Origin of the sequence: Cellulosimicrobium composti (genome assembly GCF_009711085.1) — a bacterium.
Classification (GTDB): Bacteria; Actinomycetota; Actinomycetes; order Actinomycetales; family Cellulomonadaceae; genus Cellulosimicrobium; species Cellulosimicrobium composti.
On record NZ_WMKA01000036.1, the window covers coordinates 1 to 41,138 of the forward strand.

Annotated in this window: 37 protein-coding genes; 16 read left to right on the forward strand and 21 right to left on the reverse strand. The window is 74.8% G+C overall.

Annotated elements, in window-relative coordinates; translation table 11 throughout:
• A partial coding sequence (locus GJV82_RS13875) for a sigma-70 family RNA polymerase sigma factor (protein ID WP_196217255.1) occupies positions 1-893 on the reverse strand: 893 nt, incomplete at its 3' end.
• A 230-nt stretch (positions 894-1,123) separates the two neighbouring features.
• Here GJV82_RS13875 and GJV82_RS13880 point away from each other — a divergent pair.
• Complete coding sequence (locus tag GJV82_RS13880; protein ID WP_034604942.1) at positions 1,124-1,867, forward strand: hypothetical protein; 744 nt, start codon at positions 1,124-1,126, stop codon at positions 1,865-1,867.
• Between the two features lie 104 nt (positions 1,868-1,971).
• On the opposite strand, the gene GJV82_RS13885 is transcribed toward GJV82_RS13880, so the two are convergent.
• Complete coding sequence (locus GJV82_RS13885; RefSeq protein WP_024841498.1) at positions 1,972-2,280, reverse strand: DUF1540 domain-containing protein; 309 nt, start codon at positions 2,278-2,280, stop codon at positions 1,972-1,974.
• 222 nt (positions 2,281-2,502) lie between these two features.
• On the opposite strand from GJV82_RS13885, the gene GJV82_RS13890 reads away from it, so the two are divergent.
• On the forward strand, positions 2,503-3,228 hold the full coding sequence (locus GJV82_RS13890) for a phosphotransferase (protein ID WP_155099640.1): 726 nt from the start codon (positions 2,503-2,505) through the stop codon (positions 3,226-3,228).
• Between the two features lie 3 nt (positions 3,229-3,231).
• On the opposite strand, the gene GJV82_RS13895 is transcribed toward GJV82_RS13890, so the two are convergent.
• The 4 genes from GJV82_RS13895 to dnaK form a co-directional block, all read right to left on the reverse strand.
• Positions 3,232-3,720, reverse strand: coding sequence for a heat shock protein transcriptional repressor HspR (locus GJV82_RS13895; protein WP_115943307.1), 489 nt, complete (start codon positions 3,718-3,720; stop codon positions 3,232-3,234).
• Positions 3,721-3,734: 14 nt separating this feature from the next.
• Entirely contained in the window at positions 3,735-4,727 is a 993-nt protein-coding gene (locus GJV82_RS13900) for a DnaJ C-terminal domain-containing protein (RefSeq protein ID WP_024841501.1), read from the reverse strand.
• A 159-nt stretch (positions 4,728-4,886) separates the two neighbouring features.
• Positions 4,887-5,546 carry a nucleotide exchange factor GrpE gene (gene grpE, locus GJV82_RS13905; RefSeq protein ID WP_115943309.1) on the reverse strand — a complete coding sequence of 220 codons (660 nt, stop codon included), beginning with the start codon at positions 5,544-5,546 and terminating at the stop codon, positions 4,887-4,889.
• Entirely contained in the window at positions 5,543-7,426 is a 1,884-nt protein-coding gene (gene dnaK, locus GJV82_RS13910; RefSeq protein ID WP_115943310.1) for a molecular chaperone DnaK, read from the reverse strand. The genes grpE and dnaK overlap by 4 nt, the downstream gene beginning before the upstream one ends.
• 407 nt (positions 7,427-7,833) lie before the next feature.
• Here dnaK and GJV82_RS13915 point away from each other — a divergent pair, with 407 nt between their 5' ends.
• Positions 7,834-9,090 carry an APC family permease gene (locus GJV82_RS13915; protein ID WP_318657663.1) on the forward strand — a complete coding sequence of 419 codons (1,257 nt, stop codon included), beginning with the start codon at positions 7,834-7,836 and terminating at the stop codon, positions 9,088-9,090.
• 9 nt (positions 9,091-9,099) lie between these two features.
• Here the strand turns inward: GJV82_RS13915 and GJV82_RS13920 are convergent, their stop codons facing one another.
• Positions 9,100-10,005: an alpha/beta fold hydrolase gene (locus GJV82_RS13920; protein WP_115943312.1), complete on the reverse strand. Its 906-nt coding sequence runs from the start codon at positions 10,003-10,005 to the stop codon at positions 9,100-9,102.
• Between the two features lie 62 nt (positions 10,006-10,067).
• Here GJV82_RS13920 and GJV82_RS13925 point away from each other — a divergent pair, with 62 nt between their 5' ends.
• Positions 10,068-10,622, forward strand: a complete 555-nt coding sequence (locus GJV82_RS13925; RefSeq protein ID WP_024841506.1) for a TetR/AcrR family transcriptional regulator — start codon at positions 10,068-10,070, stop codon at positions 10,620-10,622.
• A gap of 40 nt (positions 10,623-10,662) precedes the next feature.
• On the opposite strand, the gene aspA is transcribed toward GJV82_RS13925, so the two are convergent.
• From aspA to GJV82_RS13955, 6 genes are all read right to left on the reverse strand, one after another.
• Positions 10,663-12,195, reverse strand: coding sequence for an aspartate ammonia-lyase (gene aspA, locus GJV82_RS13930; protein ID WP_024841507.1), 1,533 nt, complete (start codon positions 12,193-12,195; stop codon positions 10,663-10,665).
• Positions 12,196-12,243: 48 nt separating this feature from the next.
• Positions 12,244-13,836 carry a glycoside hydrolase family 43 protein gene (locus tag GJV82_RS13935; protein ID WP_318657664.1) on the reverse strand — a complete coding sequence of 531 codons (1,593 nt, stop codon included), beginning with the start codon at positions 13,834-13,836 and terminating at the stop codon, positions 12,244-12,246.
• Positions 13,833-16,361 (reverse strand): beta-xylosidase/alpha-l-arabinosidase, encoded by a 2,529-nt coding sequence (locus tag GJV82_RS13940; protein WP_404812988.1) that lies wholly within the window; start codon positions 16,359-16,361, stop codon positions 13,833-13,835. The genes GJV82_RS13935 and GJV82_RS13940 overlap by 4 nt, the downstream gene beginning before the upstream one ends.
• A gap of 79 nt (positions 16,362-16,440) precedes the next feature.
• Complete coding sequence (locus tag GJV82_RS13945) at positions 16,441-17,334, reverse strand: carbohydrate ABC transporter permease (RefSeq protein ID WP_024841510.1); 894 nt, start codon at positions 17,332-17,334, stop codon at positions 16,441-16,443.
• A complete protein-coding gene (locus tag GJV82_RS13950; RefSeq protein WP_115943315.1) occupies positions 17,334-18,362 on the reverse strand; it encodes a carbohydrate ABC transporter permease in 1,029 nt (342 codons plus the stop codon). The genes GJV82_RS13945 and GJV82_RS13950 overlap by 1 nt, the downstream gene beginning before the upstream one ends.
• Positions 18,363-18,370: 8 nt before the next feature.
• Positions 18,371-19,660 carry an extracellular solute-binding protein gene (locus GJV82_RS13955; protein WP_155099642.1) on the reverse strand — a complete coding sequence of 430 codons (1,290 nt, stop codon included), beginning with the start codon at positions 19,658-19,660 and terminating at the stop codon, positions 18,371-18,373.
• Between the two features lie 198 nt (positions 19,661-19,858).
• Between GJV82_RS13955 and GJV82_RS13960 the strand changes: the two genes are divergently transcribed.
• The 3 genes from GJV82_RS13960 to GJV82_RS13970 all read left to right on the forward strand — a co-directional run bounded on the left by GJV82_RS13960 (position 19,859) and on the right by GJV82_RS13970 (position 22,734).
• On the forward strand, positions 19,859-20,860 hold the full coding sequence (locus GJV82_RS13960; protein WP_024841513.1) for a LacI family DNA-binding transcriptional regulator: 1,002 nt from the start codon (positions 19,859-19,861) through the stop codon (positions 20,858-20,860).
• An 86-nt stretch (positions 20,861-20,946) separates the two neighbouring features.
• Positions 20,947-21,366 carry an LbetaH domain-containing protein gene (locus GJV82_RS13965; protein WP_024841514.1) on the forward strand — a complete coding sequence of 140 codons (420 nt, stop codon included), beginning with the start codon at positions 20,947-20,949 and terminating at the stop codon, positions 21,364-21,366.
• A gap of 87 nt (positions 21,367-21,453) precedes the next feature.
• Entirely contained in the window at positions 21,454-22,734 is a 1,281-nt protein-coding gene (locus GJV82_RS13970) for a PrsW family intramembrane metalloprotease (RefSeq protein WP_231492876.1), read from the forward strand.
• Positions 22,735-22,765: 31 nt separating this feature from the next.
• On the opposite strand, the gene GJV82_RS13975 is transcribed toward GJV82_RS13970, so the two are convergent.
• Positions 22,766-23,380 carry a helix-turn-helix domain-containing protein gene (locus tag GJV82_RS13975; RefSeq protein ID WP_024841516.1) on the reverse strand — a complete coding sequence of 205 codons (615 nt, stop codon included), beginning with the start codon at positions 23,378-23,380 and terminating at the stop codon, positions 22,766-22,768.
• Between the two features lie 86 nt (positions 23,381-23,466).
• Here GJV82_RS13975 and GJV82_RS13980 point away from each other — a divergent pair, with 86 nt between their 5' ends.
• Positions 23,467-24,759, forward strand: coding sequence for a benzoate/H(+) symporter BenE family transporter (locus GJV82_RS13980; RefSeq protein WP_155099644.1), 1,293 nt, complete (start codon positions 23,467-23,469; stop codon positions 24,757-24,759).
• Here the strand turns inward: GJV82_RS13980 and GJV82_RS13985 are convergent.
• Both GJV82_RS13985 and GJV82_RS13990 read right to left on the reverse strand, forming a co-directional pair.
• Positions 24,756-27,098, reverse strand: coding sequence for an LLM class flavin-dependent oxidoreductase (locus GJV82_RS13985; RefSeq protein WP_155099645.1), 2,343 nt, complete (start codon positions 27,096-27,098; stop codon positions 24,756-24,758). The genes GJV82_RS13980 and GJV82_RS13985 overlap by 4 nt on opposite strands.
• Complete coding sequence (locus tag GJV82_RS13990; RefSeq protein ID WP_155099646.1) at positions 27,095-28,051, reverse strand: LLM class flavin-dependent oxidoreductase; 957 nt, start codon at positions 28,049-28,051, stop codon at positions 27,095-27,097. Before GJV82_RS13990 ends, GJV82_RS13985 begins: the two co-directional genes overlap by 4 nt.
• A gap of 90 nt (positions 28,052-28,141) precedes the next feature.
• On the opposite strand from GJV82_RS13990, the gene GJV82_RS13995 reads away from it, so the two are divergent.
• Positions 28,142-28,675 carry a MarR family winged helix-turn-helix transcriptional regulator gene (locus GJV82_RS13995; protein WP_155099647.1) on the forward strand — a complete coding sequence of 178 codons (534 nt, stop codon included), beginning with the start codon at positions 28,142-28,144 and terminating at the stop codon, positions 28,673-28,675.
• Between the two features lie 325 nt (positions 28,676-29,000).
• Here the strand turns inward: GJV82_RS13995 and GJV82_RS14000 are convergent, their stop codons facing one another.
• Genes GJV82_RS14000 through GJV82_RS14010 form a run of 3 tightly spaced genes read right to left on the reverse strand, consistent with a single transcriptional unit; the run spans position 29,001 to position 32,589 of the window.
• Complete coding sequence (locus GJV82_RS14000) at positions 29,001-30,428, reverse strand: MFS transporter (RefSeq protein ID WP_318657665.1); 1,428 nt, start codon at positions 30,426-30,428, stop codon at positions 29,001-29,003.
• Entirely contained in the window at positions 30,425-31,378 is a 954-nt protein-coding gene (locus tag GJV82_RS14005; protein WP_318657666.1) for a polysaccharide deacetylase family protein, read from the reverse strand. The genes GJV82_RS14000 and GJV82_RS14005 overlap by 4 nt, the downstream gene beginning before the upstream one ends.
• On the reverse strand, positions 31,375-32,589 hold the full coding sequence (locus GJV82_RS14010) for an ROK family transcriptional regulator (protein WP_024841523.1): 1,215 nt from the start codon (positions 32,587-32,589) through the stop codon (positions 31,375-31,377). Before GJV82_RS14010 ends, GJV82_RS14005 begins: the two co-directional genes overlap by 4 nt.
• A 151-nt stretch (positions 32,590-32,740) precedes the next feature.
• On the opposite strand from GJV82_RS14010, the gene GJV82_RS14015 reads away from it, so the two are divergent.
• The 3 genes from GJV82_RS14015 to GJV82_RS14025 all read left to right on the forward strand — a co-directional run bounded on the left by GJV82_RS14015 (position 32,741) and on the right by GJV82_RS14025 (position 35,421).
• The gene (locus tag GJV82_RS14015) at positions 32,741-33,319 is read left to right on the forward strand and encodes a 1-acyl-sn-glycerol-3-phosphate acyltransferase (protein WP_318657667.1); all 579 of its coding nucleotides are present in this window, start codon (positions 32,741-32,743) and stop codon (positions 33,317-33,319) included.
• A 316-nt stretch (positions 33,320-33,635) separates the two neighbouring features.
• Entirely contained in the window at positions 33,636-34,385 is a 750-nt protein-coding gene (locus GJV82_RS14020) for a lytic polysaccharide monooxygenase (RefSeq protein ID WP_155099648.1), read from the forward strand.
• A gap of 307 nt (positions 34,386-34,692) precedes the next feature.
• Positions 34,693-35,421 carry a lytic polysaccharide monooxygenase gene (locus tag GJV82_RS14025; RefSeq protein WP_155099649.1) on the forward strand — a complete coding sequence of 243 codons (729 nt, stop codon included), beginning with the start codon at positions 34,693-34,695 and terminating at the stop codon, positions 35,419-35,421.
• A gap of 135 nt (positions 35,422-35,556) precedes the next feature.
• Here the strand turns inward: GJV82_RS14025 and GJV82_RS14030 are convergent, their stop codons facing one another.
• Positions 35,557-35,937, reverse strand: a complete 381-nt coding sequence (locus GJV82_RS14030; protein ID WP_115943320.1) for an RNA-binding S4 domain-containing protein — start codon at positions 35,935-35,937, stop codon at positions 35,557-35,559.
• A gap of 161 nt (positions 35,938-36,098) precedes the next feature.
• Here GJV82_RS14030 and GJV82_RS14035 point away from each other — a divergent pair, with 161 nt between their 5' ends.
• From GJV82_RS14035 to GJV82_RS14045, 3 genes are all read left to right on the forward strand, one after another.
• Positions 36,099-36,365, forward strand: coding sequence for a GlsB/YeaQ/YmgE family stress response membrane protein (locus GJV82_RS14035; RefSeq protein ID WP_024841528.1), 267 nt, complete (start codon positions 36,099-36,101; stop codon positions 36,363-36,365).
• A 130-nt stretch (positions 36,366-36,495) separates the two neighbouring features.
• Complete coding sequence (locus GJV82_RS14040; protein ID WP_155099650.1) at positions 36,496-37,683, forward strand: GNAT family N-acetyltransferase; 1,188 nt, start codon at positions 36,496-36,498, stop codon at positions 37,681-37,683.
• The gene (locus GJV82_RS14045) at positions 37,680-38,888 is read left to right on the forward strand and encodes a GNAT family N-acetyltransferase (RefSeq protein ID WP_155099651.1); all 1,209 of its coding nucleotides are present in this window, start codon (positions 37,680-37,682) and stop codon (positions 38,886-38,888) included. Before GJV82_RS14040 ends, GJV82_RS14045 begins: the two co-directional genes overlap by 4 nt.
• Positions 38,889-38,919: 31 nt before the next feature.
• Here the strand turns inward: GJV82_RS14045 and GJV82_RS14050 are convergent, their stop codons facing one another.
• Positions 38,920-39,498 carry a dienelactone hydrolase family protein gene (locus GJV82_RS14050; protein WP_024841530.1) on the reverse strand — a complete coding sequence of 193 codons (579 nt, stop codon included), beginning with the start codon at positions 39,496-39,498 and terminating at the stop codon, positions 38,920-38,922.
• Positions 39,499-39,709: 211 nt separating this feature from the next.
• Between GJV82_RS14050 and pgi the strand changes: the two genes are divergently transcribed.
• Positions 39,710-41,138 (forward strand): glucose-6-phosphate isomerase (gene pgi / locus GJV82_RS14055; protein ID WP_155099652.1); only part of this gene is annotated, 1,429 nt, incomplete at its 3' end.

Below are 41,138 nucleotides of genomic sequence, written 5' to 3' on the forward strand. Positions count from 1 at the left end.
GCGCCGCCGCTGGACCCGCCGGCGCTCGACGCGCCCTGCAGGGCCGCGCCGACGCCGCCCGCGACGGCCGCGCCGCCCGCGGTCGGGAGCGCGGTGCCGACCAGCCCGAGGGCGCCGACGCCGAGGACGAGCGGGGCGATGACGGACCGCATGCCGTGGGACACGTCCCCGAGCTCGAGCACGAGCGCGCGGCAGTCGCCGCAGCCGTCGAGGTGCGCCTCGACGCGCGCCGTCTCGCGCTTCGCGAGCCCGCCGCGCACGAACGAGCCGAGGAGCGCGTTGACGGTGCGGCACTCCTCCGCGGGCACGGACGTGAGGTGCTGCTGGAGGTAGGCCTGGCGCAGCCCCTCGCGCGCGCGGTACGCGAGCGCGGAGACGCCGTTCGCGGTGAGGCCGAGGATCGGCGCGATCTCGGCCGGGGAGAGGTTCTCGACCTCGGTGTACCAGAGGACGGCGCGCCACCGCTCGGGCAGGTCGAGGTACGCGCGCGCGACCGTGGAGCGCTCGAAGCCCTCGAGCGTCGGGTCCTCGGTGGACGCCATGGGGCCGAACGCCGTCTCGAAGGTGCGCTCGTCGTCCGTCGGCTGGGTGCGCCGCGCGCCGTTCACGAGGTCGTAGGACAGCCGGCGCACGACGGTGAAGAGGTACGCGCGGAACGTGACGTCGGGACCGCCGCCGCCGCGCAGCACGGACAGCGTGCGGGCGAACGCGTCGGAGACCACGTCGTCGGCGTCGGCGGTGGATCGGACGTACTGGCGGACGACGGTGCGGGCCGCGGCTGCGTGCCGCTCGTAGAGGACGCCGTAGGCGCTCGTGTCGCCCTCGCGCACGGCGGTGATGAGCTCGGCGTCGCTGAACGCCTCGCTCCACACCTGTTCCTGCGCCTGCGTCATGTCACCCGCCCCGGAGACCCGCCCCGAACCGAGGCGTACGGTGGCCATAGTAGACGGCTGTCCAACAGGAGGGCACTGGCCTCCCGGCGACAGAACGGTAACGGCCGGAGTCCTCCGTTTTCGCCCTTTTTCACCCGGGACGAGCAGTCTCGGAAACTTCCTCGTGGACCCGCGTCATGGATGGCCCGCCCGCCCGTCTCATCTACATGGACCATCTCCACGGGTTTGCCGTGCCCGCACCCGACACCGTGCGCGAGCACTGGCGTCGGGCGAGCGCCGAGAGCGTCTGGCTGCGGCCGGGCGACTGGTACCACCCTGCCGTCGACGCGCTCGTCGAGGCGCTGTGCGAGGAGCGGGACACGGTGCCCGCCGCCGAGCGGCTCGGGCGCGTGCGCGCCGAGGCCGGCGTCGGGATCGGCGAGGCCATCGACGACGTCGTGTGCCTGTTCCGCGTGCGCGACCGCGAGCCGGGCGTCGAGCTGCTGCGCGCCGTCGCCGTCGGCTGGTCCGAGGGCTACGAGGCGACCCCGGTGACCCCGGAGGTCCTCGACCCCGAGTCGGGCCTCGCGACGACGCAGTACCTGGTGCACCGGCTCCGCGAGACGTACGGCGTCGCCGCGCGCACCGGCGTCGCCGCGACGCACACCCACGGCCTGCTCGTCGTCGACGTCGCGCTCGACGACCTCACGGGCTGGCAGCGCTTCGCCCGGTCCGCCGCGATGGGGCGCGCCCTCACCCACACGTTCGGCGACGGGCACCCGATGGCGTCGCTCGGCGACGGCCTGTTCGTCGTGCTCGGCGAGCGCGGGGTGGACGACCACGAGCTGCGCAGCGCGCTCCGGCACAGCATCGAGCGCACCGGGCTCTCCCTCGGCGTCACGGCGATCCTGCGCCGACCGCCGCGCATCTGGCTCGAGCCCCTGCCCGGGACCCACACCGCCGCGGTCGAGCTCCTCGGCACCCTGCAGCGCTGACACGACCGCGCCCCGCCCCACGCGGGCGAGCGCGTGGGCCGGGGCGTCGGGCGGCGTCCACGGCCGGCGGGAGCCGGCCGCCTCGTGCACGGTCGTACCGCGCGTCAGCGCGGGGTGTAGGTCAGGCAGTCGGCGCGGTCCTCGCCCGTGGCTCCCGCACCGACGCGGATGGAGGGCGCCGAGCACTCGAGAGCGGCGTTGTGCACGCAGTCCGTGCGCTGGCACGCGCCGACGTGCGCGAGGACCTTCTCCAGGCCGCCCTTCGTGCCGAGCGGGATGAAGGTCGCGCACTCGGCGTCGCCCGCGTGACCGGCGATCGTCACGGCGCCCGCGTGGCACCCGTGGTCGTGGTTGTAGCCGCAGCCGTCGATGGAACACTCGACGACCTGCGGCATCTCCGTGAGGCTGCTCATCGCGATCTCCTTCTCAGACGAGGACCCGTCGGTGCGGCGGGCTTCTGCTCCCACGGTATTCCCGCCAAATGCGCCCTGCATAGGAAGTGAGGCCTTGCTAAGAAATGCAGGAATGCGCCGCCATTAGCGCACGAGAATCTTTCACAATTCCCTGACCTGCGGGAACACCGCGCTCGGCGGCGCGGTCTCGTCAGGGACGCCCCGGAGGCGTAGCGTCGGAGGATGGCCACCTCGGGCGCGCCGCTGTTCTCGGGCGCCGACGCCGACCTCTACGCCGTCGGCGCCGACCGCGTCCTGCGCCGGTCTCGCTCGGGCGCCGACGCCGCGGGCGTCGCCGCCGTCATGCGGCACGTGCGCGAGGCGGGCTTCCCCGCACCCCGCGTGGACGCCGCGCGTGACGGCGACCTCACCATGGAGCTCGTGCGCGGGCCCACGCTCCTGCAGTCGCTCCTCGGCGGGCGGACGTCCCTCGCGGGCGCGGCCCGGACGCTCGTCGCGCTGCACGACGCCCTCCACGCGCTCCCCGCGCCGACCCCGGGCGGGGCGGCGCACGCGGCGCTCACCGCGCCGTCGCCCGTCGCGCTCGACGCGGCGTCCGACGGGCCGCCGTGCGTGCTGCACCTGGCCCTGCACCCCGCGAACGTCGTGCTGACGGCCGACGGGCCGGTCGTCCTCGACTGGACGAGCGCCTGGCTCGGGCCGGCCGGGCTCGACCTCGCGGTCACCGCGGTGATCGTCGCGGAGGTCGCCGTGGACGAGGACGACGAGCTCGCGCCGGGAGCGCGCGTCCTCCTCGACGCGTTCCTGCACCTCGCCGACCCGGTGCTCGGGAGCCACCTCGACACGGCCGCGCGGGTCCGTGCCGCCGACCCGGGCCTCGACCCGGCGGAGTCCGCGCTCGTCCCGGCCGCGGCCGCGCTCGTCGCGCGCGAGGCGCGCCGCAGCTGAGGGTCAGTCGTCGGCGTCGGGCCGCGGGCGCCAGATGACGAGGGCGCGCGCCTCACCGTGCTCGACGAGCGTCTCGCGCAGCGCCTCCTCGACGCCGCGGCGCACGCTGCGCCCGCGCGGCACCACGACGACGTCGCCGCTCGCCGCCGCGGCGAACACGCGGCCGCCGGGCTCGACGCGCGCGGACAGCGCCTCGATGCGCCGCTCGAGCCGCTCGACCTGCGCCTCGAGGGCGAGGATCCGCTGGATGCCCGCGAGGTTGATGCCCTCGTCGTGGCTGAGGCGCTGCACCTCGAGGAGCTTCGCGACGTCGCGGAGCGAGTATCGGCGGCCGCGCCCCGCCGTGCGGCGCGGCACCACGAGGCCGAGCCGGTCGTACTGGCGCAGCGTCTGCGGGTGCATGCCCGCGAGCGCCGCCGCCTGGGAGATGACGAGCACGGGGGCGTCCTGGTCGACGTCGTCCCGGCCCGGCACCGCGCCCTGTGCGGTCATGGTCGACCGCCTCCTCATTCCGCCGCCTGGCGGACCAGGTCGGCGCGCACGTCCTCGCCGTCCGTCTCGGCGGCGAAGGTCTCGACGGCCTCGCGCGCCGCGCGCGAGAGCTTCTGCGGCACGGCGACCTGGACGGTGACGAGCAGGTCGCCCGTCCCCTTCGCGGTCCGCACGCCGCGGCCCTTGACGCGCAGCGTGCGGCCCGACGGCGTGCCGGCCGGCACCTTGACCTTCACGGTCGAGCCGTCGAGCGTCGGCACGGCGATGGTCGCGCCGAGCGCGGCCTCGGCGAACGTCACGGGGACGGTCACGCGCAGGTTGGTGCCGTCGAGCGAGAACACGGGGTGCGGGGTGACGTGCACGGTGACGACGAGGTCGCCGTCGGGTCCGCCGGCCGTGCCGGGGCGGCCCTTGCCGCGCAGCCGGATCTTCTGGCCGTCGCGCACGCCCGGCGGGATGCGCGTGGTGACGGCACGCCCGTCGACGGTGAACGTGACCGTGGAGCCCTCGACCGCCTGGCGGAACGGGAGCGTCGTGGCGGCGGCGACGTCGGCTCCGGCGCGCGGGCGCGGGCCGCCGAACTGCTGGGCGCCCGCGCCGCCGAACATCGACCCGAGGATGTCCTCGAAGCCTCCGGCGCCGCCCTGGCCGCCGGTGGAGTAGCGCACCCGGGCGCCGCCCGGTGCGGCGCCGCCGAACATGCCGCCGAACAGGTCCTCGAAGCCGCCCGCGCCCTGGGCCCCGCCGGGGCCGGCGGAGAAGCGTGCGCCGCCGGCCATCGCGCGGATCGCGTCGTACTGCTCGCGCTCCTTGGGGTCGGAGAGCACGGCGTACGCCTCGCCGATCTCCTTGAACTTCGCCTCGGCCGTCGCGTCCCCGGGGTTCTGGTCGGGGTGGTACTGGCGGGCGAGCTTGCGGTAGGCCTTCTTGATCGCGGCGTCGTCGGCGTCCTTGGAGACGCCGAGCGCGGCGTAGAAGTCCTTCTCCATCCAGTCCTGTCCGGTCACGGCGCCTCCCTCCTGTCGGTGGTCGTGGTCCTGGTTCCTTCTCGTCGTCCGCGCCCGGTCGCCGGGCGCGGTGCTGCTGGTGATCCTCGCGTGCCCGACGGCGGAGCGCACCTCCGCGCGGGAGGTGCGCCCGCGCCGTCGGGCACGGTGGGGTCGGTGCTACTCGGGTCCGACGACCGAGACGCGCGCGGCGCGCACGACGCGCTCGCCGATGCGGTAGCCGGGCTCGATGACGAGGTTCACCGTGGTGGCGGTGGCCTCGGGGTCGGCCTGGTGCATGAGCGCCTCGTGGACGGTCGGGTCGAACTCCTCGCCGACCTTCCCGTACCGCTCGATGCCGAACTTCTCCAGGCTCGCGTCGAGCTTCTCCGCGATGGCGGCGAACGGGCCCGTCAGCTCACCGTGCTGGCGCGCGCGGTCGATGTCGTCGAGCACCGGCAGGAGCGCGGTGAGCACGTCCTCCACGCCCCGCGCCCGCGCGGCCTCCTGGTCGCGCAGCGAGCGGTTGCGGTAGTTCGTGAAGCTCGCGCGCTCGCGCTGGAGCGCCTCGAGGTGCTCCGCGGCCTCCGCCTTCGCGGCGAGGACCTCGGCGTCGACCTCGGCCTCGCCGGACGGCTCGAAGTCGAGACCCGCGAGCGGGTCCGTCTCCGCGCCGTCGCCGGCCCCCTCGGACGGCGCGGCCTCGCCCGCGGGGCGGGGCTGCGCCGTCTCCGGGTCGACCTTGCGCTTGTCGGTGAAGTGGAAGGGCTTGTCCTCGGGGCCCTGACCGGGCTCGCGCCCGGCCTGCTCCTCGGGGCCCCGTGCGTCGTCCGACGTCACTTCTTGTCGTCCTCGTCGTCCACGATCTCGGCGTCGACGACGTCCTCGTCCGGGGCGGACGAGGCGCCCGCCGCGGCGGACGCGTCGTCAGCAGCAGCACCGGGATTGCCGGCGGCCTGCTCCTGCTCGGCCGACGCGTAGAGCGCCTGGCCGATCTTCTGCGAGGACGCGACGAGCTTCTCGTGCGCGGTCTTCACCGCGGCGGCGTCCTCGCCCTCGAGCGCGGACTTCACCGACGCGATGTCGGCCTCGACCTCGGTGACGACGTCGGCCGGGAGCTTCTCCTTGTTCTCGGAGACGAGCTTCTCCGTCGAGTACACGAACGCCTCGGCCTGGTTGCGGGTCTCCGCCTCCTCGCGACGCTTCTTGTCCTCGGCCGCGTGCTCCTCGGCCTCCTTGACCATGCGGTCGATGTCCTCCTTGGGCAGCGCCGAGCCACCCGTGATGGTCATCTTCTGCTCCTTGCCGGTGCCGCGGTCCTTGGCGCCGACGTGGACGATGCCGTTCGCGTCGATGTCGAAGGTGACCTCGATCTGCGGCACGCCGCGCGGGGCCGGCGCGATGCCGGTGAGCTCGAACGTGCCGAGCGGCTTGTTGTCACGCGCGAACTCGCGCTCGCCCTGGAACACCTGGATGAGCACGGACGGCTGGTTGTCCTCGGCCGTCGAGAAGATCTCGCTGCGCTTGGTCGGGATGGCCGTGTTGCGCTCGATGAGCTTGGTCATCACGCCGCCCTTGGTCTCGATGCCGAGGGACAGCGGGGTCACGTCGATGAGCAGGACGTCCTTGCGGTCACCGGAGATGACGCCGGCCTGGAGCGCGGCGCCGACGGCGACGACCTCGTCCGGGTTGACGCCCTTGTTCGGCTCCTTGCCGCCCGTGAGCTCCTTGACGACGTCGGTCACGGCCGGCATGCGGGTGGAGCCACCCACGAGCACGACGTGGTCGATGTCGGAGACGGAGACGCCCGCGTCGGAGATGACCTTGTGGAACGGGGCCTTCGTCCGGTCGAGCAGGTCCTGCGTCATCTGCTGGAACTGGGCGCGCGTGAGCTTCTCGTCCAGGTGGATGGGGCCGTTCTCGCTCATCGAGAGGTACTGCATCGAGATGGTGGTGCTCGTCGCGGACGAGAGCTCCTTCTTCGCCTGCTCGGCGGCCTCGCGCAGACGCTGGAGCGCGATCTTGTCCTTGGACAGGTCGACGCCCGAGCTGTTCTTCACCTGCTTGATGAGGTGCTCGACGATGCGGTTGTCCCAGTCGTCGCCGCCGAGGCGGTTGTCGCCCGAGGTCGCGCGGACCTGGATCGTGGAGAAGTCGTCGTCGTCCTTGCCGACCTCGAGGAGCGAGACGTCGAACGTGCCGCCGCCCAGGTCGAAGACGAGGATGAGCTCGTCCTCCTTGCCCTTCTCGAGGCCGTACGCGAGCGCGGCCGCGGTGGGCTCGTTGACGATGCGGGTCACGTTGAGGCCCGCGATCTGCCCGGCGTCCTTGGTCGCCTGACGCTCGGCGTCGTTGAAGTACGCCGGGACGGTGATGACCGCGTCGGTGACGGGCTCGCCCAGGTACTCCTCGGCGTCGCGCTTCAGCTTGCCGAGGATGCGCGCGGAGATCTCCTGCGCGGTGTACTTCTTGTCGTCGATCTCGACGGACCAGTCGGTGCCCATGTGGCGCTTCACCGAGCTGATGGTGCGGTCGACGTTGGTGACCGCCTGGCGCTTGGCGACCTCGCCGACGAGGACCTCGCCGGTCTTGGAGAAGGCGACCACCGACGGCGTCGTGCGCGACCCCTCGGCGTTCGCGATGACGGTGGGCTCTCCGCCCTCGAGGACGGCGACCACCGAGTTGGTGGTGCCGAGGTCGATCCCGACTGCTCGTGCCATGTGTGCTGCCTCCGTTGTGCTGTGGGTGCCCGACGGCGCACGCGCGCCCGGGCACTCCGGGTTGAGTCTGCTGCACTCAAGGTAGGCGCGGGGTCGGCGCTCGCGCAACCCCGCCGGACCGAACTTGAGTCTGTATGGCTCAACCTTCGCCGAGGGCGAACTATTCCCGACGTCGGGTGCGGTCACGGGGACGCGGCGGAGGGGCGGGAGGCGTCGTCGCAGGGGGCCGGGAGTCCGGGTCGGTGCCTGAGAGGTGCACCGGCCGCGGACTGCTTCACGAGCCGGTGCCCCCTGCGGCGCCTCGGCCGCCCCCCACGATAGGAACCGCCCCGCGTCGCTCGCCACCGGGCACCGACCGCGCACGCCCCGGGCGCACCCGTCGCCGCTGGTGCTGGCACGCTGTGCGGGTGACCTCCACCGCGGACCAGCCCTCCCTCGCGCGCCGGCTCGGCACGACCGACGCCGTGGTCGTCGGGCTCGCGTCGATGGTCGGGGCAGGCGTGTTCTCCGCGTTCGCACCCGCCGCCGCGGCCGCGGGCACCGGCCTCCTCGTCGGGCTCGCCGTCGCGGCCGTCGTCGCGTACGCGAACGCGACGTCGTCGGCGCAGCTCGCGGCGCAGCACCCGACGTCGGGCGGCACGTACGTCTACGGGCGCGAGCACCTCGGGCCCTGGTGGGGCTACCTCGCCGGGTGGGGGTTCGTCGTCGGCAAGACGGCGAGCTGCGCGGCGATGGCGCTCGTGCTCGCCGCCTACGCGGCCCCGCCCGGGTGGGAGCGGCCCGTCGCCGCGGCGGCGGTCGTGCTGCTCACGGCCGTGGGGTACCGCGGCGTGACCCGCACGGCCCGCCTGGCGCGCGGGATCGTCGCCGTCGCGCTCGTGGCGATCGCGACGGCCGTCGTCGCGAGCCTCGCGGGGACCGCGCCGCGGTGGTCCGCGGCGCTCGACCCGGACGGCGCGCACGGCGGCTGGTACGGCGTCCTCCAGGCCGCCGGGCTGCTGTTCTTCGCGTTCGCGGGGTACGCGCGCGTCGCGACGCTCGGTGAGGAGGTGCGCGACCCGCGCCGCACCATCCCGCGCGCGGTCGTGCTCTCGCTCGGGACGGTCGTCGTGCTCTACGCCGTCGTGGCGGTCACGCTCCTCGCCGTGCTCGGGCCCGCGCGGCTCGCCGCGTCCGCCGCACCGCTCGCCGACGCCGTCGCCGCCGGGTCGTGGACGTGGGCCGGGCCGGTCGTGAGCGTCGGCGCGGTGGCCGCGAGCGCCGGCGCGCTCCTCGCGCTCCTCGCGGGGGTGAGCCGCACCGGGCTCGCGATGGCCCGCACGGGCGACCTGCCCGCGTGGCTCGCGGCGGTGCACCCCGTGCACCGGGTGCCGCACCGCGCCGAGCTCGCCGTCGGGGCGGTCGTGGTCGTGCTCGTGCTCACGACGGACCTGCGCGGCGCGATCGGGTTCTCGTCGTTCGGCGTGCTCGTCTACTACCTCGTGGCGAACCTCTCGGCGCTGCGCCAGAGCGCCCCGCACCGCCGGTACCCCCGCGCGCTGCAGGCGCTGGGCGCCGTCGGCTGCGTCGCGCTCGTCGTGACGCTCCCGCTCGCGAGCGTCGTGGCGGGCGCGGTCGTGCTCGCCGTCGGCGTCGCGCTGCGGGCCGTCCGCGTCCGGTCCTGACCGCGCACGTCACGCGGCGCGCCGGAACCAGTCCACCGTGAGCGCGGCGACCTCCGCGGGGGCGTCGTCGGTGATGAAGTGCGCGGCGTCGTCGACCCACGCGAGCTCGAGGCGGTCGGCGTAGCGGTCCGGGTCGGGGCAGATGCGGTGCATGAGCTCCTCGGTCGTGGGCAGGTCCCGGCGGCCGTAGACGACGAGGGTCGGGACGGTGAGCCGCCGCGTGCGGTAGGCGCCGCGCATCATGCGAAGTGCCTCGGCCACGACCATGCGGCGCGTGAGCGGTCGCACCGCGGCGTCGACCTCGGTCCGGGCGAACGGCGCGAGGTGGGCCTCGACGGTCTCGCGCGACATCGGGCGGGCCGCGTACCGGGGCGAGAAGATCCCGCGCAGCGACGCTCCCCGGCGGTGCCAGATCAGGGGCGGCAGGTGCTCGAACGCCGGGGCGAGCCGCGGGGTGAACCGGAAGAACCCGGGCGGTACGGAGAGCTGTACGGCGGTGCGCACACGCTCGGGGTGGTCGTAGGTGAGCTGCATCGCGGTGATGACGCCCATGTCGTGGGACACGAGGTGGGCACGCTCGACGCCGAGCGCGTCGAGGAGGGCGAGCAGGTCGTGCAGGCGGGTCTCGCGGTCGATCCGCGGGTCGTCGGCCGTGGTCCAGCCCGCACCCCGCAGGTCCGGGCACAGGACGCGGTAGCCGGCGGCCGCGACGGCGGGCGCGACCTCGTGCCACTGCCACCAGTGCTCGGGGAACCCGTGCAGCATGACGACGGGGTCCCCCGTGCCGATGCTCGCGACGTGGGTACGCAGGCCGGGCGTCTCGACGAGGTCGTGGGCGAAGCCGGGGGCGTCGGGAAGCGGGGGCGACCAGCCCTCGACGTGGCCGGGGCGGGTGGTGGGCTGCGGCGTAGTCATGGCGACTCCTTCGTGCGACCGGACTACTATGTTCATAGTAGAACTGGCGGGAAGGGGTGTCCATGGCCGCGGCCACACGGGAGCGAGCGCTCGACGCGGCGGTGGAGGTGCTCGGCAGGGACGGCGTGCGCGCGCTGAGCCACGCCCGGGTCGACCGGCGCGCCGGCCTCCCGCCGGGGTCGACGTCGAACTGGTTCCGCACGCGCCGCGCCCTGCTCGCCGGGGTCGGCGACTGGATCGCCGAGCGCGAGCGAGCCGACTTCGACCCGGGGTCGATGCCGGAGATGACCGGCGTCGACGCGCTGGTCGACGGCCTGTGCGCCATGACCGAGGCGCAGGCGGGGCCGTTCGCCACGCGCACCCGGGCGCGCTACGCGCTCTTCCTCGAGCTCGCGGACGACGCCGAGCTCGGCGCGCCCCTGCGGCAGCAGCGCCGCGCGTTCGAGCGCTGGACCGAGCGGATCGTCGCCGACGCCGGCATCCCCGACCCCGTGCCGGCGACCCGCGCCCTCATGGCGCTGTGCGACGGGCTGCTCCTGCACCGCCTCACCGTCGACCCCGGTCTCGACCTGCGCCCCGCGATCGAGCGCGCGGTGCACGACCTCGCGCGGTCGTGAGCACGGTCCTGGGCGGGGTCGTGGGCGGAGCCGACGGCGGTCAGTCCTCCTCGGGCTCCGGGTCGGACGGCGCGCCCGTCGCGTCGTCCGACTCGACGACGCGCGAGGACTCGCCCTCCTCGCCGCGCGGCGGCAGGCCGCGCTCGTCGGGGTCGTAGTAGCGGCCGGTGTAGCGGGGGCGCAGGAAGTTCTCGGTCGTCAGCACGGCGTCGACCTCCTCGGCCGTGAGCAGGCCGCGCGCGACGACGACGTCGCGCACCGACTTCCCGGTCCGGGCCGCCTCCGCGCCCACGAGGTCGCCGTTGCGGTGGCCGATGATCTCGTTGAGGTAGGTGACGATCCCGATCGAGTCGAGCACGTGCCGGCGGCACACCTCGACGTTCGCGGTGATGCCGGTGACGCACGTGGTGCGCAGCGCGACGCACGCCTGCGTGAGCAGGTGCAGGGACTCGAACATGGCCTGCGCGAGCACCGGCTCCATGACGTTGAGCTGGAGCTGCCCTGCCTCGGCGGCGTGGGTGATGGTCACGTCGTTGCCCATGACCTTGAAGCACACCTGGTTGACGACCTCGGGGATCACGGGGTTGACCTTGGCGGGCATGATCGACGACCCGGCCTGGAGCTCGGGAAGGTTGATCTCGCCGAGCCCCGCGCGCGGGCCGGACGAGAGCAGGCGCAGGTCGTTGCAGATCTTGGACAGCTTCGCGGCGAGGCGCTTGAGCGCCGAGTGCACCGCGAGGTATGCCCCGTTGTCGTACGTCGCCTCGACGAGGTTCTCCGCCGGCACGGTCGGCAGGCCGCTCACCTCGGCGAGGCGGCGGGTCGCGACCTTGGGGTAGCCGGGCGGGGTGTTGAGGCCGGTGCCGATCGCGGTCGCGCCGAGGTTGACCTCGAGCAGGAGGTCGCTCGCGACCTGGAGGCGGCGGTCCTCCTCGCCGACGTTCACGGCGAAGCCCGCGAACTCCTGGCCGAGGCTCATGGGCACGGCGTCCTGGAGCTGTGTGCGGCCCATCTTCAGCACGTCCGCGAACTCGGACGCCTTCTCGTCGAACGCGCGCTCCAGGCGCCGCACCTCGTCCTGGAGGCGGCCCACGAGCTCGTGCACCGCGAGGCGCAGCCCCGTCGGATAGGCGTCGTTGGTCGACTGCGAGCGGTTGACGTGGTCGTTCGGGTTGATGACGTCGTAGCGGCCCTTGGCGAAGCCCGCGAGCTCGAGCGCGAGGTTGGCGACGACCTCGTTGGTGTTCATGTTGACGCTCGTGCCCGCGCCGCCCTGGAACACGTCCACGGGGAACTGGTCGAGGCACCGGCCGTGCACGAGGATCTCGTCGCACGCGGCGACGATGGCGTCGGCGACGTCGCGCTGGATCGTGCGCAGCTCGCGGTTCGCCAGCGCGGACGCCTTCTTGACCATGACCATCCCGCGGACCATCTCCGGGACGTCGCTGATCGTCGTCCCGGAGATGCGGAAGTTCTCGACGGCGCGAACCGTGTGGATGCCGTAGTAGGCGTCCGCGGGGACCTCCTTCGACCCCAGGAGATCCACCTCGGTCCGCGTCCGTTCGCTCGACATGCCCCGACGGTATCCCCGTCCGTCGGGCCCGCACGCGCGGAGGGCGGGTCAGCCCACCGGCTCGTAGGCGAACCGGTCCACGCGCACGACGGACGTCGTCGGGCGCCCCTCGCTCGTGGCGTGCACGCCGAGCCACAGCCCGAGGAACCCGCCCGCGGCGGCGCTGTCGAGCGCGCGGCCGTCCACGGTCGCGAGCGTGCCGACCGGGCCGCCGGGCTCGCCGCCCGCCGGACCGGCGACGAGGGCGTACTCCTGGCCGCGCACGCGCAGCCCGAGCGTCACCGGGTCCCCGGGCGCCGCGTCGAGCGTCGCCGTGCCGACGACCTCGTCGGAGCCGCCGCGGCGGTGCACGGCGACGACGCGCCGCGACCCGCCCGGGCCGCCGTCGACGAGGAGCCGCACGTGGTCGTCCTCGGACTGCCGCACGACGACGCCCGCCCGCTCCCCCTCGACCTGCGGCACGCGCAGCGTGACGGTCACGTCGACGTCGCGGTGCTGCTGGCGCACCCCGAGGAACGCGGGCGCGCCCGGCTCGGCGAGCGTCGTCGGGCGCACCGCGAGGTCCCAGCCCTCGCCGGCGGGCGTCGCGACGTCGCGCGGCAGGGCGCGCACGCCGGTCCACCGCGGGTCGTCCGGGCCCACGACGCCGCTCGCCCCGCCCTGGACCGCCGTCCGGGGCGCCGCGGCCGCGAACGGGACCTCGACGGCGTCGGGCACGCGGCCCTCCCCGGGGGCGAGGACCGGCCAGCCGTCCTCCCACGCCACGGGCACGAGGAACGTCTCGCGGCCGAGCGGGTAGTGGTAGCCGCCGTAGGTCCGCATGGCGAGCAGCACGGCCCACCACGACCCGTCGGGTGCCTCGACGAGGTCGGCGTGACCCACGCCGACGACGTCCACGCCGCGCCCGAGGTGGCGGTGCGTGAGCACGGGGTTGGCCTTGTTCCCCTCGTACGGCCCGGTCACGGACGACGCGCGCGCGACCGACACCGCGTGGTGGAAGTCCGTGCCGCCCTCGGCCGCGAGCAGGTAGTACGTGCCGTCGACCTTGTACAGGTGCGGGCCCTCGGCCCACACGGCGCCGCGCACGGCCCCCGTCCACACGACGTGCTCCGGACCGACGAGCGTGCACGTCGCGGGGTCGAGCTCGCGCACCCACACCTCGGTCTGGTGGAACCACTCCGGCTCGGGCGCGAGGCGCGTGCCGTGCAGCCACACGCGGCCGTCGTCGTCGAAGAAGATCGACGGGTCGATCCCCGCGACGCGCGCCCCGTCCTCGTCGCGCAGCCACACCGGGTCGGACCACGGGCCGGCCGGGTCCGTCGCCGTCATGACGAAGTTGCCGCCGCGCGCGTCGTCGTCCGGGTCCACGAGCGTGCACACGAGCCAGAACGTGCCGTCGTGGTGGCGCAGCGTCGGGGCGAACAGCCCGCCCGACGACCGGATGCCGTCGTAGTCGAGCTGCCCCGACCGGTCGACGACGTCGCCCACGTGCTCCCACGTCGCGAGGTCGCGGCTGCGCAGCACCGGCAGCCCCGGCAGGTACTCGAACGTGGAGGTGACGAGGTAGAAGTCGTCGCCCACGCGGCAGATCGACGGGTCGGGGAAGCAGCCCGGCAGGACCGGGTTCTCGACCCGCGTCACGCGCGCTCCCCCGCGTCGGCGAGCGCGGAGACCTCGACGGCGACGATCCGCTCGTCCGCGGCGCCCACCTCGTGCACGGGCCCCGTGACGGCGAGCGTCGCGCGCGGCGTCGCCGCGCCGGGAACGACCCGGCGCTGCGCGGGCGCGGACTCGTTGACGATCGCGCCGCCCGTCGTCGACCCGAGGTCGTCCGTGGCGGGCGCGGCGTCCACCGCGCCCGCGTGCGCGCCGACCCAGACCTGCACGTCGCCCGGCTCGACCACGCGCACGAGGCGACGGTCGGTGAACGCGAGGCGCGTCGTCGGGACGCGGAACGTCACGCGCCGCGACTCGCCCGGGGCGAGCTCGACGCGCGCGTACCCGAGGAGCTGGGCGACGGGCCGCGGCACGGAGCCGGCGACGTCGCGCGCGTAGAGCTGCACGACGTCCGTCCCCGCGACGTCGCCCGTGTTCGTCACGGTGACCGCCGCGGCGAACGTCCCGCCCGCGGCCACGCGCGCGTCGACCTCGAGGTCCGCGTACGCGAACCGCGTGTACGACAGGCCGAACCCGAACGGGCGCACGGGCGTCGGGTCGGCCGACGTGACGTCGGACGGACCGCCGAGCACCGGCTGCAGGTAGGAGTACGGCTGCGCACCGGCCGCGCGCGGGAGCGTCACGGGCAGGCGGCCCGAGGGGTTGACCGCGCCGAGGAGCACGTCCGCGACCGCGCGGCCGCCCTCCTCGCCCGGGAAGAAGCCCTGCAGGACGGCGGCGGGCCGGGCCGGCGCGGCGCCGTCCTCGATCGCCCAGCCGATCGCGTACGGGCGGCCCGTGAGGAGCACGAGGACCACGGGCGTGCCCGTCGCGACGACCTCCTCGACGAGGCGCCGCTGCACCCCGGGGAGCTCGAGCGACTCGACGTCGTTGCCCTCGCCCACGGTGCCGCGGCCGAACAGACCCGCCTCGTCGCCCACGACGACGACCGCGACGTCCGCGCCCCGCGCGGCGTCGACCGCCGCGGGGATGCCCAAGACGTCGTCGCCGTCGACCGCGCACCCGACCGCGTGCGTGACCTCGGTGCCCGCGCCGGCGAGCGCGTCGCGCAGCGACTCCAGCACCGTGGGCAGCTCGATGCCCGCCGGGGTGCCCGGGTGGTGCGCGAGCACGTGGTTGACGAACGAGTAGCAGCCCATGAGCGCCTCGGACGAGTCCGCGTTGGGCCCGACGACGGCGATCCGCCGCGGGGCGCCCGCCGCGCCGTCCGCGCGGGGCCGCACGAGCGGGAGGACGCCGTCGTTCGCGAGCAGCACGAGCGACTCCTGCGCCAGGCGGCGGGCCGTGGCGCGCTGGCGCGGGGTGTCGAGCTCGATCCGCGCGGGCGGCTCGTCGGCGTACGCGTCCGGGTCGAGCAGCCCGAGCTCCTCCTTCTGGCCGAGCAGGCGCAGCACCGCGCGGTCGACCCACGCCTCGTCGAGCGCGCCCGAGCGCACGCGCTCGGCGAGCGGCTCGAGGTACGCGTCGCCCGTGGGCAGCTCGACGTCGAGCCCGGCCTGCAGGGCCTGGGCGGCGGCCTCGCCGCGGTCCGCCGCGACACGCTGCATCACCTCGAGGAACGCGACGCCGAAGTAGTCCGCGACGACGACGCCGTCGAAGCCCCACCGCTCGCGCAGCACCTCGGTGAGGTACTCCTCGCTCGCGTGCAGCGGGATGCCGTCGATGTCGACGTACGACGCCATGACCGACCGGGCGCCGCCGTCGCGCACGGCCATCTCGAACGGCGGGAGGTAGACGTCCGCGACCTCGCGCGGGCCTGCGCTCACGGGCGCGTGGTTGCGGCCCGCGTGCGAGCCGGAGTACGCGACGAAGTGCTTGAGCGTCGCGTGCACGCCCGCGTCCTGCAGGCCGCGCACGTACGCGGTGCCGACCGTCCCCACGAGGTACGGGTCCTCGCCGACGCACTCGTCGACGCGGCCCCAGCGCGGGTCGCGCACCACGTCGAGCACGGGCGCGAGGCCCTGGTGCACGCCGAGCGCGCGCATCGACTCCCCGACCTCGCGCGCCATCTCCTCGACGAGCTCCGGGTCGAACGACGCGCCCCACGCGAGCGGCGTCGGGTACGTCGCGGCCTGCCACGCGGCGAGCCCGGTGAGGCACTCCTCGTGCACGATCGCGGGGATCCCGAGGCGCGTCTCGCGCTGCAGCCGGCGCTGCTCCGCCCACAGCCACGCCGCGCGCTCCGCCGGGTCCACGGGCCGCGTGCCGTAGACGCGCGTGTAGTGCCCCATCCCGTGCCGCGTGATCTCGGCGAGCCTGCCGCCGTCCTGCTGGCCCGCCGTCATCTCCGACTGCATCGGCGCGACGGTGCCGTTCTGGTCGAGCCAGTAGCCGACGAGCTGCGCGAGCTTCTCCTCGAGGGTCATGCGGGCGTGGAGCGCGCGCACGCGCTCCGAGACCGTGGGCTGCTGCGGCGGGACGACGCGCGGCGCGCGCGCCTCGGGGGCGCCGGTGGGTGCCGTCGGGACGGCAGGGACGACGTCGGTCACGGGACCGTTCTCCTTCGATGGGTGGCCCTGCCCCGCGCGCGGGGCGCGGGGCAGGGCGGGTGCGCGGACGGGCGGGCGGTCAGCCCTTCACGGCCCCGGTGAGGCCGCCGACGATGCGCCGCTCGAACAGCGAGAAGAAGACGAGCGCGGGGATCATCGACAGGGACGTGAAGGCGAGCACGCGGGCCGTGTCCACCGAGTACTGCGACGCGAACGCCTGCACGCCCAGCGGGAGCGTGTACGACGTCTCGTCGTTGAGGATGAAGAGCGGGAGCATGTAGCTGTTCCAGCTCGCGACGAACGCGAGGATCCCCACGGTGATGACGCCCGGCAGGGACAGCGGCACGACCATGCGGAAGAAGAAGCCGAGCCGGCTCGCGCCGTCGATGGACGCCGCCTCCTCGATCTCGCGCGGGATCGCGCGCAGGAACGGCACGAGGATGATCACGGTCGTCGGGAGGGCGAACGCGATCTGCGGGAGCACGAGCCCGCCGACCGTGTTCATGAGGCCGAGCGTGCGGATCATGATGTACAGCGGCGTGATCGCGACCGTCATGGGGAACATGAGGCCCGCGGCGAACAGCGCGTACAGCGCGCCACGGCCCGCGAACGAGTACCGCGCGATGACGTAGCTCGCCATGAGTCCGAGCACGACGACGCCGAGCGTCGTCAGGAGCGCCGCGACGACCGAGTTCCCGAGCTGCTGCCAGAACAGCGAGCTCGTCATGACCTCGACGTAGTTGACGACCTGCCACGGGTCGGGCAGTCCCGACGGGTCGGCGGTGATCTGCGCGTTCGTGCGGAACCCGCCGATCACGATGTACGCGATCGGGGCGAGGCACACGCCCACGAGGAGCCACGCGACGACGTACGTGAGCGGCCCGCCCCGGCCGATGCCGGAGCCGCGCGGCTCCTTGGGGGCCTTGACGCCGGGTGCGCGCTCGGGTGCGGGTGCGGCGGTGACGGTGGCCATCACTTCTTCCCTTCCGTGATCGCGCCCTCGGTGTCGCGGCGCAGGACGTACCGCTGGTACACGAGCGCCACCGCGAGGGAGATGAGGAACAGCACGACCGCCACGGCGGACCCGAACCCGTAGTTCCCCGCGTTGCGGCCGTTCGCGACCATGTACGTCGCCATGGTCGACGTGCCGGCCGTCGAGGCCACGTACTGGCCCCAGATGATGTAGACGAGGTCGAACAGCTGCAGCGAGCCGATGATCGACAGGAACGCCCAGATGCGGACCGTCGGCCCGAGCAGCGGGAGCGTGACGTAGCGCTGCGTCTTCCAGTACGAGGCGCCGTCGATCGCGGCCGCCTCGCCCAGCTCGTCCGGGATGCCCTGGAGCCCCGCGAGGAAGAGGATCACGGCGAAGCCGATGTACTTCCACGTGATGATGAGCATCAGGGTCCAGATCGCGACGTCCGGGTCCGCGAGCCAGTCGACCGCGAGGAACCCGAGGCCGATCTTCTCCAGCAGGTCGTTCACGGCGCCGGTCGTCGAGAGCATGAGGCTGAAGCCCGTGCCGACGATCACCTCGGACACCACGTACGGCACGAACACCAGCACGCGGACGATCGAGCGCCCGCGGATGCGCCGGTTGAGCATGAGCGCGACGACCACGGCGATCGGGCCCTGGAGCACGAGCGACATCACGAGGATGAACCCGTTGTGCCGCAGCGCCGCGAGGAACTCCGGGTCGCGGAAGATCGTCAGGTAGTTCTCGAGCCCGACGAAGTCCGTCGGCGGGCCGAAGCCCTTCCACTTGAAGAACCCGTAGTACGCCGCCATCACCACGGGGACGATGACGAACGCGAGGAAGACGACGAGCGCGGGACCGGTGAGCACCGCGATCTCCGCGCGCTGGGCCCAGCGGCCGCGGCGCGGCCGGCGGGCCGGCGCCGCGGCGGCCGGGGGCGGCCCCTGCACGGCGCCGGCGCCGCCCCCGGCCCGGTCCTCGGGCGTCGTCGTGATCGGCGAGGTCTCGCCCTGGGACACGCTCATGGCTGTGGTTACTCCTTGGCCGCGGCGGCGTTCGTCGTGTCGACGATGTCCTGCGGGGTGCCCTTGCCGGCGAGCATGTTGACCACCGACGTGTTGAGCGCGTTGCCGACGTTCTGCCCGAACAGCGTGTCCAGCCAGACCGTGACGTACGGCGCCTCGTTGTAGGCCTCGAGGATGGAGACGAGCGCGGGCTCGGTCACGACGCCCTGCGCCTCCTTGCTCGCCGGGAGGGTGTGGAACGCGTTCGCGTACGCCTCCTGCGACTCCTTCGTCATGATGAAGTTGAGGAACTCGCCGCACTCCGCGGGGGCCTGGGCCGAGCACGAGAAGCCGTCGACGCCGCCCATCATCGCGCCGGGCTCGCCGTCACCGCCGTCGACCTCCGGGAACGGGAACCACTGCAGGTCCGCGAGCGGCTTCTCGTCCGGCGTGAGGGACGCGATGACGCCCGGGTTCCACGCGCCCATGAGCTCCATGGCCGCCTGGTGGTTGGCGATGAGGCCCGCGGACGAGCCCGCGCCCTGCTGCGCCGACGTGGTGAGGAAGCCCTGGTTGAAGGGCTCGGTCTCGGCGAAGGCCTGCAGGTCCTCGCCGGCCTTGAGCCAGCACGGGTCGTCGAAGCTGCGCGACGCGGCCGCCTCGTTGAGCGTGTCCTGCGAGCACTCGCGCAGGGCGAAGAAGTAGTACCAGTGCGCGGCGGGCCACGCGTCCTTCGCGCCGAGCGCGATGGGCGCGATGCCGGCCGTCTTGAGCTGGTCGACGACGCCCTCGAGCTCGTCGAGCGTCGTGGGCGGGGCGCTCACGCCGGCCTGCTCGAACAGGTCCTCGCTGTAGTACACGCCGCCGGGCAGGATCGAGACCGGCATGCCGTAGACCTTGCCGTCGACGCTGAAGGCGCTGAGCGCGGCGTCGCCGACGGCCTCGCGCGTCGCGTCGTCGATCGCGTCGGTGAGGTCCTGCGCCTGACCCGCCTCGACGACGTCGGCCAGCTTGCCGCCGCCGCGCGCCATGAAGATGTCGGGCGCGTCGCCCGAGTTGAGGGCGGTCTGGAGCTTGCCGTCCATGTCCTCGTTCTGGATGGCCTGGATGTCGATCGTGACGCCGGGGTTCGCCTCCTCGAACGCCGCGACCGTCTCCTCCCAGTACGCCTTGCCCTCACCGGTGGTGGAGTTGTGCCAGAACGTCATCGAGACCGAGCCGTCCTCCGAGCCGGAGTCGCCGCCGCCTCCGCAGGCCGTGAGCACGAGGGTGCTCGCCATCGCGACGGCGGACACCGCCAGGAGCTTCCGAGACTTCATCGTTCCGTCCTCTTCGTCGAGTCGCAGGGGCGCGCGCTGCTGGAGCGCGCCGGGCCGCCTCCGCGTCGGGGCCGCCGAAAACGACTCTGGCAGTCGCGGCGGAGTCGTGTCAATCGATATCGATAACGTTTTACAAACGATGGCCGCCACGCCTCGTCGCGGCCGTGCGTCGCCACCACCAGGGGCTACTGTCTCCCCATGCGCTCCACGGGAAGAGTGACGATCGGCGACGTCGCGCGCGCCGCCGGCGTCTCCGTCGCGACCGTCTCCAAGGTCATCAACGGCCGCTACGGGGTCGCGCCCGAGACCTCGCGCCACGTCCAGGAGGTCATCGGCCGCCTCGGCTACGAGTCGTCGATCGTCGCGCGCAGCCTGCGCAGCCGCCGCACCAACGTCATCGGCATCCTCGTCGCCGAGTTCGAGCCCTTCTCGACCGAGCTCCTCAAGGGCATCTCCGAGGCCGTCGACGGCACCGGGTACGAGCTGCTCGCCTACTCCGGCGGGCTGCGCCGCGACGACCGCGTCGGCTGGGAGCAGCGCTACCTCTCCCGGCTCGGCGGCACCCTCATCGACGGCGCGATCCTCGTGACGCCGACCGTCGTCGCGCCCGACACCGCGATCCCCGTCGTCGCCGTCGACCCGCACCGCGGCCCGTCCGGCCCGCCCACCGTGGACTCCGACAACCTCGAGGGGGCGCGCGCCGCGACCGCGCACCTCCTGGCCCTCGGCCACCGCCGGATCGGCTTCCTCGGCGGCCGCCCCGACCTCGAGTCCGCGCGGCTGCGCGAGCAGGGGTACCGCGAGGCGCTCGCGGAGGCGGGCGTCCCGTTCGACCCCGAGCTCGTGCGCGTCGGCGGCTACCGGCCCGACCTCGCGGACTCCCCCGCGCACGAGCTCCTCTCGCTGCCCGAGCGCCCCACCGCGGTCTTCGCCGCGAACGACCTCTCCGCGATCCGCACCATGGAGGTCGCGGCGGAGCTCGGCCTGCGCGTGCCCGACGACGTCTCGGTCGTCGGCTTCGACAACGTGCCCGAGTCGGCGCTCACCACCCCGCCCCTGACGACCGTCGACCAGCCGATCCACCGCATGGGCGCCGAGGCGCTGCGCCTCGTGATCGAGCTCGTCGAGGGCACGGCGCGCGAGACGCACGTGCGCCTCCCCACGACCCTCGTCGTGCGCGGCACCACGCGCGCCGCCTGAGGCGTGGCCTGCGCCGCGTCGGAATCCTGGGGGCCTCCGCGACGTTATGTCAGCAGAACCCTGCCGACAGACCTTGAGGAGGTCACATGGCCCGCCTCGCCCGCCGCGTCCAGGTCGAGAACGACTACGGCGAGATCATGCACTACGTGCGTCACACCGGCGGCGGCCTCGTGTCGCCGCACGCCCGCGTGCCCGAGTCCGTCCCCGTGGGCACGGGCACCTACGTCGAGAAGGGGGCCGTCGTCGGCCCGGGCTGCCGGCTCGGGAACGGCAGCTGGGTCGACCACGACGTGGTCCTCGGCCGCGACGTGCGCATCGGCGACAACGTCCGCCTCGCGCCGGAGACCCGTGTGGGCGACCGCGCCCGCGTGGGCAGCGGCGCACGCGTCGGGCGGCGCGTGCTCGTCGAGCCCGGCGCCGTCGTCCCGGCCGACGAGATCGTGCCCGACGACGCGACCGTCCGCCGCCGCGGCGGGCTCCGCACGGGCTACGACGTCGCGGCGTAGCCACCCCGCGCGGGGCCGACCCCCGCGCGCCGCCGCACCCGGGCAGCGCCTTTCCCGGTGCCGCCCGGGTGCGTAGCCTTGGCGCCCGTGACCTTCCCGCCGAGCGGCCCCGTCCCCCCGCCCCACCGGCAGCAGCCGCACCCGCCGCACCCCGGCGCGGCCGCGGTGCCGCTCGACCCGCGCGCCGTCCTGGAGGGCCGGCCCCCGGGCCGCGCGCGCGTCGGGGTCATCGTCACGATCGCCGTAGCGAGCCTGTGCCTGCTCGTCGGCCTCGTCCTCGCGGCCCTGTCCGGGGTCGGGACGTTCACCGTCGGGCTCCTGCTCGCGCTCGTCCCCCTGGGGATCTGGGTCCCGGTCGTCCTCGCGCTCGACCGCCTGGAGCCGGAGCCGCCGAGCGCGCTCGTCGTCGCGTTCCTCTGGGGCGCCGGCATCGCGACGCTCGTCGCGGGCGTGCTCAACACGCTCGGCCTCGAGCTGCTCACCGCGCCGCTCTTCGGCGAGGAGGTCGGCTGGTACGTCGTCGCGTCGTTCGGGGCGCCGTTCGTCGAGGAGATCCTCAAGGGCGCCGTGCTGTTCGGGATGCTCTGGTTCCACCGGCACGAGATCGACGGCTGGACGGACGGCGTCATCTACGCGGCGATGGTCGCGCTCGGCTTCGCGGCCGTCGAGAACGTCACGTACTTCATCATGGCCGCGCAGGACGGCACGCTCGGCCCCACGTTCGTGCTGCGCGCGCTCGTCACGCCCCTGCTGCACCCTCTGTGCACGGCGCTCACCGGTCTCGGCGTCGCGAGCGCGGCCACGAGCCCGCCCGGCCCGCGCCGCGTCCTCGCGCCGCTCGGCGGCCTCGTCGCGGCGATCGCGCTCCACATGCTGTGGAACGCGTCGACCGGGTTCGGCCCGCTCGCGCTCGGCGTGGCCTACCTCGCAGGGCTCGGCGTGCTCGTCACGCTCGTCGTCGTGCTCGTGCGCGACCGACGCCGCACCGTCGCGACGATCCAGCGCCAGCTCGTGCCCTACGTGCCGACCGGCCTCGTCACGCCCGCGGACCTCGCGATGCTCTCGACGCTCGCGGCGCGACGCCAGGCGCGCGACTGGGCACGGCGCACGAGCGGCGCCGGGGCCGCGCACGCGATGCGCGACTACCAGCAGGCGGCCACCGAGCTCGCGCTCCTGCACGACCGCGTCGCGCGGGGCGCCGTCGAGGCGTGGCGGGTCGAGGGCCAGCGCCGCGCGCTGCTCGACCTCATGCTCGCGGCCCGGCGCGCGTTCCTCGTCCGGACGCCGCACCCCGCGCCCGCGCCGTGGTCGCCCGGCGCGCCGTCCGGGTTCACCACCGACGCCTGGGTCCCCGACCTGCGGCGCTGACGCGGACTCGGCGCGGGCCCGGTCCCGGTGACTACGCGTCGCGCGACGGGGTGCGGATGACGAGGACCGCGTCCACGGGGGCGCCGTCGAGCGCGCGGTAGGAGTGGTCGGCGTCCGACACCCACCGGAGCTCGTCGCCCTCCTGGACCACCGCCTCGGCGCCGTGCCGCCCCGCGCGCAGGCGGCCGCGCGTGATGAGCAGGTGCTCGACGACGCCCGGCCCGTGCGGCGGCGAGGTGCGGTCCGCGTGGGGTTCGAGGTGGAGGTGGTAGACCTCGACGGCCGTGCCGTCCGGCAGGTGGTGGGCGTCGAGCAGGCGTGCCGTCACGCCCTCGGAGGAGACCTCGGAGCCGGCACGCTCGGCGAGCAGCGTCGCGAGGGGGACGCCGAGAGCGCCGGCGAGCGCGTACAGGGTGGCGAGCGTCGGGTTGCGCGCGCCGTGCTCGATCTCGGAGAGCGAGCCCTTGCCGATGCCCGCGGCCGCCGCGAGGGCCGACAGCGACAGCCCGCGCTCGGCGCGCAGCGCCCGGATCTGGGCCGCGACCGCGGCGAGGTTGTCGCCGCCCGGGCGCTCGGCCGCGCCGCGGGGGACCGCCGCGGCGTCCCCCTGCGACCGTGCACCCGCACGCCCCGCCCCGTCGCTCACGAGCCGCAGCCTACCCGCGCACGGTGCTCGCGGCGCCTGGTAGCGTTCCGTTCACGGAACGCTCGCCTCGCCGCACCAGGAGCAGCATGGACCCCGCACCGGACCGCCTGCGCCCCGTCCTCGCCGGGCTCGTCACCGCGCTCGTGGGCTTCACGAGCTCGTTCGCCGTCGTGCTCGCGGGGCTGCGCGCCGTCGGGGCGACGCCCGACCAGGCCGCGTCCGGGCTCCTCGCGCTGTGCGTCACGCAGGGCGCCGGCATCCTGTGGCTCACGTGGCGGCACCGCACGCCGCTCACGCTCGCGTGGTCGACGCCCGGCGCCGCGCTCCTCGTGAGCACCGGCGCCGTCACGGGTGGCTGGCCCGCCGCGGTGGGCGCGTTCTGCGTCGTCGGCGCACTCGTCCTGCTCACCGCGCTGTGGCCGCGCCTCGGCGACCTCGTCGCCGCGATCCCCGCGCCGATCGCCCAGGCGATGCTCGCGGGCGTCCTCCTCACGCTGTGCCTCGCGCCCGTCCGGTCGCTCGTCGCGACGCCGCTCCTCGTGGCGCCCGTCGTGCTCACGTGGCTCGTGCTGCTGCGCGTCGCGCCGCGCTGGGCGGCACCGGCCGCGCTCGCCGTGACGCTGGCCGTCGTCGGGTACGAGGCCGTGGACGGCGGCACGCTCGCCTGGTCCGACGCCGTCCCGCGCCTCGACCTCACGACCCCCGCCCTCTCGTGGCAGGCCGTCGTCGGGCTCGCCGTGCCGCTCTACGTCGTGACGATGGCGTCGCAGAACGTCCCGGGCGTCGCGGTCATGGCCTCGTTCGGCTACCGCGTCCCGTGGCGCGAGGCGATGACCGTCACCGGTCTCGCGACGCTCGCGGGCGCGACCGCCGGCGGGCACGCGATCAACCTCGCCGCGATCTCGGCCGCCCTCGCCGCAGGTCCCGAGGCGCACCCCGACCCGCGCCGCCGCTGGGTCGCCGCGCACACCGCCGGGTGGGCGTACCTCGTGCTCGCCGTCGGCTCCGCGGGGCTCGCCGCGCTCGTCGCCGCGGCGCCCGCCGGGCTCGTCGAGGCCGCGGCCGGGCTCGCGCTCGTCGGCACGCTCGGGGCGGCGGTCGTGGGGGCGGTCGCCGAGCCGCGCGGGCGCGAGGCCGCCGTCGTCACGTTCCTCGTCGCCGCGAGCGGCACCGTCGTCGCCGGGGTCGGCGCCGCGTTCTGGGCGATCCTCGCGGGGCTCGCCGTGCACGCGGTCCTCACGGCGCGTCGTCGTCCCGCAGGGGCGCCGGCCGAGCCGCCGCGCGAGCCCTCCACGGCGTCGCCGCCGCCCCCGACGACGTCGGAGCGCGAGGCGTCACCCCGCGGGGGGACGTCGGCCCGGCCCTGGCACACGGCCTAGCGTGCGCCCGCCGTCGTCGCGTCGACCGGGTCCGGCCCGAGGACGGGGAGGTTGTCGCGGAACACGTTCGCCGGGTCGACCCGGCGCTTGATCTCGCGCAGCCGGTCGAGCGTCGCGGGCGGGAACGCGTCGGCGAGGCGCGCCGCGTGCGTCTCGGGGCGCCGGTCGGTGTCGAAGCTCAGGTACATGCCGTCGAACACGTCCGCGAGCGCGTCCCACCGCGCGTCGAGCCGCGACCGGCTCGCGCCCATCGCGACGACCGAGAAGCGCGCCGACCGGTGCGCGTACGCCGTCGCGTCCGCAGGGACGTCCTCCGCCGCGCCGCCCGTGGAGCGGATCTGGAAGAAGTACGTGTCCCCGCTCAGGACGAGGCCCGCGAGCCGGGCCGCCGCCTCGGGCGTGAGGTGCTCCAGCAGGCCCGAGCGCGACACGGGCTCGCCCTGGCCGCCGTGCGACCCGGGCTGGGGCGCGGAGACGACGGCGTCGTACGGCACGATCTGCGCGGTCGCCTGCGCGAGCAGCGGGGCGATCGCCGCGAACGGCTGCAGCCGCGCGAGGACCGTGTCCGGGTCGTCCGAGTCGACCATCGTCATCGACTGCGCGACGACCGGCTGCCCCGGGCGCGGGCGCCCGACAAGGAGGAAGCTCGTCGTGTCGCGCGGCGCCGCCTCGACCGTCGCGCCCCAGCGCTCGAGGAACCCCGCGAGGTCGGACGCGTCGTGCACCATCTGCGCGAACCCCACGCCCGCGACCTCGTCCGCGACGAGGTCGAACGACGTGACGATCCCGACCTGCGAGCCCGCGCCGCGGACGGCCCAGAACAGGTCCGGGTTCTCGTCGTCGCTCGCGCGCACGACCGACCCGTCGGCGAGGACCAGCTCGACCGCGCGCACGTGGTCGATCGTCAGGCCGTGGGCACGGCCGAGGAACCCGATGCCGCCCGCGGTCGCGAGGCCGCCCACGCCGACGCCCCCGTAGTCGCCGGACGTGATCGCCCAGCCGCGCGGCGAGAGCGCGGCCGCGACCTCGCCCCAGCGCGCGCCCGGACCGACGCGCACGAGGCGCGCGGCGTCGTCGAGCACCTCGATCGTGTCGAGCGCGCCGAGGTCGACGACGACGCCGCCGTCGTTCGTCGACCGCCCGCTGATGCCGTGGCCGCCCGAGCGCACCGACAGCGGCACGTCGCGCGTCACGGCCTGGGCGCGCGCGAACGCGAGCGCCTCGACGACCTCCGCGGTGTCGCGGGGCCGCAGCACGAGCCCCGGGGACCCGCCGCGCAGGTAGTTCGAGCGCACGCCCGCGTACGCGGCGTCGCCGGGCTCGACCGCGCGCTCCGCGAGCGTGGACGGGATCTCGTCGTAGGCGATGCCGTCGCGGCGCGCGGCCCGGACGGCGAGCGGCACGACGCGCGACGTGTCCGTCCCGCGCGCGGCGCGCTCGTGCGCGACCTGCTCGCGGAGCGCGGGGACGACCTCCTCGGCGAACCGGCGCGTGGTGCGCTCGTCGTCGGTCGCGAGGACGAGCGTCGAGACGCCCTCGTCGAGCACGAGCGGCAGCAGGCGGTCGACCCACGCCGCGGGTGCGCCGTGCAGGTCGGGCGCCCCGCCGAGCCCGTTCGCGCCGTCGGCGTCGTCGAACGTGCCGGAGACGTTGAGCAGGCGCGTGATCTCGCGCGGGTCGCGCCCCGCGGCGGTCGCCGCGGCGTCGATGCGCGCGTTGCCCGCGCGCAGGCCGTCGAGGCCGACGCGTCCGAGCGAGGGCAGCCACCCGTCGGCCCTCTCCCCCACGAGCCGCAGCATGCGCGGCCCGAGCGCGCCGAGCCACACGGGGATGCGGCGCGTCGTGCCCGGCCCGGGCGTCGCGCCGTCGAGGCGGTGGTGGCGCCCGGGGACGAACAGCTCGCTCTCGCCGTCCTCGCCCCAGATCGCGCGGATCACCTCGATCGCCTCGGCCAACGCGTCGACCGACTCGCCCGGGGTGAGGCGGTCGACGCCCATCGAGACCATGGCGTCCCAGAACGCCCCGGCACCGAGCGCGAGGTCGACGCGGCCGCCCGAGAGCAGGTCGAGGCTCGCCGCGGCGCGCGCGAGCACGGCCGGCGGTCGCATCGGCACGTTGGCGACGTCGGGCGCGACGTGGATGCGCTCCGTCGCGGACGCGACGTACGACAGCAGCGTCCACGTGTCGAGGAAGCGCGGCTGGTACGGGTGGTCCTGGAACGTCACGAGGTCGTAGCCGAGGTCCTCGGCGAGGCGCGCGAGCCCGACCGTCGCCTCCGGGTCCTGCGCCGAGGGCGTGACGAACGTGCCGAAGCGGAGCGGGTGGCCGTAGTCGGTCATGCGCGCACCTCGCCGTCCGCCGTCGCGCCGTCCGGAGCCGCCGGCGCCGGCGCGGGGACCCCGCGCGCGGCCGCGACGAGATCGCGCGCCGCGGGCGCGACCTCCTGACCTACGACGGCGAGCGTCGTCGGGTCGTCGCCCATGACGACGTACGTGGACACGCCGTGCTCGAGCGTGACCTCGGCGATCTGCTCGGCCCACTGGCGCGGCGAGCCCCGGAGGAATCCCCCGCCGCCGTCGGCGCTGAAGCCGCCGCCCACGTTGAGCAGACGTCGCACCGCGCGCGGGTCGCGGCCCGCGTCCTCGGCGGCCGCGTCGATCGTCGCGTTGCCCCGCGCGAGGGCCTCGAAGCTCTGGAGGTACGGCAGGGACGGGAGCCAGCCGTCGGCCTTCGCGCCGACGAGGCGCAGCATGCGCGGCTTGAGCGCGCCGACCCAGATCTCGACGTCGTGCGCGGGCGCGGGACCGCGCTTGGCGCCGTCGACGTGGTGGTGCGCACCGCCCGCGACGAGACGCTCGCGCGTCGACGTGTCCCACAGACCCCGGATCACGTCGATGCCCTCGGAGAGGGCGTCGACCGACTCGCCGGGCGTGAGGCGCTCGCCGCCCATCGCGACGATCGGGTCCCAGAAGCCGCCCGCGCCGAGACCGAGCTCGACGCGCCCGCCGGAGAGGCGGTCGAGGCTCGCGACGGACCGCGCGAGCACGGCCGGCGGGCGCAGCGGCAGGTTGAGCACGTTGCCCGCGAGCCGGATGCGCTCGGTGCGTGCGGCGACCCAGGACAGGAGCGTCCACGTGTCGAGGAACGCCGCCTGGTAGGGGTGGTCCTGGAACGTCACGAGGTCGAGGCCGACCTCCTCGGAGAGCTCGGCCAGCGCGACCACCTGGTGGGGCGCCGCGGCCGACGGCGTGACGAAGGACCCGAAGCGCAGGTCGTGACCGTAGTCGGGCATGGCTCCTCGCGATCTCAGAATGCGTTGTCTCACAGAACGTATCGGTAACAGATAGATGGTGCAACAGCATTCCCGCGGTAGGCTGGGCCGATGAGCACGAGCACGACGACCGCCACGACGCGCCCGACCGAGCTCCCCGGCCGCCTGGAGGACCTGGGCTGGCACCTGGGCGTCCTCCTGCGCGCGTACCGTGCGACGGTCGAGCACGCGCTGGAGGACGTCCCCCACGGCGCGCGGGGCTACCAGGTGCTCGTCACCGTCGCGCAGGGCGACCACCCCACCCAGCTCGCGCTCGCCGAGCACCACGGCATCGACCGGACCGTCATGACCTACCTCGTCGACGACCTCGTCGCCGCAGGACTCGTCGAGCGGCAGCAGAACCCCGCCGACCGCCGGGCCCGACGCGTCGTCGCGACGCCCGCGGGCCGCCGTCGACTCGGCGCCTGGGCCGGCACCGTGCACGACGCCGAGGAGGAGATGCTCGGCATGCTCGCGCCCGACGAGCGCGCCCTCTTCCGCACCCTCATGCGCCGCGTCGCGTGCGGCGTGCGCGACGTCGACGCGGGCACCGACCCCTGCACCGTCGCAGAGCACACCCTCGGCAGCACCCCGACGCCGAGCTAGGCCCGGCGCCGGAGCGCGCCCGAGGCGAGCCGACGCCGGACTGCGCGCCTACCAGGGCGAACGATGCGGGAGGCGAGCCGACGCCGGAGGGGCCGGTGGTGGTGCCGCGCCCCTCGCGTGCCCGCCCGGGTGGCCGACACCCAGGGCGAGTCGACGGCGGGAGGGGCGGGTGGTGGTGCCGCGTCGTGGCGGGCCTGGCGGGAGCCGCGAGGAACGAGCGGCGGATGGTAGACGCGGCACCACCACCCGCCCCGACCTCCCGGGCCGCCCCGATCGACCCCGAAGGACCCGAACGACCCCAAAGGAACCCGAAGGATCCCGAGCGCTACCGCGGCAACGGATCCGCCGCCGTGGGCGACGCCTCGGCCTCGACGACGGCCTCGCCCGCGTCGCGCCCGCGCAGCGGGTACAGCCAGAAGCACACGAACGCGAGCACCGCGACGAGCACGGGGACGCCGCCGAGCAGGAGCCGCACGCCGGTGGAGACGGACTCGGGCTGCGCGACGTCGCCCGCGCCCTCGACGTACCCGCTCGCGCCGAGCACGGCGGCGACGAGCACCGCCTGGACGATGACGGACCCGCGCACGACGAACCCGTTGGCGCCGAAGTACATGCCCTCGCGGCGCAGCCCGGTGCGCCGCTCGTCGTCGTCGATGACCTGGGCGAGCGCGACCTCCAGCACCTGCATGAGGCCGGCGACGCCGACGCCGACGGCGAGGCCCGCGGCGGCCGCCCCGAGCACGGTGGACGGCAGGAGGTAGAGGCACGTCGCGAGCCCGTAGACCGCGACGACCCACAGCATCGCGGAGCGCGGGCCGACGCGGCGCACGACCCAGGACCACCCGACGATCGACGGGATCGCGGCGACGAAGATCGGGGCGAGGAGGAACGTCGCGTCGGCCTCCGCGCCGCCGACGACGTAGCGCACGTAGAACGGGATGGCGGCGAGCACGATCGCGGTCGTGCTCTGGAGCAGGAGCGACCCGAGCACGTAGGTGACGAACGCGCGGTTGGCGAACGTGTACCGGAGCTGGTCGCGGAGGCCGACCGCGGCCTCGCGGTCGCGCACGGCCTCCTCGTCGACGGGCCGCTCGACCATGCCGACGAGCGACCACGCGAAGAACGCGAGGCTCACGACGGCGAGCAGCAGCGCCATCCACGTCCACCCGAGGGTGCCGTAGAGCAGCGGCGCGCCGGCGGTGCCGAGGATCATCCCGACGAGGCCGAAGATCTGGCGGGGCGCGTTGCCGCGGGCGCGCTCCGCCGTCGTGCGGAAGATCTCGGGGAAGAGCGCCGACACGTTGAGCACGACGACGACGTACGCGACGTCGTACACGGCGACGACGAGCAGGAACCACACGACGAGCCCGGTGGGGCCGAGCGCGGGCGGCATCCACACGAGCGCGAACGCGACGACGAGCGGGACGACGCCGAGACCGATCCACGGGACGCGGCGGCCCCAGCGGGTGCGGCGCCGGTCGGACGCCGCGCCGACGAGCGGGTTGAGGACGGCGTTGAGGATGCCGTGCGCGATCATCGCGCCGGCGACCCAGCCGGCGGGCACGCCCAGGTGGTCGACGTAGAAGTAGACGACGAACGCGGAGAACGTCTGGAGCAGCAGGTTCGCGGGGAACGCGGACGCGGCGTACGCGACGGTCCGCGCGCGCGACGGCGCACCGGCGAGGCGGCGGTCGCGCACGCGCGCGAGCAGCCCGGCCGGCGGCGGCGTGGGCGCGAGGCGGGGCGCGCTCACCGCTCGCCCCGCTGGACCGCGCGCAGGTCGCGCCAGCCGACGCGCACGAGCCCCTCCTCCGCGACGACCGCGGACACGGCGGGGTCGGCGAGCAGGCGGCGCTCGAAGCCGCGCTTCGCGACGCCGTAGTCGGCGACGTCGCCGAGCTCGTCGTCGTCGAGCATCGGGTGCAGGTAGATCTCCGTGACACCCGCGGGCACGCGGCGCAGGAGGTCGAGGAAGCCGGAGCGGACGTCCTCGTAGTCCTCCTCCTCCACCGTCCCCTCCCCCGCGAGCTCGAACGGGTGAGTCCACAGGCGGTCGACGAGCACGACGCCGAGCGCGTCGGCAGCGGCCGTCGCCTCGTCGAGCAGTCCCTGCACGTCGCCCGGGGGCAGGAGCATCCCGTCGGTGGTGCGCGGCAGCCGGAACGGCAGCCCGTGCCGGGCGGCGAGCCCGAGGACCTGCGGCAGGAACGACCGGCCGGTCTCGAGCCCGTAGACCGAGCCCATGTGGTTGTCGAGGTGGGTCACGTCGACCCCGGCGGCGAGCGCCGCGTCGACCTGCGCGGCGAGCTCCGCGGCCACGTCCTCCTCGCGCGCCCGCTGCTCGACGGCGAGGACGTCGCGGTGGAAGTAGCCGGCGTCGTCGACGAGGGACGTGCCGCCCCCGGTGAGGGGCCGCCAGCGGTACCGCGTCCACTCGCTCGTGAGCACGAGGTGCACCCCCACGTCGACGGGGTGGGTCGCGGCGAACGCGAGCGCCTCGGGCGCCCACGCGCACGGGACCATGAGGGTCGCGGAGTCGATCCGCCCGGCGAGGAGCAGCTCGGAGACCGCGCGGTTGGCCGCGCGGCACATGCCGAAGTCGTCGGCGTTGAGGATGATCGCGCGCGCGTCGGGTGCCAGGCCCAGCCGCGTGACGAGGTCCGACGGCGGCCTGCCCGCGGCGTCGTGCGCGGTGCCGGTCACGACGCCGCCTCGTCGCGCTCGTCGGGTACCGCGGCCGTGTCGGGCTCGCCCGGGTGGGCCGCGGCCGCGCGGAACACCTCGTCGCGCAGGGCGTCGCTCGCCGAGCGCGCGGCGCCCACGACGACCGCGTCGCACGTGAGCTCCGACGGGACGACCTGGACGGGGAGCACCGCGAGCTTCTCGGTGAGGAAGCGGCGCACGCGGTCGGCGATGGGCTCGCGCGCCGCCTGGTTGGTGAGGACGAACAGCTCGGGCTCGACGACGAGCGCGACCGACGCCGCCACGACGGCGATCCGCTCGGCGACCTCGTCGAGCACGTCGCCCGACGCGACGTCGCCGTTCTCGGCGCGGTCCACGATCTCCTGGACGCTCACGGCGTCGCGCAAGCCGTTCTCCTTGGCGATCGCCGCGAGCGACGTGGCCCCCAGGGTCTCGGCGCCGAGCGAGCGGCCCGGGTGCGGGAGGAACGACACCTCGCCGGCACCGCCCGCCGCGCCGCGGTGGAGCCGCCCGTCGAGCACGAGGCCCGCGCCGAAGCCGTCCCCGAGCCCGAGGACCACGAACGAGCGCACGCCGGCCGCGACGCCGTCGCGCTGCTCCGCGAGCGCCGCGAGGTTGACGTCGTTCTCGAGCGTCACGGGGCAGCCGAGCGCGTCGACGAGCGCGTCGTGCAGCTCGGTCCCGCCCTTCTCGAAGCCGGGCACGCGGCGGATCGTCACGTGGTCGGGCCCGACGATCGCCGGGACCGCCGCGACGGCGCGCGTCACCTCGACGCGCGTCCCCTCGGGGAGCCGGGCCTCGACGTCGCTCACGCACGCCCGCGCGAGCTCGGCGGCGGCGCGGGCCCGCGCCGTGGGCGTCGCCTTGACGTCCCGGCGCTCGGCGCGCGCCCGGACGGCGCCCGTGACGTCGACGAGCGCGACCCGCACCCGGTCGCGCGCGACGTCCACGCCGAGCCCGAACGCGTAGTCGGGGTCGATGCGGTAGAGGGTGGCGGCCGGGCCGCGGCGGTCGCGGTCGAGGCCCGCCTCGGTGACGACGCCCGTCGCCTCGAGCGCACGCAGCGTCTGGGCCACGGTCGTCTTGGACAGGCCGGTCGCCGCGACGAGGTCGGGCCGTGCGAGACGTGCGCCCGCGGCGAGCGCGTCGAGCACGGCGCGGGCGTTGAGGGTCCGCAGGAGGGCGGGTGTACCGGCGGGGGTGATGTCCATCTGGTCTCCGTCGAGCAGTGGGTGCGGTCACGTCGGTCCGGGCCGAGCGGGTAGGTCGGGAAGTTTCCTACCCGCCGGGAGACTAGCGCTGGCGTCGTGCGGTTGTCGACGGCGACCGGCCGCGCCGGGGACGGGGCTGTACCGTGGCGTCGTGATCCGCCGAGCCCTCGCCCGCGCCTACTGGGCGACCAGCCGGTGGTCGCTGCGCTCCCAGCCCTACGACACCGGTCGCCCGACCCTCCTCGTCGGCGCCCCGCACACGTCGAACTGGGACTTCGTGCTCATGCTCGCGATCGCGTGGAGCACCGGCATCCACGTGCGCTGGCTCGGCAAGCACACGCTGTTCGCGGGCCCCGCGGGACCCCTCATGCGCGCGCTCGGCGGCATCCCCGTGGACCGCCGCGACCCGAGCCGGGTGGTGGCCGACGTGGTCGCCCGCATCCAGGCCGGCGAGGTGTTCTCGCTGGTCGTGACGCCCGAGGGCACGCGCGGCGCGGGGTCGTACTGGAAGTCGGGGTTCTACCGGATCGCGCGTGAGGCGCACCTGCCGGTGACTCTCGGGTACGTCGACCGCACGACGATGACGACGGGCCTCGGGCCGACGATCGAGCTCACCGGGGACGTGCGCGCCGACATGGACGTCGTGCGCGCGTTCTACGCCGACAAGTCGGGCGTCCGCCCGGCGCTGCGCACCGAGCCCCGGCTCCGCGAGGAGGACGCGGCCGCCTGATCCCGGCTGCTCGGGCGGGCTCGCGCGCAAGCGCGCCGGACAGCCGCCGCCCACCCTTCCCGGGCTACGTGATCCCCACACGTTTTCACCCGCTGGGGGCGTGCGGGAGGCCCCGTCCGCCCCGGTCGCGGCACCGCGGGAGCCGCACGATCCTGGCGCCTCGGGCCCGCGGGGTACGGGTGTTCCCGTACCCGGGAGCCGGCGTGCGTAGTCGTTGAGCGGAGGTCGCGGGGCTGCCTACGGTCCACGACGTCACGGCCGACGGTGCGGGCTCCGCACGGCGTCGGCCCTCCCCGACACAGGAAGCGAGTCCCCCATGAAGCGACTCCGCGCGGCGCTCCTCGCCGCCGTCGTGGGCGCGAGCGCGATCGTCGCCCCGATCGCGATCGCCCCCAGCGCCTCGGCGCACGGCTGGATCACGTCCCCGCCGAGCCGGCAGGACCAGTGCGCCACGGGCGCCACGTCCTTCGACTGCGGCTCCATCAAGTACGAGCCGCAGTCCGTCGAGGCCCCCAAGGGCTCGATGCAGTGCTCCGGCGGCAGCGGCTACGCGATCCTCGACGACGAGTCCAAGCCCTGGCCCCGCACGACGACGGGCCGCGACGTGACCTTCCAGTGGAAGCTCACCGCGAACCACGCGACGAGCGTCTGGGAGTACTTCGTCGACGGCGAGCTCTTCGCGTCGTTCGACGGCGGCAACGTACAGCCCCCGAAGGACATCTCGCACACGCTCACCGGCCTGCCGCTCGGCGAGCACACGATCCTCGCGCGCTGGAGCGTCGCGGACACGGTGAACGCGTTCTACAACTGCGTGGACCTCACGGTCACCGCGGACGGCACGAACCCCGGCGGCGAGAACCCGGGCGGGGAGAACCCCGGTGGCGAGAACCCCGGTGGCGGCGAGCCGGGCGAGTGCACCGACGCGGCGTGGTCGTCGACCGCGACGTACACCGGCGGGACGAAGGTCTCGCACGAGGGCAACGTCTACGAGGCGAAGTGGTGGACGCAGGACAACGTCCCGGGCGCCGAGGAGTGGGGCCCGTGGAAGCTCGTCGGCGCCTGCTGACGCGCTGACGTCCCGCGACGGCGGGCGGCCGGTCCTGCGGGGCCGGCCGCCCGCCGTCGTGCTGTCCGCGACCCCACGGCGGCGCCGCTACGCGGAAGCACGTACGGGCTTTGCCCAATTGTCCGCACTCCTGACGTTTCGTAGCGTCAACAGAGCCCGATCCGAGAGCGGCCCGCGANTACGGGCTTTGCCCAATTGTCCGCACTCCTGACGTTTCGTAGCGTCAACAGAGCCCGATCCGAGAGCGGCCCGCGACGAAGCGCGCCGCATGGACCCATGCACCACCGGATGGAGAGCGAGACACGTCATGCGAAGACTGAGAGCGGTACTCCTGGCAGCGGTCGTCGGCGCGGTCGCGATCATCGCGCCCGTGGCCGTCGCCCCGAGCGCCAGCGCCCACGGCTGGATCACGTCCCCGCCGAGCCGGCAGGACCACTGCGCGAAGGGGACGACGTCGTTCGACTGCGGCTCGATCAAGTACGAGCCCCAGTCCGTCGAGGCGCCCAAGGGCTCGATGAAGTGCTCGGGCGGCAGCGGGTTCACGATCCTCGACGACACGAGCAAGCCGTGGCCGCGCACGCAGACCGGCACCACGGTGACGTTCCAGTGGAAGCTCACCGCGGCGCACAACACGAGCACGTGGGAGTACTTCGTCGACGGCGTGCTGTTCAAGACGTTCAACCAGAACGGGGCGCAGCCGCCGAGCAACATCTCCCACACCCTCACGGGCCTGCCCCAGGGCAACCACACGATCCTCGCGCGCTGGAACGTGTCGAACACGGTGAACGCGTTCTACAACTGCGTCGACCTCACGATCGGCAGCGGCGGCACGGACCCGGGCGACCCGGACCCGGAGCCCACCGACCCCGAGCCGGGCGACTGCACCGCGCCCGCGTGGTCCGCGAGCGCCGTCTACCTCGGCGGCGCGAACGTCTCCCACGACGGCCGGAACTACCAGGCCAAGTGGTGGACGACGGGCGAGAACCCCGCGCAGAGCGGGCAGTGGGGCGTCTGGAAGGACCTCGGCGCCTGCTGACCTGACCTGGTCCGCGTCAGCGGCCGACCGGCGCGTCCTCCCGGGCGCGTCGGTCGGCCGCTGTCGCGTCCGGTGGCGCGAGGTCGGCCGCTGCCCGGGGTCCGGCGTCCGGCCGTCGAGGCAGGCCGCGAGCGGTCAGCCGCGCCCGCGCAGACGGTCGATGTCGCGGCGCTCGCGCTTCGTCGGGCGACCGGCCCCGCGGTCGCGCACGGCGACCCGCACGGCGAGCTCCTTGGGCGGCGGGGGCGGGCTCTGGTCGATCACCGCCTGCGCCGCGAGCGGCGCCGAGACCCGCTTCACGAGCACCTTCTCGACGACGAGGATCCGCTCGACGAGACCGCCGCGCACGACGACGCGGTCACCCACCCGCACGTTCGTCGCCGGTTTGGCGCGCTCGCCGTTGACCCGCACGTGCCCGGCCTTGACCGCGGCCGTGGCCTGCGAGCGGCTCTTGAAGACGCGGACCGCCCACAGCCAGCTGTCGACGCGCGCGCTCGTCGTCTCGGTCGTCGCCACCCTCCGAGCCTACGAGACGTCGGTGCCGTACCGGCCGGGCGCCGACGCTCGCCGGCAGCCGTCGGGGTGCGGGCCCCGGGCAACCGTGTCACGGTGGTGCCAGGCCATTCGTGACGAGAGTCCCTTTGGCCGGACCTGTCTGACCGGAACGGAGACTAGACATGGGCATCATCGGCTGGATCGTCATCGGCCTCATCATGGGTGCCATCGCTCGCGCGATCGTGCCGGGCAAGCAGAAGGGCGGCTGGATCGTCACCCTGCTGCTGGGGATCGTGGGGGCGCTGCTCGGCGGGTTCATCGCCTCGGCGGTGTTCAACACCGACGTCAACGAGGAGTTCTTCGACCTCGGCACGTGGGGATTCGCGCTCGTCGGCTCGATCATCGTCGTGTTCATCTGGTCGTGGTTCACGAGCCGCAAGCGCACCTGACGGCGTCGGCCGCACCGGCGGCCCGCTCCCACGGACGGCCCGGTCCCCTCAGGGGGCCGGGCCGTCCGTGCGTCCGCCCCCGGCGTATTGCCGTGGACACCCGCGCGGGCGGGCCTCCACGCTGGAGTGCATGAGCAGCGTCGCCGGCACGGCCCTTCCCGTCGTCCTCCCCGAGGGGTACGCCCTGGTGGAGGCCCCGCACCCCGCCTCGCTCGACGACCCGGACGCGTGGGCGTACCGCGCGGTCGCGGACGTCGCGCGCGAGATCGAGCTGGAGACCCACGGGTACGACGACCTCGCGGTGCGCCCGCGGGACGTGCTCTCCGGCATGGACCACCAGGAGTACGAGGCGAAGCGGCGCTTCGTCGTCCTGCGCTCCGCCGCGGCCCGCGCCCTCGCCGAGGACGGCGCCCGGCCCGCGGTGCACGACGTCGTCGCGCACCTGTACGTCGGCCGTCCCCTGACGAGCAACGAGCACCTGGGCGAGGCGTACGCGTTCGTGCGCCCCGCCGAGCGCGGGCGCGGGATCGGCTCCGCTCTGCTGGACCTCGGGGAGCGAATCAACCTCGACGCGGGGCGCACCGTGCTCTTCTCGGACACGAGCCACGGCGTCGAGCCGCCACCCGGACCGGGCGCGCTGGAGGCCACGACGGGCGCGGGCCGCGTACCCGCCGACGCGCCGGGTCCGCGCCTGCTCCGCACGCGCGGCTACGTGCTGGAGCAGGTCGAGCGGCACTCGGTGCTCGACCTGCCGGTGCCGCGCGAGACGCTCGACGCCCACCGGGACGCGGCGCGGGGGCGTGCCGGCGACGACTACCGCCTGCACACGTGGACGGACGAGGTCCCGGACGCGTGGCTCGACCAGGTGGCCCTGCTGTTCACGCGCATGAGCACCGACGCCCCCACGGGCGGCGTCGACTACGGCGAGGACCCGTGGGACGCGCGGCGCGTGCGGATCTGGGTCGGCGAGCAGGCCGAGCGGCGCAACGGGTTCCTCGTGACGGTCGCCGAGCACGTGCCGACGCGCACGCTCGCCGCGTTCACGGTCTTCGCCTACCCCCGCGAGCGCGACGACTTCGCGTTCCAGGAGGACACGCTCGTGCTCCGCGAGCACCGCGGGCGGCGCCTCGGCATGCTCGTCAAGGTCGCGAACCTCGACGCGCTCGCGGTCGAGCGGCCCGCGACGCGGCGCGTGCACACGTGGAACGCGCAGGAGAACGACCACATGCTCGCGATCAACGTGGCCCTCGGGTTCCGCCCCGCGGGCGTGTGGGCCGCCTGGCAGCGGCGGACCGCCCCGGCGCAGGACCGCGCGTGAGCGCCGGGACCCGAACGACGCCCGGCCCGTCGGCGACGCCGCCCGCCGGTGCGGGGCGCGTGGGCGTGCGTCTCGTGCCGGTGCCGGCCTCGCTCGACGCGCCCGACGCGTGGGCCGTGCACGGCACCGTGCACGTCGGCGACGCGATCGACCGCGAGATCTACGGGCACACGGACCTCGCGCTCGACGCGGCGACCGTCGTCACGACCGTGGCGAACGACGGGTACCGGCGCGTGCTGCGCTGGGTCGCGGTGCTCGACGACGGCGCGACCGACGCCGACCCGTCCGGGCCGGCGCGTGCCCCGCGGCCCGAGGACGTCGTCGGCCGCTCGATGGTCGCCCTCCCCCAGCGGGGCAACACGCACGTCGCGGTCGTGTACGTGGGCGTCCACCCGGACCACCGGCGGCGCGGCGTCGGGTCGGCCCTGTGGGACGCCGCGACGGAGGTCGTGCGCGCGCAGGGCCGCCGCGTGGTCATGTCCGACTCGTCGTTCGCCCCCGAGCCGCCGCCCGGGCCGGGCGCGCTCGAGGCCCCGACCGGCAGCGGGCGGGTCCCCCTGGACGACGACGCGACCTCGTTCGCGCTGCGCCGCGGGTTCGCGCTCGAGCAGGTCATGCGGCACTCCGCGCTCGACCTGCCGGTCCCGGCGGAGACGCTCGACCCGTTGCGCGCGGCCGCGACCCGGCGCGCCGACGGCTACCGCGTGCACGTGTGGACGGACGAGGTCCCCGAGGAGTGGATCGACCAGTTCGCGGTCCTGGAGACGCGGATGAGCACCGACGCGCCGAGCGGCGGGCTCGACCTCGAGGAGGACCCGTGGGACGCCGCGCGCGTCCGGACGGCGTCGCGGGAGATCCACGACCGCGGCCAGGGCTACGTCATCGCGGCGGCCGAGCACGCGGCGTCGGGCACGCTGGCCGCGTTCTCGATGGTCGCGTACCCGCACGACCGCCCCGAGGTCGTGTTCCAGGAGGACACGCTCGTGCTGCGCGAGCACCGCGGGCGCAGCCTGGGGATGCTCGTGAAGGTCGCGGTGCTCGACGAGCTCGCGCGGGCGCGCCCGTCGTCGCGGCGCGTGCACACGTGGAACGCGCAGGAGAACGCGCACATGCTCGCCATCAACGTCGCGCTCGGGTTCGCGCCCACGAGCGTCGACGCCGAGTGGCAGCTGAACCTCGACCCGGAGGCCGGCGCCTCCGCCTGAGGGGCCGGGCTCCGAGGCGCCGGACGCCCGGTCAGCGGATGCCGTCGAGGAAGCGGATCACGCGCTCGGTGACGAGCGCGGCGGCCTCCGGCTCGTACGACGGCAGGCTCGGGTCGGTGAACAGGTGCCGGTCGCCCGGGTAGAGGAACAGCTCCGCGTCGGGCGTGGAGCCCACGAGCTCGCGCGCGGCGTCGAGGTCGCCCTCGCCCGCGAACGACGGGTCGGCGTCCATGCCGTGCACCTGCACCGGGACGGCGTCGGGCCACGCCTCGCCGAACTCCGACACCGGCACGCACGCCTCGAGCAGCACCGCGCCCTTCGCGCCCGCGCGCGTCTGCGCGAGCATCTGCGCGGGCAGCACCCCGAGCGAGATCCCGGCGTACACGACGGCGGGGTCGAACCCGTCCGCCGCAGCACGCCCGCGCTCCAGGACCGTGCCGAACCCGAGCTCCTGCACGTGCGCCATGCCCTCGTCGAGGGTCGCGAACGTGCGCCCCTCGAACAGGTCGGGCACGTGCACGACGTTCCCCGCCCCGCGCAGCGTCTCCGCGAGCGTCCGCACCCCCTCGGTCAGCCCCTGCACGTGGTGGAACAGCACCACCTCGGCCATGTCGCCTCCTCGTCGGTCCGCCGGGCCGGTCCCGGCCGCGCGCCGTCGGCGCTCGACCCATCCTGACGCGCGCCACCGACACCCGCCCGGCCCGCGCGGGCTGCGGGCGGCGTCGAGGGGCCGACGGGTCCGTTTCGTGAGGCCACCGGACCATCGACCGCGGGACGGTCGGGGTGGGCGAGGTCCGACGTCGGAAAGTACGTTGGTGGTCATGACCTCGCAGCCCGTGCCGCCGCCGACCGACCCGACCACCACGCCGTCCTGGACCGCGCTCACGGTGCACCGGGACACCGTCGAGCCCGACCTGCGCGCGTGGTTCGCGGCCGACCCGGACCGCGCCCGCCGCCTCACGCACCAGGCCGCCGACCTCACGGTCGACCTGTCGAAGAACCTCGTCACGGACGAGACGATCGAGCTGCTCGTGCGCCTGGCCGAGGAGGTGCACCTCGACGACCGGCTCGAGGCGATGTTCACGGGCGAGCACATCAACGTCACCGAGGACCGCGCCGTGCTGCACACGGCCCTGCGCCGCCCGACGCCGCTGGGCGACGACGAGCACCTCGTCGTCGACGGCCAGGACGTGGACGCGGACGTGCACCGCGAGCTCGCCAAGGTCTACGACTTCGCGGACAAGGTGCGCTCGGGCGAGTGGACGGGCGTCACGGGCGAGCGCGTGCGCACGGTCGTCAACATCGGCATCGGCGGCTCCGACCTCGGCCCGGTCATGGCCTACGAGGCGCTGCTGCCGTACAAGCACGAGGAGATCGAGGTCCGGTTCGTCTCGAACATCGACCCGACGGACGTCGCGGAGAAGACGGCCGGCCTCGACCCGCGCACGACGCTCTTCGTCGTCGCGTCGAAGACGTTCGGCACGCTCGAGACCCTGACCAACGCGCGGCTCGCGCGCGACTGGCTGTGGACCGAGCTCGCGGCCGTCGGGGCGCTGGAGGACACGGACGAGGCCCGGCAGGCCGCGGTCGCGCAGCACTTCGTCGCCGTCTCCACGGCGCTCGACAAGGTCGCGGCGTTCGGGATCGACCCGGCGAACGCGTTCGGGTTCTGGGACTGGGTCGGCGGCCGCTACTCGGTCGACTCCGCGATCGGCACATCGCTCGCGATCGCGATCGGGCCCGAGCGGTTCGCCGAGCTCCTCGCGGGCTTCCACGCGATCGACGAGCACGTGCGCCGCACGCCGTTCGAGCGCAACGTGCCCGTCCTCATGGGCCTGCTCAACGTCTGGTACGTGAACTTCCTCGACGCGCACACGCACGCCGTGCTCCCGTACGCGCAGTACCTGCACCGCTTCCCCGCGTACCTGCAGCAGCTCACCATGGAGTCCAACGGCAAGCGCGTGCGCTGGGACGGCTCCCCCGTGACCACCGAGACGGGCGAGATCTTCTGGGGCGAGCCCGGCACCAACGGCCAGCACGCGTTCTACCAGCTCATCCACCAGGGCACGCGCCTCATCCCGGCCGACTTCATCGCCGTCGCCAACCCCGCCCACCCGCTCGTCGACGTCGTCGGCGACGGCGGCGCCGTCCAGCCGGGCACGGACGTGCACGGGCTGTTCCTCGCGAACTTCTTCGCGCAGACCAAGGCGCTCGCGTTCGGCAAGACCGCGGACGAGGTGCGCGCCGAGG

What these genes read in the sequence shown, in the direction of transcription:
- GJV82_RS13885 (WP_024841498.1), bottom strand. Translation starts at nt 2,280, where the DNA reads ATGAGCAGCCTCACGGAGATGCCGCAGGTCGTCGAGTGTTCCATCGAC.
- GJV82_RS13890 (WP_155099640.1), top strand. Translation starts at nt 2,503, where the DNA reads ATGGCCACCTCGGGCGCGCCGCTGTTCTCGGGCGCCGACGCCGACCTC.
- GJV82_RS13895 (WP_115943307.1), bottom strand. Translation starts at nt 3,720, where the DNA reads ATGACCGCACAGGGCGCGGTGCCGGGCCGGGACGACGTCGACCAGGAC.
- dnaK (WP_115943310.1), bottom strand. Translation starts at nt 7,426, where the DNA reads ATGGCACGAGCAGTCGGGATCGACCTCGGCACCACCAACTCGGTGGTC.
- GJV82_RS13920 (WP_115943312.1), bottom strand. Translation starts at nt 10,005, where the DNA reads ATGACTACGCCGCAGCCCACCACCCGCCCCGGCCACGTCGAGGGCTGG.
- GJV82_RS13925 (WP_024841506.1), top strand. Translation starts at nt 10,068, where the DNA reads ATGGCCGCGGCCACACGGGAGCGAGCGCTCGACGCGGCGGTGGAGGTG.
- aspA (WP_024841507.1), bottom strand. Translation starts at nt 12,195, where the DNA reads ATGTCGAGCGAACGGACGCGGACCGAGGTGGATCTCCTGGGGTCGAAG.
- GJV82_RS13945 (WP_024841510.1), bottom strand. Translation starts at nt 17,334, where the DNA reads ATGGCCACCGTCACCGCCGCACCCGCACCCGAGCGCGCACCCGGCGTC.
- GJV82_RS13950 (WP_115943315.1), bottom strand. Translation starts at nt 18,362, where the DNA reads ATGAGCGTGTCCCAGGGCGAGACCTCGCCGATCACGACGACGCCCGAG.
- GJV82_RS13955 (WP_155099642.1), bottom strand. Translation starts at nt 19,660, where the DNA reads ATGAAGTCTCGGAAGCTCCTGGCGGTGTCCGCCGTCGCGATGGCGAGC.
- GJV82_RS13960 (WP_024841513.1), top strand. Translation starts at nt 19,859, where the DNA reads ATGCGCTCCACGGGAAGAGTGACGATCGGCGACGTCGCGCGCGCCGCC.
- GJV82_RS13965 (WP_024841514.1), top strand. Translation starts at nt 20,947, where the DNA reads ATGGCCCGCCTCGCCCGCCGCGTCCAGGTCGAGAACGACTACGGCGAG.
- GJV82_RS13980 (WP_155099644.1), top strand. Translation starts at nt 23,467, where the DNA reads ATGGACCCCGCACCGGACCGCCTGCGCCCCGTCCTCGCCGGGCTCGTC.
- GJV82_RS13985 (WP_155099645.1), bottom strand. Translation starts at nt 27,098, where the DNA reads ATGACCGACTACGGCCACCCGCTCCGCTTCGGCACGTTCGTCACGCCC.
- GJV82_RS13990 (WP_155099646.1), bottom strand. Translation starts at nt 28,051, where the DNA reads ATGCCCGACTACGGTCACGACCTGCGCTTCGGGTCCTTCGTCACGCCG.
- GJV82_RS13995 (WP_155099647.1), top strand. Translation starts at nt 28,142, where the DNA reads ATGAGCACGAGCACGACGACCGCCACGACGCGCCCGACCGAGCTCCCC.
- GJV82_RS14010 (WP_024841523.1), bottom strand. Translation starts at nt 32,589, where the DNA reads ATGGACATCACCCCCGCCGGTACACCCGCCCTCCTGCGGACCCTCAAC.
- GJV82_RS14020 (WP_155099648.1), top strand. Translation starts at nt 33,636, where the DNA reads ATGAAGCGACTCCGCGCGGCGCTCCTCGCCGCCGTCGTGGGCGCGAGC.
- GJV82_RS14025 (WP_155099649.1), top strand. Translation starts at nt 34,693, where the DNA reads ATGCGAAGACTGAGAGCGGTACTCCTGGCAGCGGTCGTCGGCGCGGTC.
- GJV82_RS14035 (WP_024841528.1), top strand. Translation starts at nt 36,099, where the DNA reads ATGGGCATCATCGGCTGGATCGTCATCGGCCTCATCATGGGTGCCATC.
- GJV82_RS14040 (WP_155099650.1), top strand. Translation starts at nt 36,496, where the DNA reads ATGAGCAGCGTCGCCGGCACGGCCCTTCCCGTCGTCCTCCCCGAGGGG.
- GJV82_RS14050 (WP_024841530.1), bottom strand. Translation starts at nt 39,498, where the DNA reads ATGGCCGAGGTGGTGCTGTTCCACCACGTGCAGGGGCTGACCGAGGGG.